Origin of the sequence: Terrabacter ginsenosidimutans (assembly GCF_039539425.1) — a bacterium.
In the GTDB taxonomy this organism is placed as follows: Bacteria; Actinomycetota; Actinomycetes; order Actinomycetales; family Dermatophilaceae; genus Terrabacter; species Terrabacter ginsenosidimutans.
On sequence record NZ_BAABDC010000001.1, the window covers coordinates 640,875 to 697,716 of the forward strand.

Annotated in this window: 53 protein-coding genes (1 of these 53 running past the window's edge); 21 read left to right on the plus strand and 32 right to left on the minus strand. The window is 72.1% G+C overall.

The features are described 5' to 3' along the window. The 4 genes from ABD831_RS03105 to ABD831_RS03120 form a co-directional block, all read right to left on the minus strand. A partial coding sequence (locus tag ABD831_RS03105) for a hypothetical protein (RefSeq protein ID WP_344941335.1) occupies window positions 1–624 on the minus strand: 624 nt, incomplete at its 3' end. 204 nt (window positions 625–828) lie between these two features. Then, complete coding sequence (locus tag ABD831_RS03110) at window positions 829–1,665, minus strand: SDR family NAD(P)-dependent oxidoreductase (protein ID WP_344941338.1); 837 nt, start codon at window positions 1,663–1,665, stop codon at window positions 829–831. A gap of 10 nt (window positions 1,666–1,675) precedes the next feature. Beyond that, the gene (locus tag ABD831_RS03115) at window positions 1,676–2,647 is read right to left on the minus strand and encodes an NADPH:quinone oxidoreductase family protein (RefSeq protein WP_344941340.1); all 972 of its coding nucleotides are present in this window, start codon (window positions 2,645–2,647) and stop codon (window positions 1,676–1,678) included. Between the two features lie 10 nt (window positions 2,648–2,657). Further along, the gene (locus ABD831_RS03120) at window positions 2,658–4,946 is read right to left on the minus strand and encodes an exo-beta-d-1,3/1,6-glucosidase (protein WP_344941343.1); all 2,289 of its coding nucleotides are present in this window, start codon (window positions 4,944–4,946) and stop codon (window positions 2,658–2,660) included. A 31-nt stretch (window positions 4,947–4,977) separates the two neighbouring features. Between ABD831_RS03120 and ABD831_RS03125 the strand changes: the two genes are divergently transcribed. Then, window positions 4,978–6,243 (plus strand): DUF4921 family protein, encoded by a 1,266-nt coding sequence (locus tag ABD831_RS03125; RefSeq protein ID WP_344941346.1) that lies wholly within the window; start codon window positions 4,978–4,980, stop codon window positions 6,241–6,243. Window positions 6,244–6,245: 2 nt separating this feature from the next. On the opposite strand, the gene ABD831_RS03130 is transcribed toward ABD831_RS03125, so the two are convergent. From ABD831_RS03130 to ABD831_RS03140, 3 genes are all read right to left on the minus strand, one after another. Then, window positions 6,246–7,103, minus strand: a complete 858-nt coding sequence (locus tag ABD831_RS03130; RefSeq protein WP_344941348.1) for an ROK family protein — start codon at window positions 7,101–7,103, stop codon at window positions 6,246–6,248. 50 nt (window positions 7,104–7,153) lie between these two features. Continuing rightward, window positions 7,154–7,477 carry a DUF3072 domain-containing protein gene (locus tag ABD831_RS03135; RefSeq protein ID WP_344941351.1) on the minus strand — a complete coding sequence of 108 codons (324 nt, stop codon included), beginning with the start codon at window positions 7,475–7,477 and terminating at the stop codon, window positions 7,154–7,156. Window positions 7,478–7,544: 67 nt separating this feature from the next. After that, window positions 7,545–8,990 (minus strand): flavin-containing monooxygenase, encoded by a 1,446-nt coding sequence (locus ABD831_RS03140; protein ID WP_344941354.1) that lies wholly within the window; start codon window positions 8,988–8,990, stop codon window positions 7,545–7,547. Window positions 8,991–9,066: 76 nt separating this feature from the next. On the opposite strand from ABD831_RS03140, the gene ABD831_RS03145 reads away from it, so the two are divergent. Next, on the plus strand, window positions 9,067–11,088 hold the full coding sequence (locus ABD831_RS03145) for an FAD-dependent oxidoreductase (protein WP_344941356.1): 2,022 nt from the start codon (window positions 9,067–9,069) through the stop codon (window positions 11,086–11,088). Window positions 11,089–11,106: 18 nt separating this feature from the next. Here the strand turns inward: ABD831_RS03145 and ABD831_RS03150 are convergent, their stop codons facing one another. The 6 genes from ABD831_RS03150 to ABD831_RS03175 all read right to left on the minus strand — a co-directional run bounded on the left by ABD831_RS03150 (window position 11,107) and on the right by ABD831_RS03175 (window position 16,683). Continuing rightward, window positions 11,107–12,387, minus strand: a complete 1,281-nt coding sequence (locus ABD831_RS03150; RefSeq protein ID WP_344941359.1) for an adenylate/guanylate cyclase domain-containing protein — start codon at window positions 12,385–12,387, stop codon at window positions 11,107–11,109. A gap of 86 nt (window positions 12,388–12,473) precedes the next feature. Further along, a complete protein-coding gene (locus ABD831_RS03155; RefSeq protein WP_344941362.1) occupies window positions 12,474–13,793 on the minus strand; it encodes a glycosyltransferase in 1,320 nt (439 codons plus the stop codon). Continuing rightward, window positions 13,783–14,817: an LLM class flavin-dependent oxidoreductase gene (locus ABD831_RS03160; protein ID WP_344941365.1), complete on the minus strand. Its 1,035-nt coding sequence runs from the start codon at window positions 14,815–14,817 to the stop codon at window positions 13,783–13,785. Before ABD831_RS03160 ends, ABD831_RS03155 begins: the two co-directional genes overlap by 11 nt. Beyond that, window positions 14,814–15,356, minus strand: coding sequence for a 2'-5' RNA ligase family protein (locus ABD831_RS03165; RefSeq protein ID WP_344941368.1), 543 nt, complete (start codon window positions 15,354–15,356; stop codon window positions 14,814–14,816). The genes ABD831_RS03160 and ABD831_RS03165 overlap by 4 nt, the downstream gene beginning before the upstream one ends. After that, window positions 15,357–16,235 (minus strand): P-loop NTPase family protein, encoded by an 879-nt coding sequence (locus ABD831_RS03170; RefSeq protein ID WP_344941371.1) that lies wholly within the window; start codon window positions 16,233–16,235, stop codon window positions 15,357–15,359. Window position 16,236: 1 nt separating this feature from the next. Further along, window positions 16,237–16,683: a MarR family winged helix-turn-helix transcriptional regulator gene (locus ABD831_RS03175; protein WP_344941374.1), complete on the minus strand. Its 447-nt coding sequence runs from the start codon at window positions 16,681–16,683 to the stop codon at window positions 16,237–16,239. Between the two features lie 104 nt (window positions 16,684–16,787). Here ABD831_RS03175 and ABD831_RS03180 point away from each other — a divergent pair, with 104 nt between their 5' ends. The 5 genes from ABD831_RS03180 to ABD831_RS03200 all read left to right on the plus strand — a co-directional run bounded on the left by ABD831_RS03180 (window position 16,788) and on the right by ABD831_RS03200 (window position 22,096). Continuing rightward, a complete protein-coding gene (locus tag ABD831_RS03180; RefSeq protein ID WP_344941377.1) occupies window positions 16,788–18,647 on the plus strand; it encodes an ABC transporter ATP-binding protein in 1,860 nt (619 codons plus the stop codon). Between the two features lie 82 nt (window positions 18,648–18,729). Beyond that, complete coding sequence (locus ABD831_RS03185) at window positions 18,730–19,272, plus strand: PH domain-containing protein (protein ID WP_344941380.1); 543 nt, start codon at window positions 18,730–18,732, stop codon at window positions 19,270–19,272. Further along, window positions 19,269–20,750 carry a PH domain-containing protein gene (locus ABD831_RS03190; RefSeq protein ID WP_344941382.1) on the plus strand — a complete coding sequence of 494 codons (1,482 nt, stop codon included), beginning with the start codon at window positions 19,269–19,271 and terminating at the stop codon, window positions 20,748–20,750. The genes ABD831_RS03185 and ABD831_RS03190 overlap by 4 nt, the downstream gene beginning before the upstream one ends. 199 nt (window positions 20,751–20,949) lie before the next feature. Further along, window positions 20,950–21,477, plus strand: coding sequence for a DinB family protein (locus ABD831_RS03195; RefSeq protein ID WP_344941385.1), 528 nt, complete (start codon window positions 20,950–20,952; stop codon window positions 21,475–21,477). 103 nt (window positions 21,478–21,580) lie between these two features. Beyond that, complete coding sequence (locus ABD831_RS03200) at window positions 21,581–22,096, plus strand: NUDIX domain-containing protein (RefSeq protein WP_344941388.1); 516 nt, start codon at window positions 21,581–21,583, stop codon at window positions 22,094–22,096. A 90-nt stretch (window positions 22,097–22,186) separates the two neighbouring features. Here the strand turns inward: ABD831_RS03200 and ABD831_RS03205 are convergent, their stop codons facing one another. The 3 genes from ABD831_RS03205 to ABD831_RS03215 form a co-directional block, all read right to left on the minus strand. Beyond that, window positions 22,187–22,540, minus strand: a complete 354-nt coding sequence (locus ABD831_RS03205) for a VOC family protein (RefSeq protein ID WP_344941391.1) — start codon at window positions 22,538–22,540, stop codon at window positions 22,187–22,189. A 155-nt stretch (window positions 22,541–22,695) separates the two neighbouring features. Continuing rightward, a complete protein-coding gene (locus tag ABD831_RS03210; protein ID WP_142176178.1) occupies window positions 22,696–24,516 on the minus strand; it encodes a BCCT family transporter in 1,821 nt (606 codons plus the stop codon). A gap of 269 nt (window positions 24,517–24,785) precedes the next feature. Continuing rightward, a complete protein-coding gene (locus tag ABD831_RS03215; RefSeq protein WP_344941394.1) occupies window positions 24,786–26,198 on the minus strand; it encodes a cation:dicarboxylate symporter family transporter in 1,413 nt (470 codons plus the stop codon). A gap of 124 nt (window positions 26,199–26,322) precedes the next feature. On the opposite strand from ABD831_RS03215, the gene ABD831_RS03220 reads away from it, so the two are divergent. Then, window positions 26,323–27,963 carry a sensor histidine kinase gene (locus ABD831_RS03220; protein ID WP_344941396.1) on the plus strand — a complete coding sequence of 547 codons (1,641 nt, stop codon included), beginning with the start codon at window positions 26,323–26,325 and terminating at the stop codon, window positions 27,961–27,963. Further along, window positions 27,956–28,654: a response regulator gene (locus ABD831_RS03225; protein ID WP_344941399.1), complete on the plus strand. Its 699-nt coding sequence runs from the start codon at window positions 27,956–27,958 to the stop codon at window positions 28,652–28,654. The genes ABD831_RS03220 and ABD831_RS03225 overlap by 8 nt, the downstream gene beginning before the upstream one ends. Window positions 28,655–28,658: 4 nt before the next feature. Here ABD831_RS03225 and ABD831_RS03230 read toward each other — a convergent pair whose 3' ends face one another. Then, the gene (locus tag ABD831_RS03230) at window positions 28,659–29,255 is read right to left on the minus strand and encodes a TIGR03086 family metal-binding protein (protein WP_344941402.1); all 597 of its coding nucleotides are present in this window, start codon (window positions 29,253–29,255) and stop codon (window positions 28,659–28,661) included. A gap of 51 nt (window positions 29,256–29,306) precedes the next feature. On the opposite strand from ABD831_RS03230, the gene ABD831_RS03235 reads away from it, so the two are divergent. Continuing rightward, window positions 29,307–30,149, plus strand: coding sequence for a helix-turn-helix domain-containing protein (locus ABD831_RS03235; RefSeq protein ID WP_344941404.1), 843 nt, complete (start codon window positions 29,307–29,309; stop codon window positions 30,147–30,149). Window positions 30,150–30,353: 204 nt separating this feature from the next. Here ABD831_RS03235 and ABD831_RS03240 read toward each other — a convergent pair whose 3' ends face one another. Both ABD831_RS03240 and ABD831_RS03245 read right to left on the minus strand, forming a co-directional pair. Further along, complete coding sequence (locus ABD831_RS03240) at window positions 30,354–31,529, minus strand: CaiB/BaiF CoA transferase family protein (protein ID WP_344941407.1); 1,176 nt, start codon at window positions 31,527–31,529, stop codon at window positions 30,354–30,356. A gap of 4 nt (window positions 31,530–31,533) precedes the next feature. Beyond that, the gene (locus ABD831_RS03245; RefSeq protein WP_344941410.1) at window positions 31,534–31,662 is read right to left on the minus strand and encodes a hypothetical protein; all 129 of its coding nucleotides are present in this window, start codon (window positions 31,660–31,662) and stop codon (window positions 31,534–31,536) included. Between the two features lie 152 nt (window positions 31,663–31,814). Here ABD831_RS03245 and ABD831_RS03250 point away from each other — a divergent pair, with 152 nt between their 5' ends. Together ABD831_RS03250 and ABD831_RS03255 are read left to right on the plus strand one after the other, a co-directional pair. Beyond that, entirely contained in the window at window positions 31,815–32,513 is a 699-nt protein-coding gene (locus tag ABD831_RS03250) for a FadR/GntR family transcriptional regulator (protein WP_344941413.1), read from the plus strand. Further along, window positions 32,510–33,271: a sulfite exporter TauE/SafE family protein gene (locus ABD831_RS03255; protein ID WP_344941416.1), complete on the plus strand. Its 762-nt coding sequence runs from the start codon at window positions 32,510–32,512 to the stop codon at window positions 33,269–33,271. Before ABD831_RS03250 ends, ABD831_RS03255 begins: the two co-directional genes overlap by 4 nt. Before the next feature lie 31 nt (window positions 33,272–33,302). Here ABD831_RS03255 and ABD831_RS03260 read toward each other — a convergent pair whose 3' ends face one another. The 5 genes from ABD831_RS03260 to ABD831_RS03280 form a co-directional block, all read right to left on the minus strand. Continuing rightward, window positions 33,303–33,818: a gamma carbonic anhydrase family protein gene (locus tag ABD831_RS03260; RefSeq protein WP_344941418.1), complete on the minus strand. Its 516-nt coding sequence runs from the start codon at window positions 33,816–33,818 to the stop codon at window positions 33,303–33,305. A 1-nt stretch (window position 33,819) separates the two neighbouring features. Further along, window positions 33,820–35,373, minus strand: a complete 1,554-nt coding sequence (locus tag ABD831_RS03265) for a peptide MFS transporter (protein ID WP_344941421.1) — start codon at window positions 35,371–35,373, stop codon at window positions 33,820–33,822. Window positions 35,374–35,451: 78 nt separating this feature from the next. Continuing rightward, a complete protein-coding gene (gene bluB, locus ABD831_RS03270; protein WP_344941424.1) occupies window positions 35,452–37,122 on the minus strand; it encodes a 5,6-dimethylbenzimidazole synthase in 1,671 nt (556 codons plus the stop codon). A 10-nt stretch (window positions 37,123–37,132) separates the two neighbouring features. Beyond that, the gene (locus ABD831_RS03275) at window positions 37,133–37,996 is read right to left on the minus strand and encodes an SDR family NAD(P)-dependent oxidoreductase (RefSeq protein ID WP_344941427.1); all 864 of its coding nucleotides are present in this window, start codon (window positions 37,994–37,996) and stop codon (window positions 37,133–37,135) included. Window positions 37,997–38,006: 10 nt separating this feature from the next. After that, window positions 38,007–38,543, minus strand: a complete 537-nt coding sequence (locus tag ABD831_RS03280) for a MarR family winged helix-turn-helix transcriptional regulator (protein ID WP_344941429.1) — start codon at window positions 38,541–38,543, stop codon at window positions 38,007–38,009. Window positions 38,544–38,675: 132 nt separating this feature from the next. Here ABD831_RS03280 and ABD831_RS03285 point away from each other — a divergent pair, with 132 nt between their 5' ends. Next, window positions 38,676–39,962 carry an MFS transporter gene (locus ABD831_RS03285; RefSeq protein ID WP_344941432.1) on the plus strand — a complete coding sequence of 429 codons (1,287 nt, stop codon included), beginning with the start codon at window positions 38,676–38,678 and terminating at the stop codon, window positions 39,960–39,962. Between the two features lie 21 nt (window positions 39,963–39,983). On the opposite strand, the gene ABD831_RS03290 is transcribed toward ABD831_RS03285, so the two are convergent. After that, window positions 39,984–40,769, minus strand: coding sequence for a DUF5995 family protein (locus tag ABD831_RS03290; RefSeq protein ID WP_344941434.1), 786 nt, complete (start codon window positions 40,767–40,769; stop codon window positions 39,984–39,986). Between the two features lie 186 nt (window positions 40,770–40,955). Here ABD831_RS03290 and ABD831_RS03295 point away from each other — a divergent pair, with 186 nt between their 5' ends. Beyond that, entirely contained in the window at window positions 40,956–41,252 is a 297-nt protein-coding gene (locus tag ABD831_RS03295; protein WP_344941437.1) for a hypothetical protein, read from the plus strand. 117 nt (window positions 41,253–41,369) lie between these two features. Here the strand turns inward: ABD831_RS03295 and ABD831_RS03300 are convergent, their stop codons facing one another. Next, the gene (locus ABD831_RS03300; RefSeq protein WP_425582788.1) at window positions 41,370–42,515 is read right to left on the minus strand and encodes an aminotransferase class I/II-fold pyridoxal phosphate-dependent enzyme; all 1,146 of its coding nucleotides are present in this window, start codon (window positions 42,513–42,515) and stop codon (window positions 41,370–41,372) included. Between the two features lie 144 nt (window positions 42,516–42,659). Between ABD831_RS03300 and ABD831_RS03305 the strand changes: the two genes are divergently transcribed. From ABD831_RS03305 to ABD831_RS03315, 3 genes are all read left to right on the plus strand, one after another. Then, a complete protein-coding gene (locus tag ABD831_RS03305) occupies window positions 42,660–43,202 on the plus strand; it encodes a phosphoribosyltransferase (RefSeq protein ID WP_344941441.1) in 543 nt (180 codons plus the stop codon). Window positions 43,203–43,338: 136 nt separating this feature from the next. Next, window positions 43,339–44,406 carry an alpha/beta fold hydrolase gene (locus ABD831_RS03310; protein ID WP_344941444.1) on the plus strand — a complete coding sequence of 356 codons (1,068 nt, stop codon included), beginning with the start codon at window positions 43,339–43,341 and terminating at the stop codon, window positions 44,404–44,406. Window positions 44,407–44,435: 29 nt separating this feature from the next. Further along, window positions 44,436–45,308, plus strand: coding sequence for an LLM class F420-dependent oxidoreductase (locus ABD831_RS03315; protein ID WP_344941447.1), 873 nt, complete (start codon window positions 44,436–44,438; stop codon window positions 45,306–45,308). A gap of 133 nt (window positions 45,309–45,441) precedes the next feature. On the opposite strand, the gene ABD831_RS03320 is transcribed toward ABD831_RS03315, so the two are convergent. The 4 genes from ABD831_RS03320 to ABD831_RS03335 all read right to left on the minus strand — a co-directional run bounded on the left by ABD831_RS03320 (window position 45,442) and on the right by ABD831_RS03335 (window position 50,255). Continuing rightward, window positions 45,442–46,392, minus strand: coding sequence for an ABC transporter permease subunit (locus tag ABD831_RS03320; RefSeq protein WP_344941450.1), 951 nt, complete (start codon window positions 46,390–46,392; stop codon window positions 45,442–45,444). Further along, window positions 46,389–49,232, minus strand: a complete 2,844-nt coding sequence (locus ABD831_RS03325; RefSeq protein ID WP_344941454.1) for an alpha/beta fold hydrolase — start codon at window positions 49,230–49,232, stop codon at window positions 46,389–46,391. The genes ABD831_RS03320 and ABD831_RS03325 overlap by 4 nt, the downstream gene beginning before the upstream one ends. Before the next feature lie 71 nt (window positions 49,233–49,303). Beyond that, window positions 49,304–49,552 (minus strand): hypothetical protein, encoded by a 249-nt coding sequence (locus ABD831_RS03330; protein WP_344941456.1) that lies wholly within the window; start codon window positions 49,550–49,552, stop codon window positions 49,304–49,306. Window positions 49,553–49,562: 10 nt separating this feature from the next. Then, window positions 49,563–50,255, minus strand: a complete 693-nt coding sequence (locus ABD831_RS03335; RefSeq protein ID WP_344941459.1) for a ceramidase domain-containing protein — start codon at window positions 50,253–50,255, stop codon at window positions 49,563–49,565. Window positions 50,256–50,320: 65 nt separating this feature from the next. Here ABD831_RS03335 and tpx point away from each other — a divergent pair, with 65 nt between their 5' ends. Continuing rightward, complete coding sequence (gene tpx / locus ABD831_RS03340; RefSeq protein WP_344941462.1) at window positions 50,321–50,815, plus strand: thiol peroxidase; 495 nt, start codon at window positions 50,321–50,323, stop codon at window positions 50,813–50,815. On the opposite strand, the gene ABD831_RS03345 is transcribed toward tpx, so the two are convergent. Then, window positions 50,785–52,050: an MFS transporter gene (locus ABD831_RS03345; protein WP_344941465.1), complete on the minus strand. Its 1,266-nt coding sequence runs from the start codon at window positions 52,048–52,050 to the stop codon at window positions 50,785–50,787. The two genes, tpx and ABD831_RS03345, sit on opposite strands and share 31 nt — an antisense overlap. A gap of 89 nt (window positions 52,051–52,139) precedes the next feature. Between ABD831_RS03345 and ABD831_RS03350 the strand changes: the two genes are divergently transcribed. Continuing rightward, on the plus strand, window positions 52,140–52,646 hold the full coding sequence (locus tag ABD831_RS03350) for a MarR family winged helix-turn-helix transcriptional regulator (protein WP_344941468.1): 507 nt from the start codon (window positions 52,140–52,142) through the stop codon (window positions 52,644–52,646). Window positions 52,647–52,659: 13 nt separating this feature from the next. On the opposite strand, the gene glpK is transcribed toward ABD831_RS03350, so the two are convergent. Then, complete coding sequence (gene glpK, locus ABD831_RS03355; protein WP_344941471.1) at window positions 52,660–54,186, minus strand: glycerol kinase GlpK; 1,527 nt, start codon at window positions 54,184–54,186, stop codon at window positions 52,660–52,662. A 277-nt stretch (window positions 54,187–54,463) separates the two neighbouring features. Here glpK and ABD831_RS03360 point away from each other — a divergent pair, with 277 nt between their 5' ends. Both ABD831_RS03360 and ABD831_RS03365 read left to right on the plus strand, forming a co-directional pair. After that, window positions 54,464–56,188: a glycerol-3-phosphate dehydrogenase/oxidase gene (locus tag ABD831_RS03360; RefSeq protein ID WP_344941474.1), complete on the plus strand. Its 1,725-nt coding sequence runs from the start codon at window positions 54,464–54,466 to the stop codon at window positions 56,186–56,188. A gap of 79 nt (window positions 56,189–56,267) precedes the next feature. Then, a protein-coding gene (locus ABD831_RS03365) for a hypothetical protein (RefSeq protein ID WP_344941476.1) crosses the window boundary here: on the plus strand, window positions 56,268–56,842 show its 5' portion. The gene runs 673 nt beyond the window's last position; 575 of the gene's 1,248 nt are visible here — the first part of the coding sequence; the start codon lies at window positions 56,268–56,270; its stop codon lies off the right edge, out of view.

The following is a 56,842-nucleotide window of genomic DNA, read 5'->3' on the forward strand; positions in this document are numbered from 1 at the left end:
CGTCACGTTCAGCACCACCGCACCCACACCGGAAGCCGGCACACCACCTCGGCCGGTCACCTGCAGGTCCACCACGTGGTTACCCGCCACCGCAGCCTTCGGCGCACCCAGACCGCTGCGCGTGTCCAACAGCCGCGACGGCGACAGCCCGGCGTACTCCGACCCGGTCGGATACCAGCCCATCACGTCGCCGATGAGGTTCGTCTGACCGCCGGAGGTCACCAACGACACCTTGCCGCCCGTACCGACCTTGACGATGACGAGGTTGGCCACGGTCTGACCCGCGACGAAGTTCAGGTTCGAGGTGTTCGGCCGCACCTGACCCGCCGGGAACACCGTCAGGTTCCCCGCCGACGTCGGCCCCACCGCCGTCACGTTCAGCACCACCGCACCCACACCGGAAGCCGGCACACCACCTCGGCCGGTCACCTGCAGGTCCACCACGTGGTTACCCGCCACCGCAGCCTTCGGCGCACCCAGACCGCTGCGCGTGTCCAGCAGCCGCGACGGCGACATGGGGACGTACGACCCCGAGGCGGTCGCCTCCGCCGTGCCGGAGAAGAGGGCCCCCACCAGCGACATGAGGGCCAGGACGAGAACAAAGCTGCGACGAACGCGGCGCACGAGACACCTCGGGGCTCAGACCGCCGAAGCGGAGAATGGGTGGCCGTTCAGCGCATCGGGCGCCCGGTCATCCGGCCACACGGGAGTGTAGGTGACCTCGTGTAGAGGTCGGGTCGATTTCTTCGCTTTCCACGCGTTCGGGACACATCAGATCGACCGCGGGGGCCCGTCCCGAGAAGCCCGTCCCGACCTTGGGGCGTCGGCTCAACGGCCGGCGGCGACGCGCCTCGCGGCGCGCTTCATCACGGCGGTGTAGGCGGGACGTGCGAATCGCTTGGCGCGCCAAGCGATCTGACCGTCGCGGTCGGTGAGGATGACGTCGCGGCGGGCGTCGATGCCGCGCACGACGATGTCGGCGACCTGCTCGGCCGACCGCTTCGAGCCACTCACCAGCTTCTTGCCGGCCGACTCCATCTCGGTGTCGGCGCCCTGGAAGGACGAGCCGAGGTTGGTGCGGAAGAACGACGGGCAGACGACCGACACATCGATGCCGTGGGGCGCGAGCTCGTGCGAAAGCGTCTCGCTCAGGGCGACGACGCCGGCCTTGACCGTGTTGTAGGCCGCCATCCCGGGCGCGTGGACGAGGCCGGCGAGCGACGCGGTGTTGACGATGTGACCGCTGCCCTGCTCCTTGAACAGCGGCGTGAACGTGCGGCAGCCGCGGACGACGCCGAGCAGGTTGATGTCGACGATCCAGTGCCACTCGTCCATCGTCGCCACGTCGATGCGTCCGCCGGCGGCGACGCCGGCGTTGTTGACGAGCAGGTCCAGCCCGCCCCACGTCCGGCGCACGTGGGCGAGCGCCGCGGCCCACGCCTCGTCGCTGCGCACGTCGAGAGGCAGGTAGGCCGCAGCCTCGGGCAGAGCGTCGGGCCGGTCGGCCTGCACGTCCGTCGCGAGCACGTGGTCGCCTCTGGCGACCAGGGCGCGCACCAGCGCGAGCCCGAGACCGGAGGCGCCACCGGTGACCAGGACACGACGGGGTGACGCCGGGGTCGAGGTGCGGGTGGACGTGAGGGCGCTGAGCGGGCGGGACGGCATACGCCCCAACCTACTGGCGCACCGTGAGCGTGACCTTGCCCCGGGCACGGCGCTCGTCGATCTCGGTCAGCGCTCCGACGACGTCGTCCAGCGGGTGGCGCGTGCCGATCGGCGGGGCGAGCAGCCCGGACTCGAGGAGCGGCAGGATCGCGTCCCACTGCTCGCGCAGGAAGCCGGGGTCGGGCATCCAGAACGCGCCCCAGCCGACGCCGACGACGCTGATGTTGTTCAGCAGCAGGCGGTTGACCTTGACCTCGGGGATCTGGCCGGCGGTGAAGCCGATCACGAGCAGCCGGCCCTCGGGCGCGAGGCTGCGGAGGCTGTCGGTGAAGCGGTCGCCACCGACCGGGTCGACGACGACGTCGACGCCGCGACCGTCGGTGAGCTCCTTGGTGGCGGCAAGGAAGCCCTCGGCGAGCACGATGTGGTGAGCGCCGGCGGCGCGGGCGGTCTCGATCTTGTCCTCGGACGAGACGACGGCGATGACCCGGGCGTCCATGGCCCGCGCCATCTGGATGGCGGCCGTCCCGATGCCGCCGGCCGCGCCGTGGACGAGGACGACCTCACCGCGCTCGAGCCGGCCACGCTGGGTCAGCGCGAAGTGGACGGTGAGGTAGTTCATCGGCAGTGCGGCGCCGACCTCGAACGGCACGGCGTCGGGCAGCGCGAAGACCATCGCCTCGGGGACCGCGACCGTCTCGGCGAAGGCCCCGAGCACGGGGAAGGCAGCGACCCGGTCACCCGGACGGAAGGCACTGCCCTCAGCGACCTCGCGCACGACGCCGGCGCACTCGGCGCCGGGGACGAAGGGCAGCTCAGGACGCATCTGGTAGAGGCCCCGGCTCATGAGGACGTCGGGGAAGCTGACCCCTGCCTCGTGGACGTCGACGAGGACGTGCCCGGCCTCGAGGGCCGGCTCGGGAACCTCTTCGACGGTGACGGTGGACGGGCCGCCGAGGCTGGTGACGCGCGCTGCTCTCATGCCTTCGACCCTAGTTCGCGGGGAGGTCCGGCGCGATGGTGAAGGTCACACGGAGCAGGTCGGCGTCTCGGGAGCTGGGCCCGACGCGCAGCTCGAACTCGCCCGGCTCGACGACACGCCGTCCGGCTGCGTCGACGATGGAGCAGGCTGCCGCGGGGACCTCGACACGCGCCGTCACCGACGCCCCCGGCGGCACCGTCACCCGGCGGAACGCCTTGAGCTCCTTGGCAGCCCACGTGACGCTCGTGACGACGTCGGTGACGTACGCCTGCACGACCTCGTATGCCGTCCGGTCGCCCGTGTTGGTCAGCGTGACCTCGGCGACCACGACGTCGTCCGGCGAGAGCTCGGCGGCCTCGAGAGTCAGGCCGGACCACTCGACGGTGGTGTAGCCGAGGCCCTCGCCGAAGACGAACTGCGGCTCCTGGGTCAGGTCGGCGTAGCGGTGGCCGTGCTGGCCGCGGACCTGGTTGTAGTAGGTCGGCTGCTGGCCGACGTGCCGCGGGACGGAGACGGGCAGGCGGCCCGCAGGCTCGATGTGGCCGAGGACGAGCTCGGCGACGGCGCGTCCGCCGCGCATGCCGGGGCTGAAGGCCTCGATGACCGCGGCTGCCCGCAGGGCGCTCGGAGGCAGCACGTTGGGCTTGGAGTGGAGCAGCACGACGACGACCGGGGTGCCGGTGCCGTCGAGCTCCTCGACGAGGGCGTCGAGCAGGGCCACCTGTCCGCCCTGGAGGTCGAGCGTCGCCGTCGAGCAGCCTTCTCCTGTCAGGGCGATCGTGTCGCCGAGGACGACGACGGCAAGGTCGGCGGCGCGGGCGGCGGCGACCGCCTCGGCGAGCTGGGCGGGGTCGACGGGCGCCGCGGCCGAGACCGGCGGACGGGGCTGTCCGTCCGGGAAGAGCGGCCCCTCGGGGTCCGGCACGAGGGTCTCGATCTCGGCGCCGCGGGCGTGTGTCACGGTCCAGGACGCCGGGACGACGGCACGGAAGCCGTCGAGGACCGTCTCGACGGTCTCGCGGGGGTGACCGTCGGGCATCCAGTCCACCTGGCCGGACGCGCCGGCCCAGTCGCCGAGGTTGGCCTGGGGGTCGTCGGCGTTGGGTCCGAGGACGGCCACGGTGCGGGGAACGTCGCTCACGGCATACGGCAGGCTGCCGTCGTTGGTGAGGAGCACCAGCGAGCGTCGGGCGACCTCGAGGTTGAGCGCGGCGTGCTCGGCGGAGCCGATGACGAGGCGCTGGCGCTCGGCGTCCGGCGCCCGCGGGTTCTCGAAGAGGCCGAGCTCGAGCTTGACGCGCAGCACGCGGCGCGCGGCCTCGTCGATCTGTCGCTCGTCGAGCAGGCCGCGGGCGACGGCCTCCTGCGCGGCCTCGAAGAACGCCGGTGTCGTCATGACGAGGTCGTTGCCCGCGCGCACGGCGACGGTCGCAGCCTCGACGTCGTCGGCGCAGACCCTCTGCTCCCAGACCATGCGCCCGACGTTGTCCCAGTCGGTGACGAGGGTGCCGGTGAAGCCCCACTCCCCCTTGAGCACCTCGTCGAGCAGCCAGCCGTTGGCCGTGACGGGTACGCCGTCGATCGCCTGGTAGCCGAGCATGAAGGTGCGGCAGCCCTCCTGCACGGCCCGCTCGAAGGGCGGCAGGAACCACGAGGTGAGCTTGCGGCGACTGAGGTCGGCCTCGCTCGCGTCGCGGCCACCCTGCGTCTCTGAGTAGCCGGCGAAGTGCTTCGCGCAGGCGAGCACCGCTGTCGGGTCGGTGAGTCCGTCACCCTGGTAGCCACGGACCATGGCCGCGCCGAGCTCGCCGATGAGGTGCGGGTCCTCGCCGAAGGTCTCGCCGACGCGGCCCCAGCGCAGGTCACGGGTGATGCAGAGCACCGGTGAGAAGGTCCAGTGCACGCCTGTCGCAGCCACCTCGACGGCGGTGGCACGCGCCGCCCGCTCGACGAGGTCGGGGTCCCACGAGCAGGCCATGCCGAGCTGGGTCGGGAAGATCGTCGCGCCGGGCCAGAAGGAGTGGCCGTGGATGCAGTCGTCGGCCGTGAGGAGCGGGATGCCGAGCCGGGTCTGCTCGGCGAGGGCGATGGCCTCGAGCATCCGCTCGGGCGAGGTGTGCAGGATCGACCCGGCGAGCCTGGTGCGGACGATGTCGTCGAGGTCCCCGCGCGCGTCCAGCTGGAGCATCTGGCCGACCTTCTCGGGCAGGGTCATCCGGCCGACCAGGTCGTCGAGGCGCTCCTCGACGGTGAGGGACGGATCACGAAACGGCAGGGCGGTCGGGGCGTCGGCAGGCACGTCCCGACGCTAGTCGACCTACGCTGGAGAGGTGATCGAGCCCCTGACGCGCCTGCCCGACGGGACCATCAAGCAGGTGAACCCCATCACCGGCACCAAGGTGTGGACGCTCCCGGGCAGGGGGGCCCGGCCGCTGGGGCAGCTGAGCCGGCACCCGCTGCCCATCGACCCCGACGACCACGACCGGCACTGCGCCTTCTGCTGGGCCCGCATGCGCGAGACGACCCCCGAGATCGCCCGGATCGTCCACGACGGCGACGGATGGCACGAGACGCGCGGCCTGCTCGCGGAGGACCTCGACCACAGCACGGCCCAGTTCCGGCTCATCCCGAACCTGTTCGAGATCCTCAGCTACGACTACTGGCACCTCGCGCACGGCTGGGAGCCCACCGCCGAGTCCCGAGCCCGGCGCACGGCCTACCTCTCGACCCCGGCGGGGCGCGAGCACGTCACGGCGCTCGCCCGCATCCGGATGCGGGCGCGCGGCACGGCCGGATTCGACGCCGAGCCGCTCGCCGAGGACGACCTGGAGCGCGAGGCGGTCGGGCTCTTCGCCGGCAACCACCAGGTCGTCATCGCCCGACGGCACTACGTCGACGACGCGACGGACGACTCGCAGCTCGCGGGCTCAGGCACCCTGACTCCCGAGGAACACCGGAGATACACGGAGTTCACGATCCGCGCCATGCGCGACCTCTACCGTGACAACGAGTGCGCGCGCTACGTGTCGGTCTTCCAGAACTGGCTGGCGCCCGCCGGCGCGTCCTTCGACCACCTGCACAAGCAGGTCGTCGCGATCGACGAGCTCGGCGCCCAGAAGGAGCGGGAGGTCGAGCGGCTCCGCACCGAGCCCGACATGTTCGCCCGGTGGGGGGCGGAGTATGCCGCGTCGCAGGGTCTCGTCGTCGCGCGCACCGAGCACGCGGTCGCGTTCGCCGGCGTCGGCCACCGCTACCCCGCCCTCGTCGTGCACGTCACCGACGGCGAGGGCTGCCCGTGGGAGCTGACCGAGGAGCAGGTACGCGACTTCTCGGACCTCGTGCACGCGTGCCACGCCGCCACCGGCGTGCACGTGCCCTCGAACGAGGAGTGGCACCACCGGCCGCCGGGCATCGACGTCCCGATGCCGCTACGGGCCGTGGTGAAGTGGCGCATCTCGACGCTGGCCGGCTTCGAGGGTGGGACGAAGATCTACGTCAACACCATCGACCCGTGGTCGGTCCGCGACCGAGCGGTCACCCGGCTGCGCGAGCTGGCCGCGCAGGGAGCCGTCTCGGACCGCCTCACGATCTGTTGAGCTCAGTGGGGCGGCAGCGCCGGAAGACCGGCCGAGAGTCCCGCCTGCACAGCCCCGCGGACCACGAGGGTGTCGGGGTCCTCGTCCGCCCCGACCTCGCAGGCTGCCCAGTGCTGAGGCAGCGCGTGCCGGCGCGCGGAGCTGAGCGCCGCCTCGAGGTACCCCGGATACGCAAGGGTGCCTCCGGCGAGCACGACCCGGCGCGGGTTGACGAGGTTGACGAGAGCAGCGAGTCCTTCCCCGAGCGCCTGACCGGCTGCCTCAATGACCCGGACGACGTCGACCTGACCGTCAGCGGCCCGCGCCGCCACCTCGGCGGGCGGCATCTCGAGGTGCCGGAGCACGGCAGCACCCGAGGCCACGGCGTCGAGGGTGGTGGTGGTCGTCGAGCCCGTCACCCGCGCGGGGATGCTGCCCAGCTCACCGGCCCAGCCGTCCGCTCCGCGGTGGACGTGGCCGCGGCTCGTGAAGCCCGCGGCTACACCGGTGCCCACGACGACGACAGCCAGCTCGTCGTCCTGGGGGTGCGCCACCGTCGCGGCGAGCAGGGCCGCTCGCACGTCGTTGACGAGGCATCCCGGGCGAGGCCCGTCGAGGGCTCGAGGGCGCCAACCCCCGAGCTGGGGCAGCACATCGGCAACAACGACCCGTGCGCCGTCGGGACTGAGCAGCCCCGGACAGGCGATCCCGACGGTGCGCACCGCGGGGACCGAGCCGACGAACTCGTCGATGGCCGCGTCGAGCTGACCGGGACCGCAGCCAGGGCCGGTGTCGACCCGCAGCTCGCGGTACACGTCACCGGATGCCGACACCGCTCGACACAGCAGCTTGGTGCCCCCGATGTCGACGCCCACGTGCACGCCGCAAGCCTCTCATGGCCCCGTGCGGACCGACGTGTCGCAGAGACCCGTCAGAGCTCGCTGCCGTGCCCCTCGGTCCGGCCGACGTTGCCGTCTGCGCCGATGGGACCGCTGGTGTCCGCGCCCCGTCCCGTCACCTGCTGGAGGCGGTCGATGTGCTCGGAGGCCTGGGCCTTGGTGAGGTCACCGGGCAGCGTCTCGCCCGCCTCGCGGGTCAGGGTCTCGAGGTAGCTGCGCTGCGGGCCGGTCATGGCCTCGTCGCCGGTGACCCAGTCCTCGGGGTCCTTGACCGCGGAGTCGCCGCCGGGGCCCGCGGTCGCGGGGCTGGTGGCGCCGATGACGTCGTCGTTCGAAGGTGTGTTCGATTCGCTCATGCCGATCCCGTACCCGATCGCGGCGCGCCCGGCACGGACCCTGGACACGCTCCTGCAGGCCGCCCGGTCAGCGGGCGAAGGACATCGCCTCGGTGACGTCGCTGCGGAGCATGTCGCGGCGGTCGAGCAGGTAGTTCTGCCGCATCAGCCAGGGCGCGGCATCCCCCTGCTGGGGCAGCTCCCCCTCCGCCCGGCGCACGTAGCCCGACGCGAGCGGCAGCAGGGGCTGACCTGCCATGCCGTCGGGAGCGTGCGGCGTGGCGACCCGCCAGGCGTTCTGCTCCATGTGGTTCAGCAGCCGGCACACGTAGCGGCTCGCGAGGTCGGCGCGCAGCGTCCACGAGGCGTTGACGTAGCCGACACAGACCGCGAGGTTGGGCACGCCGGCGAACATGACACCGCGATAGACGGTGAGATCGCCTGTGGGACGGGCCTGCCCGTCGACCGTGATGGCGATGCCACCGGCGATCTTGATGCGCAGTCCCGTCGCCGTGACGACGACGTCGGCCTCCAGCTCGCGTCCTGAGTGCAGCCGTATGCCGTGTGGCACGAACGTGTCGATCGTGTCGGTGACGACGTGGGCGCGTCCACTGCGCACGGCCTCGAAGAGGTCGCCGTCGGGAACGACGCAGAGGCGCTGGTCCCACGGGTCGTAGGTGGGGGTGAAGTGGTCGGCGACGAGGTCGGTGGAGCCCAGCGACTTCGCGGCGCCCTTGGCGAGCAGAGACCTCATGACGGCGGGCCTGCGGCGGCTGAGCTCGTAGACGCCCATCGTCCCGAGGACGTTCTTGTAGCGCGCGGCGGTCCCGGCCGCTCGCCCGGGAAGCACCTTCTGCATGACGTCTCGGACCCGGTCCTGACGCGGCAGCGACGCGATCCACGTCGGCGTCCGCTGGAGCATCGTCACGTCGGCGCCCGCCTCGGCGAGGGCGGGCACGAGCGTGACCGCCGTGGCTCCTGATCCGACGACGACGACCTTGCGGCCCGCGACGTCGAGGTGGTCGGGCCAGAACTGCGGGTGCACGACCTCACCCTCGAAGGAGTCCAGCCCGGGCAGCTGCGGGTCGTGCGGCCGCTCGTAGTCGTAGTAGCCGCTGCAGAGGTAGAGGAAGCCGCACGTCAGCTGCTCGCGCACGCCGTCGCGCTCGACCGTCACCGTCCAGCGTGCCTCGTGGCTCGACCAGTCCGCCGCGACGACCTTGTGCCCCAGACGGATCCGCTCGGCGATGCCGTGCTTCTCGGCGGTCTGGCGCAGGTAGTCGAGGATCTTCGGCCCGTCGGCGATCGCGTCGGGGTCGGTCCACGGCTCGAACGGGAAGCCGAGCGTCATCATGTCGGAGTCGGAGCGCACGCCCGGGTAGCGGAAGAGGTCCCACGTGCCGCCGAGCGAGTCGCGAGCCTCGAGGATCGCCCAGGTGCGCGTCGGGCTCATCGTCGACAGGCGGTAGCCGGCGCCGATGCCGGACAGGCCGGCCCCGACGACGAGGACGTCCAGGTGCTCGAGATCGCTCACCTCGCCATTCTCACCCACTGTGACGCTGGCCGCGCGATCGGCTACCGAGCGGTAACCAGCGGCTACCCTCGGGCGGGTGACGACGGCATACCCCCACCTGCTCGAACCGCTCGACCTCGGCTTCACGACGCTGCGCAACCGCGTCGTGATGGGCTCGATGCACACCGGCCTCGAGGACCGCGCCAAGGACTTCGACCGGCTCGCCGCCTACTACGCCGAGCGCGCCCGCGGCGGCGTCGGTCTCATCGTCACCGGCGGCTTCGCGCCGAACCTCGCGGGCGCCCTCTACCCCGGCGGTTCGGTCCTCGTCACCGGGCGGCAGGCCCGCCGCCATCGGGTCATCACGAACGCCGTGCACCGCGAGGGCGGCACGATCGCCCTCCAGATCCTGCACGCCGGGCGCTACGCCTACCACCCGCTCGCCGTCTCGGCGTCGGCGCTCAAGTCCCCGATCTCGCCCTTCGCGCCGCGCGCCCTGAGCACGCGCGGCATCCGGAGCACCGTGGCGGCCTACGCCCGTTGTGCCCGGCTCGCCGGCGAGGCCGGCTACGACGGCGTCGAGATCATGGGCTCCGAGGGCTACCTGATCAACCAGTTCCTCGCGCCGCGGACCAACCAGCGCACCGACGAGTGGGGTGGCTCCCCCGAGAACCGGCGCCGCCTCGCCGTCGAGGTCGTGCGCGCTGTCCGCGAGGCAGCCGGACCGGACTTCGTCATCGTCTACCGCCTGTCGATGCTCGACCTCGTGCCCGACGGACAGTCGTGGGACGAGGTCGTCGCCCTGGCCCATGAGGTCGAGGCCGCCGGCGCGACGATCATCAACACCGGGATCGGCTGGCACGAGGCGCGCGTCCCGACGATCGTCACCTCGGTGCCGCGCGGCGCCTTCACGCGCGTCACAGCCAGGCTCCGTCCCGAGGTGGGCATCCCTGTCGTCACGTCCAACCGCATCTCGATGCCCGACCTCGCCGAGCAGGTCATCGCCGACGGCAGCGCCGACCTCGTCTCGATGGCGCGGCCCTTCCTCGCCGACCCGGACTGGGTGGCGAAGGCCGCAACCGACCGGGCCGACGAGATCAACACGTGCATCGCCTGCAACCAGGCCTGTCTCGACCACACCTTCGCGAAGAAGACGGCGACCTGCCTCGTCAACCCGCGCGCCGTCCGCGAGACGACGCTGGTCCTCGCGCCGAGCCGCCGCAGCAAGCACGTCGCCGTCGTCGGCGCCGGACCGGCCGGGCTCGCCACCGCCGTGGCCCTGACGGAGCGCGGCCACCGGGTCGAGCTCTTCGAGGCCGGCGACGAGCTCGGCGGCCAGTTCGCGCTGGCCATGAGGATCCCCGGCAAGGAGGAGTTCGCCGAGACGATCCGCTACTACCGCAGGCGACTCGAGCTCGGCGGCGTCAAGGTCCATCTCGGCCGGCGAGCCACCGTCGACGACCTCACCGACTTCGACGAGGTCGTCGTCGCGACCGGCGTCGAGCCGCGCATCCCGGACGTCCCCGGCATCGACCACCCCAAGGTCGTCACGTATGCCGCTGCCGTCCGCGGCGAGGCACCACTGGGTCAGCGGGTGGCCGTCATGGGCGCCGGCGGGATCGGCGTCGACGTGAGCGAGCTGCTCACCCATGTCGAGTCGCCGATGACCATCGAGCAGTGGATGGCGGAGTGGGGCGTCGGCGAGCCTGACGCCTCCCGTGGCGGGCTCGTCGAGCCGCACCCGTCACCGTCGCCGCGCGAGGTCCACCTGCTCCAGCGCAAGCCCACGTCGATCGGGAAGGGACTCGGCAAGACGACGGGCTGGGTGCACCGAGCCGCGTTGAAGGCCAAGGGAGTCCACCACCACGTCGGGGTCAACTACGAGCTCGTCGACGACGACGGACTTCACATCAGCCACGGCGAGGACCGCACCGACCCGCAGGTGCTCGACGTCGACACCATCATCGTCTGCACGGGGCAGGAGTCGGTCAACACCCTCGGTCCCCAGCTCGCCGCAGCCGGGGTCAGGGCGCACGTCATCGGCGGCGCCGACGTCGCGGCCGAGCTCGACGCCAAGCGCGCGATCCGTCAGGGCACCGAGCTCGCGGCCGTCATCTGAACCCCACGTCGCCTGCGCTCAGCGGGGCGCGGCATCGAGCAGGAAGGTGCTCATCGGACCCTTGCTCTTGACGAGGATGGTCCCGCGAGGACGCAGGGCGAACTCTGGCCCGAGGGCTGCCGCGACGCGTTCGGTCACGTGGATCTCTCCCGGCAGTCCGTGGGACTCCATGCGGCTGGCCGTGTTGACCGTGTCGCCCCAGAGGTCGTAGATGAACTTGCGTCGACCGATGACCCCCGCGACCGCCGGTCCCGTGTCGACGCCGATGCGCACGGCGAGCCACTCGCAGCCCGGCTCCCGCGCGATGGCCGCGATCTCCTCGCGCATCGCGATCGCGACCCGAGCCACTGCCTCGACGTGGTCGGGTCGGCGCTCCGGCAGGCCCCCCGCGACCATGTAGGCGTCGCCGATGGTCTTGATCTTCTCGACCGCCTGCAGGTCGGCCTCACGGTCGAACGCGGAGAAGATCCGGTCGAGGAGCGCGACGAGGTCGTCAGCTGGCATGACCTGCGTCCGCTCGGTGAAGCCCACGAGGTCCGCGAAGAGGACGGTCACGGCGTCGTAGTGCTCCGCGATGACGCCGGTGTCGCGTTTGAGCCGTTCGGCGATGGGCGCGGGCAGGACGTTGAGCAGCAGGCGCTCGGACCTGGCCTGCTCGGCCTCGAGGGCGATGCGTGCCCGTTCGCGCTGCTCCACGAAGTAGCCGAGCATCGCGTAGGCACTGATGGTCACACCCATGACGTTGAGCACGAAGAAGACGACGACGAAGCCCGTCGGCAGGACCGCAGGGTGCTCCGACAGCCGAGGGTCGAGCAGGGCCAGGGTCACGACCGCGACGAAGAAGGCCACGAGCCACCCGACCGAGCGCCGCACGCCGAGCAACGCGAGGGCGGCCAACGGGACGAAGATCGCCCACAGCACCATCCCGCTCGAGGCGACGAAACCGCCGAGTGACGCCTGGAGCAGAGCCGGAAGGACGAGGAACGCCACGAGCTGCGTCGTGCGGAACACGGCGAAGTTCCCGGTGCGCGAGAGGACGAGCAGCCCCACCACGGTGATCACCTGGTACGCGGCCGGTATCGCGGCCGACCGGGGATGGCCGTAGGCGAGGTAGGTGCCGACCCAGATGAACGAGATGACCGCGATGAGCACCGACGCGAGGATCAGCATGCCCTGGCGCAGGCGCTCGTCCTGGGACCTGTCCTGCCTGGCGCCGATCTCGGCCAGGCGCTCGACGACCCGGACTACGGCCCCTCTGAGACCGGTCCGAGGAAGGGTGAGCACGTCGGATGCGCCCATGCCGCGATGGTACGGCGGACGACACCGCCACTCACGGCATCGGCGCAGGAGCGAACGCGACGCACCGAGGTCGTGGCCTCGGCCGGCTACGACGGTCGACGTCGCCCCGGGCCCGGCGCAGTGCCCGTCAGGTACGCATCCACGAGCCGGGCCGCGTCGCCGGCGCCGTCCTCCGCGCGGACGCGCTCGCCGAGGGCGTATGCCGTCGCGCGGGCTCCCGGGGACAACGCCACCTCGAGCGCCCGCTGGAGCCGGGCCGCCGTCAGGTCCTTGCGCGCGACCGGCGGCGGCGCCACCCCGAGGTCGGCCATCCGCCTGCCCCAATAGGGCTGGTCGGCGGCGTGCGGCACGACGACCTGCGGCACGCCGGCGCGGACGGCGGCTGCCGTGGTTCCCGCACCGCCGTGGTGGACGACGACCGAGCACCGGGGGAAGAGCACGTCGTGCGGGGCCGGCCCGATCCCGAGGACCCGGTCCGTCGTGTCGGCCGTCAGCCCAGCGAGGCCTTCGCTGACGACACCGCGCACGCCGAGGCCGTCGAGCACCGCGAGGACATCGCGCGTGACGCCCGCCGGGTCGGGAGTGGGCATCGAGCCGAAACCGACGAAGACAGGCGGGTCACCGGCGGCGAGGAACGCCTCGAGCTCCGGGTCGAGGCTCGCAACGGAGCCGGGGTCGTCGCGCACCCAGTAGCCGGTCTGCCGCAGCGCCGGTGGCCAGTCGGCCGCCGGCGGCACGACGCCCGGGCTCGCGGCCAGCAGGGTCGGAGTGCGCTCGGCGGCAGCCGTGTAGCGCCGGAACCGCTGTCGTGGCAGTCCTCTTCGTTCCCGAACGAGGTCTCCCGCCGGACGGAACAGGTCGAGTGCGACCCGCCCCGCGAGGCTGCTCCACGCGTGGTTCACCCACGAGGTGGCCCGCGGCCGGAGTGCCAGCGCCACCGAGTCACCGTGCGCGCTCGGCCACACCGGCGCGAAGACCGCGTAGAGGTGCGGTTTCGTGGGCCGTCCGCCGCGGTGGGCCGGGGCGAGCAGGGCGTCGACCAGGTCGAAGGTCAACGCCCCGGAGACGACCGCGTCGGCGCTCTCGACGAGCCGGCCGACATCATCAGCGAGGGCCTCGGCGGTGCCGGCCATGACCTCACGCATGAGCCGCGCCTCGCGCACCTGCGTCCGCGCCGAGCCACGGAGGGAGTCACGGCCCAGCCCCTCCCGCAGCGGGCCCTCGAGATCGAACGACAGCGGCTCGAAGTCGACGCCACTGCCCGCCACGACGTGCCCGAGGTCGGCCGGGGCGGCCAGCGACACGGCATACCCCATCCGGCGCAGCCGCTGCCCGAGCGCGACCAGCGGTTGCACGTCACCGCGGGATCCCATGCCCAGCAACAGGATCCGCACGTCAGTCCTCACCGAGCTGCGCGCGCACGCGCGGCACGACCTCCTCGGCGTAGAGGCGGATGCACTCCATGCGCTGGTCGTGCGGGAGGGTGCCGAAGGAGTACTTCAGCTGGAAGCGGGAGAGCCCGAGCACCTGCACGGTGTCGACGATCTTGGCAGCCACGGTGTCGGGCGAGCCGCAGTAGACCGCACCCCCGGGACCCAGCTGCTGGAGCGCCTGCTCCCTGCCCATGGGCGCCCAGCGTCGCTCGCGGCCGAGCTTGTTCATGTAGGGCAGGAAGTGCGGCATGAACTCCTCGCGCGCCTGCTCGTCGGTGGCCGCGACGTACCCGGGCGAGTGCACGCCGACCGGCAGCTCGGGCTTGCCCATCTCGGACAGGGCACGGCGGTAGAGGTCGGCGAGCGGGGCGAACTGGCGCGCCGACCCGCCGATGATGGCGATGATGACGGGGAAGCCGTAGTGCGCGGCTCGCACGACCGACTGTGGCGTGCCACCGACGCCGACCCACACGGGAAGGTGACCGGATTCCGTTGCGGGCATGATCTTCTCGACCTGGAGCGGCGGCCGGATCGAGCCCTCCCAGCGCACCGGCTCCTCGGCGACGACCGCCGCGAGCAGGTCGAGCTTCTCGTCGAAGAGCGTCTCGTAGTCACCGAGGTCGAGCCCGAAGAGCGGGAACGACTCGATGAACGAGCCTCGACCGACGGTGATCTCGGCGCGGCCGTTGCTGATCGCGTCGACGGTGGAGAAGCGCTGGAAGACGCGGACCGGGTCGTCGCTCGACAGCACCGTGACCGAGGTGCCGAGGCGGATGCGCTCCGTGCGACCGGCGAGACCGGCGAGCAGCACGTCGGGCGCGCTGACCGCGTAGTCGTCGCGGTGGTGCTCGCCGATGCCGAAGAAGTCGAGCCCGAGCCGGTCGGCGAGCTCGCCCTCGGCCAGGACCTCCCGGATGACCACGGCCGGGTGGAGCGGGGCGCCGTCGGGACCGTTGGCGATGTCGCCGAAGGTGTCGAGGCCGAGTTCGAGGCTCATGGCCCCATCGTAGGTAGGCCACCGACCGGCCACGTGCGGCCTGCGTCCGGGTCCCAGCGGCGGACGGACACGATCGCCCCGTCGAGCGCGCGCGCCCGGCCGAGCACCGCGAGCGCCTCGCCGACCTGGCGTGAGCCGAGACCTCGGGCGAGGGTGACGTGCGGCGTCCAACGGCCGGGGCGCACCTGGTCGGGGACGTCGGGCGCGGCGACCATCGCGGCTGCGACGGTCGCCTGGAGGCTGAGCAGCTCGGCGGAGGGGACCACGAGCCGGGCGAGCACGTAGCGGCGCGAGCCCATGACGACGAGCGCGCCGAGCCGCACCGGAACCGGCGGCGCCCCGTCGAGGGCCCGCGCGAGCCGCGCCTCGACGAAGTCCGGCACGGCGCCGGCGACCGACAGGGTCACGTGCGGGGCGTTCGTCGCGCCCTGGTGCTTGGCCTGGCTGGGCAGGCCGGCGTCGCCGAGGGCCCTCCACTCGCGCCTGACCTGCGCGTCGATGTCGGCGTCGAGGAGCCCCTCGACCGAGTGCAAGGGCATTCAGGCGACCGGCAGTGGCTCGGGAAGGCCGACCCCGGACCCGTCGAGGTCCAGACCGACGTGATCCGCGACGAAGGCGCGGATGGCCGACGTGTGCTCGTCCCAGCGACCGTCACCCACCGGCAGCACGAGCATCGGCAGGTCGAGGCCCTCCAGGATCTGCAGCTCCATCTCGCGACGACGACGCATGAACTCGACGTAGCCGTCGAATCCGCGGTAGCCGCAGCGCAGTCCGAGACCCTGGCTGGTGTGGTAGTCGATGACGCTCTCGAGCCACCCGGTCGGGCGCTCGGCGGCAGCGCGCTCGAGAGCTGGCCCGGGGTCGCCGGTGTCGAGGTAGACGAGGGCTGGGTGGTGGGCCCGGACCGCCTCGACCAGTCCCTCCACGTGACGGCGGAGGACATCGACGGGCCGGTCCGCCCGGGCGACGAGAGCGCAGCCGGGGTTCTGCAGCAGCACGCACTCCCACACCTGCACGGCGTGGGGTTCGGTCGCGCCGAACCGGCGCCAGCTGTCGGTGAGCACCCGCGTGTGCACCTCGACGGGGACGTCGCCGTCGTAGGCGTCACGGCGCCGCAGTCGTTCGACGAGGTCGGGCGGGAGCCCCGGGCGGGCCTGGTAGCGCACGAGCCACACGTCCCCGAAGGGCTCGGCGGCTCCGAGGAGCGCCCGCGACGTCGCAGGCGACTCGGACTGCCAGGCATGCAGGTCCGCCGCACTGAGGACGGCGACCTGCTCGAAGTCCACGGGGTGGTCGGTGCGACCCTCAGGCCAGTGCTCCACCTCGACCCGCTGCCCCGCGAGCCACGCAGCGATGCCGCGGGCGGTCGTGCTCTTGCCTGATCCGGGGAGCCCCTCGACCATGACGGTCCGGCTCACGTCACCTGCCCGTCCGACTGGAGGCCGACGGTTCACGCGGGTCGAGGCGCGTGAGAATGGTTGCGAGAGAAGCGCCTTCGTGTTCGCTCAGGCCGCCGAAGAAGTCCTCGGCGCCCGCGCGGCGAGCCGCGTCGACCTCGGCCAGCACGGACTCGCCCACCTCGGTGAGCGTCACCGTCATGGCGCGCCGGTCATCGGGGTCGGGCGAGCGCGTGACGAGGCCACGCGACTCCAGGCGGTCGATGACGTCGGTCGCCGAGCGGGGCGCGATGCGGAGGCGGTCGGCGATCACCCCGAGGCGGGTGGGGCCGTGGTGCCCGATGACCCGAAGGGCGCGGGCGTCGTGGGGCGAGAGGTCCGGACCCAGACCGGCCGCCCAGCGACGACGCAGGGCGCGGGCCGCACCCATGAGCAGCTCGTCGAGTGAGGGCTCGTCGGCGTCACGCATGCAGGCAGCATACGTCGTTCACATGTGGGTACGCCTCATAGTGAGGTAACCTCATCATGTCGCTTGGGGGAGCACACAAAGGGGACACCAGGGGTGGGGAGTACATGAGCGATTTCAGCAACCCGTTCGCCGGTGGGGGCGGTGGCGGCAAGGCCAAGAAGATCGATCCGCTGGACCGCGCCCAGCTCGCCGAGTCCCCCGTCTCGATGGGACGGGTCGCCCGCCTCTTCCGTCCGCACGCCCGCACCGTCGCGGTCGTCGTCGCCCTCATCGTCGCCACGTCGGTCATCTCGATGGGTCAGCCGTTCCTGCTGCGCGCCGTCATCGACGACGCACTCCCCCACCACGACGTCCGCCTCCTGCTCCTGGCCGTCGGCGGCATGCTCGCCGTCACCGTCGTGAGCCAGCTCCTCGGCGTGGTGCAGACGTGGCTGACGACCACCGTCGGGCAACGCGTCATGCACGGGCTGCGCACCGACGTCTTCCGCCACGTGCAGCGCCAGTCCGTCGCCTTCTTCACGCGCACCCGCAGCGGCGAGGTGCAGTCACGACTCACCCACGACATCGCCGGCATGCAGACGGTCATCACCTCCTCCGCCACCGGGGTCGCGAGCAACCTCACCACGGTGGTCGCCACGTCGATCGCCATGGTCGCCCTGAGCGCCCGGCTGTCGCTGCTCTCGCTGCTCGTCATCCCGCCGGCCGTCCTGATGACCCGCAAGGTGGCCCTCGTGCGCCGTGACATCACGGCGCAGCGCCAGCGCCGGCTCGCTGACCTGCACAGCCAGGTCGAGGAAGGCCTCACCGTCAGCGGTGCCACGCTCATCAAGACGCTCGGTGCGGCGACGGCCACGGCCGACCGCTTCGCCGAGACGTCCACCGACCTCATCGACCTCGAGCTGCGCTCCCAGCTCGCCGGCCGCTGGCGCATGGCGACGATGCAGATCATGTTCGCCGCGATCCCGGCCCTCATCTACCTCGCCGCCGGGCTGCCGGCGACGGCCGGCACGATGACCATCGGCACCCTGATCGCCTTCACGACCCTGCAGACGAGCATCTTCCGCCCCCTCATGGGACTGCTCGACACCGGCGCCCAGTGGGTCACCTCGATGGCCCTCTTCAGCCGGATCTTCGGCTACCTCGACCTGCCCGTCGAGGTGGCGCCGCCTGCCGACCCCGTGGTGGTGGAGCACGACCGGCTGCGCGGAGCGGTCCGCTTCGAGGGCGTCAGCTTCAGCCACGACCCGGCCGCGGCGGAGAAGGCGTATGCGGTGGACGACGTCACGCTCGACATCCCGGCGGGCACGACACTGGCGCTCGTCGGCGAGACCGGCTCCGGCAAGTCGAGCCTTGCCGGCCTGCTCGCCCGACTGCACGACCCGCAGGCGGGACGGGTCACCATCGACGGCATCGACCTGCGCGACCTCGACCCGGCCGACCTCGCGCGCATCGTCGGGGTCGTCTCGCAGGACGCCTACCTCGTGCACGCCTCGATCCGCACCAACCTCCTGCTCGCCGACCCGGGTGCCACCGACGACCAGCTGTGGGAGGCGCTTGCGACCGCCCAGGTCGCGCCGCTTGTCGCGAGCCTCCCTGAGGGCATCGACACCGTCGTCGGCGCGCGCGGCCACCGGTTCTCGGGTGGCGAGAAGCAGCGCCTCGCGATCGCCCGCACCCTGCTGCGCAACCCGCGCGTCCTGATCCTCGACGAGGCGACGAGCGCCCTCGACAACGAGACCGAGCGGGACCTGCAGTGCGCGATCGACCGGCTCATGGCGGGTCGCACCACCCTGACGATCGCGCACCGCCTCTCGACGATCCGCGACGCCGACCAGATCGCGGTGCTCGACCACGGCCGGGTCGTCGAGGCGGGCACCCACGACGAGCTGGTCGACCTCGACGGCCGCTACGCCAGGCTCCTCGAGGCCCGCGAGACGTCGGCGCCCCCCGTCATCGCCGCTTGAGGCACGGGTCCGACGAAGGACGGGAGGGCGGCATACCTCGGTCGCTTGCCGCGCCCCGGTCCCCGTGTGGCACGGTGGGGCCGTGGAAGCCGCAGACGTGCCCGTCGACCAGCCTGTCGACGCGCCTGTCGGACAGGAACCGGTGCTCCGCGAGCCGGCGCACCGTGTCTCGCGCCGAGCCGTCCTCATGTGGACCCTGCAGGCCGCCCTCGTGCTGGCCGGGCTGCTCGCCGGGCAGGTCGTGTGGTGGGTCGTCGACGACGCGCCGTCACGCACCCCGCACTGGGTCGTCGGCGCCGTGTGGCTCGTCGCCGGCGCGACCTATGCCGTCGCGATGCCCCAGTGGCGCTACCGCGTGCACCGCTGGGAGGCGACGCCGCGCGCGATCTACACCCAGAGCGGCTGGCTCTGGCAGGAACGTCGCATCGCTCCGCTCGGCCGGGTCCAGACGGTCGACCTCGAGCGCGGTCCCATCGCCCAGCTGCTCGGGCTCGCCTCGGTGACGATCACGACCGCCTCCGCGGCCGGTCCCGTCACCGTCCACGGCCTCGACCTGCCCGTCGCCCGCGAGCTCGTCGACGCCCTGACCGCGGCCGCGGTGACCGAGGCGGGCGACGCGACGTGACGGACGGGTGGCGACGGCTCGACGCACGCATGCTGCTCGTCCATCCGCTCGAGACGCTGATCCGTTTCCTGCCGGCGCTGCTCGCGGTCGTCATCTTCCGGGCCGGCTCCGACGACAACGACCGGTGGGAGCTGTATGCCGTCCCGCTCATCGTCGCCTTCGGCGTCCTGCGCTGGGTGACGACCCGCTACCGCATCGCCGACGGCCAGATCGAGCTGCGGCGCGGGCTCGTCACCAAGCAGACCACGACGGCACGGCTCGACAAGGTGCGCACCATCGACCTGACGGCCCGGGTCTACCACCGGGTCCTCGGGCTCGCCAAGGTCGAGATCTCGACCGCAGGCGGCCAGCACGACCGGCTCGTCCTCGACTCGCTGAGCGTCGGCGCCGGGCGACAGCTGCGCGCCGAGCTGCTCCACCGCGTCGACCCCGCCGTGACCGGACTGCCGGCGCCGACGGGCGCGCCCCTGGCCGTCGACGCGATGCCGGCCGACGTCCCGCCGCCGGCTGACGACGAGCTGCTCGTCCGGCTCGACCCGGCCTGGATCCGCTACGCGCCGCTGACGGTGACCGGACTCGCGAGCGCCGCCGCCATCGTCGGCTTCGCGTCGCAGGGCCTGTCGCGCTTCTCGCAGGAGCGGTCGGTCTTCCGCGACGGTGCGTCGCTGGCCGCGCGGCTGTCGTGGTGGGTCGACGTGCTGCTGCTGCTCGGCGTCGTCTCGCTCCTCGCGGTCGGGGCCTACGTCCTGACCTTCTGGGGCTTCCGCCTGACCCGCAACCGGCTCGGCACGCTCCACATCCGTCGCGGCCTGCTGACCAACCGCGAGACGAGCATCGACGCCGCACGCGTGCGCGGCATCCGACTCGACGAGCCGCTCGGCCTGCGTCTCGCCGGGGCACGCCGCCTCAAGGTCGTCACCTCGGGACTGCTGCGCGAGCAGGGCGGATCCGACTGGCTGTGCCCGCCGGCCCCTGCGGACGTGGTCACCCCGCTCGCCCTGCGCATCCGCCCCGACGAGCAGGCCGTGACAGGCCCGCTCACGCCGCACGGCCCGGCCGCACGGCGACGGCGGCTCACCCGAGCGCTCGTGCCGGCGCTGGTCGCGTCCGCCGCCCTCGTGGCCGCGCGCCTGCTGCTGGACTGGCACGGCTCGCTGCTCGTCCTCGTGCCACTGCTCCTCGTCGGTGCCGTGGCGCTCGGACGCGACCGTTACCGGGCCCTCGGTCACGCCGTGACGCCCGACCACCTCGTGTCGCGGCACGGTTCGCTCGACCGCCAGCGCGTCGTGCTCGACCGCGACGGCATCATCGGCTGGAGGGTCGAGCAGTCCTTCTTCCAGCGGCGCGTCGGCGTCGCGACGCTCGTCGCCACCACCGCGGCAGGTCAGCAGCACTACGACGTCGTCGACGTCCCCGTCGAGCAGGCGTATGCCGTCCTGGCCCAGGTCAGCCCCGACCTGCTCGCCGAGTTCGCCTGAGCAGCAGGCCAGCACCGGTCCTGAGATCCGGGCAGGCCGCACGGAACGGACGTGATCGTCGGTGACTTCCGATGACCGGATGCCTCGGGCTGCACGGCCCACGCACCTGGGCGTAGCGTTCCTTCGACATGGCAGATCTGGTTCTCCTGACGCTGCTGATCTGGCTGTCACGAGGAACGCCGGACGCAAAGGAGCTCCCGTGACCCCCTACATCGACCTGAGCCGACGCACCGATCTCCCGGCCGCGTCCGACGAGCGTGCCACCCTCAGCCAGCTCCTGAGCTACGTGCGCCTGACCGTCCACGCCAAGTGCGTCGGCCTGTCCCAGGCGGACGCCGTGCAGACCCCGCTCCCGAGCTCGCCGGCCATGAGCATCGCCGGCCTGGTGAGCCACCTGCGCTGGTCCGAGGCCTTCTGGATCGACGTGGTCTTCCTCGGCGGGCCCAACCAGTGGCCCGGGACGGACGACGACTCCGAGCTCCAGATGCGCCGCGGACTCGAGCGGCCGCTGGCCGAGCTTCTCGACGAGTACGCCACCCAGGCAGCCCACACCGACGAGGTCGTCGCTGCCCGCGACTGGGACGCCGAGTCAGTGGCCACGGACGACAGGACCGGCAGGCCGTTCGCGTTGCGGTACATCATCACGCACCTGGTCGAGGAGACTGCCAGGCACAACGGCCACCTCGACATCCTCCGCGAGCTCGCTGACGGCGTCACCGGCGACTGAACCCAAGGTGACCCGTCCTGCGGACCCGAGCACCAGCCGTTCTCCCGCCGACCCAGCGAGGGGCCGGCTTGCGGCCGGCCGCTGCCGCCCTGATCATCTGCAGATGAACGAGACGCCCGCCCCGGTGAGGCTCAGACGTGCCGTCCGGGCGGTCATCCTGGCCGATGACCATGTCCTGCTGTGCCGCTTCAGCTTCCCGCACCCGGCCGTGCCGACGGGCGCAACGGTGGTGTGGGCGGCCCCCGGCGGCGGCATCGAGCCCGGTGAGCTGCCGCTGGCGGCACTGCGCCGGGAGCTGCACGAGGAGACGGGGCTCGTCATCGACACCGACCCGCCTCACGTCTGGCACCAGGAGGTCGCTGCCCCCGGCCAGGCTGACGGCTACGACGGGCTGGTCAACGACTACTTCCTCGTCCGCACCACGCGGTTCGACCCCCGGGGTGCGTTCTCCGACGACGAGCTCGCGGGCGAGCACATCACCGGGATGCGGTGGTGGCGGCACGGAGACATCGCCGCGTACGACGGCACCGACCTGTTCTCACCCCGTGACGTCGCCACACCGCTGGCGCCGCTCATCGCCGGCCACCTCCCGGGCACGCCGGTGCTGCTCGGCCTGTGATCTCCCGGCACCGGTCATTGCAGGTCCGGCCAGGTCGGCTCAGCGTTGGTGGCACCGGCGTCCCGGACCCGCCGTGCACGGGTGCGACCTTCAGGCTGTCCCCTGGCTGAGCACGCAGAACTCGTTGCCCTCCGGGTCGGCCAGCACGACCCACGGCCGGTCGCCCTGGCCGATGTCCACACGACGCGCGCCGTGAGCGACGAGACGAGCCACCTCGGCGTCCTGGTCGTCGGGCCGGAAGTCGAGGTGCAGTCGGCTCTTGGACTTCTTGGCCTCGTCGAGCCGCACGAAGTCCAGCCCCGGCATGCGGTCTGGCTCCGGACGGATCTCGAACTCGTCCGGAGAGGAGTGGACGACGACCCAGCCCAGAGCGTCGGCCCACCACTGCCCCAAGGACATCGGGTCCGTCGAGTGGACAAGCACCTGTTCCCATTGCAGAGCCACCCGGCGAACCTAAACCCGCCAAGGACCGAGGGACAAGCAGTTTGCGCCGCCTGCCAGGTGCGGGGACGCGGCAGTGGCCGCGGCGGTCGAGCGCCGCGCCATCCGACCAGGCGGACGACGCGGCGCTCGACGTGACTGCGGAGCTGCGGGCTCGGTCAGAGACGCATCGACGCGCCGACCTTCTCGGTCTGCTCGTCCACGTGGCCGGCGAGGCCGTCGTCGGCCACGACGTCCTTGCTCTCGACCGGCTCGGCCACGGGGTCGGTCTGGACCATCTCGCCGACACCCTCACCGGGCGCGGTCTCCTGGACCGTGAGCGAGAAGTCGTCGCCGTGCTCGCTGACGCCTGCGACGACGGCGTGCTCGACGGCCGCGACGGCATACTGCCTGCGGACGATCTGCGGGTCGTGCGACAGGTCCTTCACGAGCGCGACGGCCAGGCCCACCATGATGACGAGGAAGGGCAGCGCAGCCACGATGGTGACGTTCTGCAGGCCCGACAAGGCGTCCTCACCCCCGATGAGCAGCATGATGGCCGCGACGGCGCCGGTGGCTGCGCCCCAGAAGATGACGGTCTTCTTCGACGGCTCCAGGGTGCCCTTCTCCGAGAGCGTGCCCATGACGATCGAGGCGGCGTCGGCGCCCGAGACGAAGAAGATCGCGACGAGCAGCATGACGACGACGGCGGTCACCGTCGGCCAGGGCAGGTTGCCGAGCATCGCGAAGAGCGAGCCCTCCGGCGACGACTGGCCGGCGATGTCCTGTCCGCCCTGCTGCTGCGAGATGCCGGCGCCACCGAAGATGGCGAACCAGATGAGCGAGACGACCGACGGCACGAGCAGCACACCGGAGACGAACTGTCGGATCGTGCGGCCGCGCGAGATGCGGGCGATGAACATCCCGACGAACGGGGTCCAGCTGACCCACCAGGCCCAGTAGAAGATCGTCCAGCCGGCGAGCCAGTCCTTCATGCCGTCGCCACCCGCGGCGTCGGTGCGGGCCGACATCATCGCGAGGTCCTTGAAGTAGGACCCGATCGTCGTCGGGACGAGGTTGAGGATGAAGACCGTCGGGCCCACGACGAAGACGAAGAAGGCCAGGGCGAGCGCGAGCACCATGTTGATGTTCGAGAGCCACTGGATGCCCTTCTCGATGCCGGAGACGGCCGAGAGGATGAAGCAGACGGTGAGCACGACGATGATGCCGATGAGCACGCCGTTGCCGACCTTGCCGATGCCGGCGACGATCTCGAGTCCGGAGCCGATCTGCAGCGCGCCGAGGCCGAGCGAGGTCGCGGAGCCGAAGAGCGTCGCGAAGATCGCGAAGATGTCGATCACGCGACCGGCCGGGCCGTTGGCGCGCTTCTCCCCGAAGAGCGGCGCGAAGGCCGAGCTGATGAGAAGCGAGCGGCCCTTGCGGAAGACGCCGTACGCGACGGCGAGGCCGACGACGGCGTAGATGGCCCACGGGTGCAGCGACCAGTGGAACATCGTCGTGGCCATCGCGGTCTGCACCGCCTCGGGGTTGCCCTTGGCGCCGGTGCCGGGCGGCGGGGTGACGAGGTGCGTGAGCGGCTCGGTGACGCCGTAGAACATCAGGCCGATGCCCATGCCGGCGGAGAACATCATCGCGACCCACGACGACGTTCGGAACTCGGGAGCCTCGCCGTCACCGCCGAGCGGGATGTTGCCGTACTTGCTCGCGGCCAGCCAGATGACGAAGACGACGAAGCCGGAGGCGACGAGCGAGAAGAGCCAGCCGGTGTTGTGGACGACGAAGTCGAGGCCGGCGGAGGCGCTCGTGCTGAGGCTCTCGGTGCTGAGCGCACCCCAGAGGACGAAGGCGATGGCGACACCGGCGGCGACGCCGAAGACGACCTTGTCGACCCGGGAGCGCGGAGCGTCCTCGTGGTTCACGGGTGGTGGTTCGAGCGCGGGGTGCAGCGCTTCGTCGGGACTCTTGGTCAGTTCACTCATACGTCATGGACGGCACCCGACGAAGGTGCCGTCTGTCTCCTCACAGTTACGTGTCACAGATGTCTCGTTGAGCGCTCCACTCTGTCGAGGTGGAGGGACGAGCGCAAAACGACAGGGGCGACGGGACGGCGCACACGGCATACGAGGTCGTGGATCTGTCTGTGCGCCAATGGTTCCCAGATCCAGGAACCAGTCATCGTGACATGGGACACGGCACGTCGAAGGGCCACGAACCGTTACGGTTCGTGGCCCTTCATGGGTGGGGTGGGTCAGCGTGGTGCGCCGACGAGCTCGGGCTCGCGGCCCGTGACGTCGCCGTCCTGGACCCCGTCGACCATGTCGGTGACGGCCTCGTCGTGGTCGAGCATGCTCGCCTCGTCGAAGCGGTCCTGGCCCGACAGGACGCGGGCGGCCTTGTCGCGGTCGATCTCGCCGACCCAGGTGCCGATGAGGACCGTCGCGATCGCGTTGCCTGCGAAGTTCGTCAGGGCACGGGCCTCGCTCATGAGGCGGTCGATGCCGACGATGAAGCCGACGCCCGGGACGAGGTCGGGGCGGTGCGACTGGAGGCCGCCGGCCAGCGTCGCCAGGCCGGCACCGCTGACGCCCGCGGCGCCCTTGCTCGCGATGATCATGAAGACGAGCAGGCCGATCTGCTGGCCGATGCTGAACGGCTTGTCCATGGCCTCGGCGATGAAGAGGCTCGCCATCGTCAGGTAGATGGCGGTGCCGTCGAGGTTGAACGAGTAGCCGGTCGGCACGGTGATGCCGACGACCGGGCGGGAGACGCCGAGGTGCTCCATCTTGGCGATGAGGCGCGGCAGGGCCGACTCGGACGACGAGGTCGAGAGGATGAGGAGGAACTCGCGGCCGAGGTAGCGGAAGAGGGAGAAGACGTTCATCCCCGTCACGACCTTGAGGATGCTGCCGAGGAAGGCGAAGACGAAGATCGCGCACGTCGCGTAGAAGGCCAGCATGAGCAGGCCGAGGCTCTTGAGCGAGCCGATGCCGGTCGCGCCGACGAGGGCGGCCATGGCGCCGAACGCGCCGACGGGGGCGACCCACATGACCATCGCCATGAGGCGGAAGACGAGGCGCTCGAGGTGCTTGACGCCGACGAGGATCGGCTCCCCCGCGCGACCCATGCTCTGCAGGGCGAAGCCGACGAGGAGGGCGATGAGCAGGGCCTGGAGCACCGAGCCCGACGTCAGCGACGAGACGAGCGTGTCGGGGATGAGGCCGAGGACGAAGTCGACCGCGCCCTCGGACTTCTCGGCGATCTGCGCCTGGCCGGACTTGGCCACGGCGTCGGTGAGGTCGAGGCCGGCACCGGGCTTGACGATGTTGCCGACGACGAGTCCGATGCCCAGGGCGACGGTCGACATGGTGACGAAGTAGGCCAGTGCGAGACCGCCGACCTTGCCGACCTGCGCGGCCTTCCGGACCGACCCGATGCCGAGGACGATGGTGCAGAAGATGATCGGCGTGATCATCATCTTGATGAGGTTGACGAAGCCGGTCCCGAGGGGCTTGAGGCTCTTGCCGACCTCGGGGAAGGCCCAGCCGACGAGGATGCCGGCCACCATCGCCACGATGACGGCGATGTAGAGGTAATGGGTGCGGTCGCGCTTCGGAGTCGTGCCCGGGTGGGCGTCGACGGCGCTGTCGGCGGTGGAACTCACGGTGACCTCCGTTGGCTGGGTCCGCGTGCTTGGGCACGGGACCGGTGAATGTGTCGAGGCTGCCGCGGCCAGTGACTAGGGTCACCCTTGTGTTCATTGAGTTCTCGCGGCCGGACGTATGCCGTTGAGCTCGCTGCCCACCACCGTGACCCGCGTGCTCGGCGCGCCGGGGCGGTGGAGCGTCGCCGCCCAGACCTTCGCGCTTCAGGTCCTCATCGCCGTCCTGGTGGTGGTCGCGGGACTGGCCGGCGCCTACGGGCAGGCTCAGCGCGCGGGCGACCAGGAGGCGATCGCCCGAGCCCTCGCGGTGGCCGAGACGATGGCGGCAACCCCCGCTGTGATCTCCGCGGTGCAGGGTCCGGACCCCTCCGCGGCCCTCCAGCCCTATGCCGAGCGCGTGCGCATGGAGACGCGCACCGACTTCGTCGTCGTCATGAGCCGCGACGCGATCCGCTACACCCACCCCGACCCGAGCCAGATCGGCAGGACGTTCATCGGCCACACCGAGGCGGCGCTCGCCGGAGGCGTCGTCGAGGAGGACTACACCGGCACGCTGGGCCCGTCCTCGCGCGTCGTCGTGCCGGTCGAGGACGCGGGGAAGGTCGTCGCGCTCGTCTCGGTCGGCATCCGCAAGGCGGCGGTCGGCGAGCGTGTGCGCACCCAGCTGCCCGGCCTGCTCCTCGCCGGTCTCGTGGCGGCCCTCCTGTCGGGTCTCGGGACGGCCCTCGTGTCGAGGCGCATCCGCCGGCAGACGCACGGGCTCGGCGAGCAGCAGCTGCGCGAGATGTACGAGTACTACGACGCCGTCCTGCACGCCGTCACCGAGGGCCTCATCATCACCGACCTCGACGGGCGGCTGCGGCTCGCCAACGACGAGGCGACGCGCCTGCTCGCGCTGCCGGCGGACGCCGTCGGCCGGCCCGTCGCCGAGCTGGGCCTCACCCCGGCCCTCACGGCTGCGCTCACCGACGACGACCCCCACGAGGACGAGCTGCACGTGACGTCCGCCCGGGTGCTCGTGCTCAACCGCGGGCCGGCCCGATGGCAGGGGCGCCTGCTCGGCCACGTCGCGACGCTGCGCGACCGCACCGACCTCGAGGCCCTGACCGGCGAGCTCGACTCGGCCCGCGGCCTCACCGAGGCGCTCCGCTCGCAGGCGCACGAGTCCGCGAACCGGCTGCACACGATCGTCAGCCTCATCGAGCTCGGGCACACCGACCGGGCGCTCGACTTCGCGACGGACGAGCTGCAGGTCTCGCAGCTGCTCACCGACCGGGTCGTCGGCTCGGTCGACGAGCCGGCCCTCACCGCAGTGCTCCTCGGCAAGGCCGCGGAGGCCCACGAACGCGGCATCGCCTTCGAGATCGAGCCGGGCTCGCACTGGCCCCGGGGTGTCGCGCCGACGCGTGACGTCGTGACGATCGTCGGCAACCTCATCGACAACGCCCTCGACGCCGTGACCGGCGATGCCGGAGTGCCCGGAACCGCCCGGCGGGAGCGGCAGGTGCGCTTCGCCTCCCGGGTCGAGGGTGCGTATGCCGTGCTCGAGGTCGCCGACGACGGGCCGGGCCTGCCACCGGGCGGGGTCGAGGACGCCTTCCGGCGCGGCTGGTCGACCAAGGACCAGGGCAGCGCCGGTCGGCGCGGCATCGGCCTCGCGCTCGTCGGGCAGACCGTCGACCGGCTCGGCGGCACGCTCGAGGTGTCGGGGCCGCCCGGGGCGACCTTCACCGTGAGCCTGCCCGTGGGAGGTGGCGATGACTGATGCGTCAGGGACCCGGGCGCTGCGCGTCCTCGTGGTCGAGGACGAGCCGATCGCGGCGGAGGCCCACACGGCATACGTCGGCCGTGTCGACGGCTTCGAGGTCGTCGCGACCGTCGGCACGTCGCAGGCAGCACTGAAGACGTTGCAGGACAAGGAGGTCGACGTCGTGCTGCTCGACATGAACCTGCCTGACCGGCACGGGCTCGACGTCGTCCGGGCCATGCGTGCGGCCGGGCACCGGGCCGACGTCATCGCCGTCACGTCGGCCCGCGACCTCGACGTCGTCCGTGCGGCCGTGTCGCTCGGCGTCGTGCAGTACCTGCTCAAGCCCTTCGTCTTCGCCACCCTGCGGGAGCGGTTGCTCGCCTACCGCGCCTACCGCGAGCAGGTGACGAGCGGGGCCGAGATCGGCACGCAGGCCGAGGTCGACGAGGTCTTCGCCGGCGCGCGCGTGGCTGGCGAGGCCCGGCTGCCCAAGGGCATGGGCGAGGAGCTGCTCGCCAAGGTCACCCGCCTGCTGCGCGAGTCCGACGCCGGTCGCTCGGCCAGCGAGCTCGGCGAGGCCCTCGGCGTCAGTCGCGTCACTGCCCGCCGCTACGCCGAGTACCTCTGCGAGACACGGGTGGCCGTGCGCCGGTCGAGGTATGCCGGCGCCGGACGTCCCGAGGTCGAGTACCTCTGGGCGCGGTGACCGCTCAGACCTCCGCCGGCGAGCGTCGCCCGAGGCGCGCGAGCACGCGCTCCTGACGGTCTGCGCCGTCGGGCACGGTCAGGGCGGGCTTGCAGACGCCGTCGTCGTAGAGGTGGTCCCCGAAGCCGTCCGCCGAGCGCTCGAGCATGGCGAGCTCGTCGTCGCCCAGACGCTCGTCGAGGCCGGCTGCGACGGCGATGTCCCACCGGTGGACGACGAGGTCGAAGCCGTGGAAAGCGACGAGGGACTGCCCCACGGTGGTGCGGCCGAAGACCCCGTCGTACTCCATCCCGGCGACGGCCGGGTCGGCGAGCAGCTCGCGCATCCGGTCGTCGTGGGCGTGCCAGCCGGTGCGGGGATCGGTCGCGCTGTCGGTCGGGCCGTCGACGTCGAGGGGGTGGGAGGTCGAGGCGTCGATGCCTCGCTGGGCGAGGAACCCGCGCTGGCTCGTGACGACGTGGGCCAGCACGTCGCGTGCGCTCCAGCCCTCGCACGGACTCGGGGCGTCCCAGGCCGAGGCGCGGACGTGGTCGACGACGGCGCCGAAGCGGTCGGCGAGGCGGGCGTAGGAGTCGAGGATGTCGGTGGTCGTTGAGGTCATGCGGCCACGGTAGGGACCCGGTCGTCGGCGGGTCTTGATACTTTCCGACACGTGACGACGTCTCCCGGGATCGGGCGCACGGCGGCCCGTGACGACATCGAGCGAGCCCACCTCGTCGACCCCACCGACCGCACGTGGTCGATCTCCCGTGCCTCGGTCTCCCCCGATCTCGCGGCACTCGCCCGCCGCTTCTGGATCCCGGTCTGGGACGTGCCCGAGGGACACGACTCGGTGCAGCGGGTGCTGCAGTACCCCGTCTGCCTCATCGTCGTCTCCGACACCTACACGCGCTTCTACGGCGTCGTCTCCGGCCTGTCGCACACGATGCTGACCGGTCGCGGCTGGGCCGTCGGGGTCATGCTGCAGCCCGCGACCGGGCACCTGCTGACGGGCGAACCGGTGCGGCTCATGACCGACCGCCACGTCGACCTCACGACGGTTGCCGCCATCGACGGCGCCGCCCTGACCCAGGGCGTCCGGTCCGCGATGCGTCCCGACCCGCACTCCCCCGACGCCCAGGCGCAGGCGCGCGAGGTCGTCGAGGAGGCGCTGCGACCGCTGCTGCCCGTCGACGACGAGGGCCTGCTGGTCAACGCGATCGTCGAGGACGTCGAGACCTCGCCCGAGCTGCTCCGCGTCGACGACCTCTGTGCCCGCTTCGACATCAGCGAGCGCACCCTGCAGCGCCTGCTGCACAAGCGGATCGGCCTCGGGCCCAAGTGGCTCATCCGTCGCCGGCGCCTCCAGGAGGCCGCCGACCGGCTGCGCGACGCCGACGCGGAGCTGGCCGGCATCGCCGTCGACCTCGGCTACGCCGACCAGGCCCACTTCACGCGCGACTTCCGCAAGGCGACGGGCCTGACGCCCGGCGAGTTCGCGTCCCGCTTCCGCTGACCGGGCCGTCCGACCGGCAACCGGGACCGGCCGCCGGGACCGGCCGCCGCCGGACGACCGTTGGTGGCGCGCAGGAGCGCCTCGACGCGGGGACGCGTCGGCGGTGACGGGCGTTTCGGGACCAATGGTCGTCCGTCGGCGCGGCGCCGGGGCGGACCTGGCTCGCGAGGACGTGGACCTCCCCGTGGGTCTGGCGGCGCGCCATCACTCCTGTGTCAGCCAGGTGCGGATGGCTGCGCCGTCCTCGTCGAGGGTGGGCGGCGCGTCGTGGTGGCGGCGGGTCACCTCGGTGCCGTCGCCGTCGAAGAAGCGCAGCGGCGGTCCGGGCAGCGTGATCGGGCCGAGCGTGGGGTGCTCGACCTCGACGATGAGGCCCTGGCTCGCGGTCTGGTCCCACGCATACACCTCGTCGAGGGTGCGCACCTTGCCCGCGGGCACGCCGACCTCGGCGAGACGCGCGAGCAGCGGCTCGGCGTCCCAGCCGGCGAAGGCTGTCTCGACGACCTCGATGACGCGGTCGCGCGCGGCGACACGCTCGGCGTTCGTCGCGAGACCCTCCGCCGCGGGGTCGAGACCGAAGCCGGCGCACAGCCGCTGCCACAGCCCCTCACTGCCCACGGCGATCTGCACCGACCCGTCGCGGCAGTGGAACAGGCCGTAGGGGCTGATCGACGGGTGGTGGTTGCCGGCGGAACGGCCGACCTCGCCGGCCACGGTCCAGCGCGTGCCCTGGAAGGCGTGCACGCCGACGACGGATGCCAGCAGCGAGGTGCGCACGACCGTGCCCTTCCCTGTGCGGTGGCGTTCGTTGAGGGCGGCGACCACTCCGTAGGCGCCGTACATCCCGGACAGCAGGTCGGCGATCGGGACGCCGACGCGCTGCGGGTCGTCCGGGCCGGAGCCGGTCAGCGACATGAGGCCGGCCTCGCCCTGGGCGATCTGGTCGTAGCCGGCGCGGCCGCCCTCCGGGCCGTCGTGCCCGAAGCCGGTGATCGACAGCACGACGAGGCGCGGGTTGCGCTCCATGAGCGACTCGATGCCGAGGCCCAGCCGCTCGAGGACGCCGGTCCGGAAGTTCTCGACGAGCACGTCGGCGCGGTCGACCAGGGCGAGCAGCACGTCCTTGTCGTCGGCGTCCTTGAGGTCGAGGGTGATCGACTCCTTGTTGCGGTTGGCCGACAGGAAGTACGTCGACTCGCGTCGCCCCTCCTCACCGACGAAGGGCGGCCCCCAGCCGCGGGTGTCGTCCCCTCGGCTGGGCGCCTCGACCTTGATGACGCGGGCGCCCTGGTCGGCCAGCATCATCGTCGCGTGCGGCCCGGCGAGGGCGCGGGAGAGGTCGACGACGAGGATGTCGGAGAGGGGTCCAGTCACGGTCATTCAGTCACCATCCGGGGAGGATCAGGGCGGCCCACGCGAGCAACGGGTCGGCGAGGACCACGATGACGCTATAGGTGAGGATCTGTTGGTAGTACACCGGCTCCCTGATCGTGTCGGGCCGGTTCGCCGGCATCAAGGGCACTGTCGGTCGAGAACGGCCACACAACCTGCTTGACGGCGTCCGCACGGCCAGCTCGTCTGTTCCACGCCGTCGTGACGAGGCTCAGGGCTGGCTCAGTGGACTAGCCAATAGATCACTGGTCCGACTGTCAATAGCATGTCCCCATGTCAGCATCGGGGCTGCCCCGCCTCACGAGGACCCGGCTCTACGAGCAGGTAGCCGAGCAGATCAGCACCTGGATCCGGTCCAACGGCCTGGCGCCCGGCGACCGGCTGCCGCCGGAGCGCGAGCTCGCGCAGCGCCTCGGGATCAGCCGCGCCACGCTCAGCCAGGCGCTCGTCGCGCTCGAGGTCATCGGCGTCGTCCACGTGCGGCACGGCGACGGCACCGTCCTCGCGGAGGCGCCCGGGCCGCGTCGCATCGTCGAGGCGATCCGCGCCCACGCCCACCGGCTCCCCGAGATCATCGACACCCGCGACGCCCTCGAGACGAAGATCGCCGCCCTCGCGGCCACCCACCGCACCCCCGAGGACCTCGCGCGCATCGACGAGGCCATCGACGAGATGGCCCGGGACGTCGAGGCGGGCGGCCGCGGCGTCGAGGGCGACGAGCGCTTCCACGCCGCGGTCACGGCGGCGGCCCACTCGCTCCTGCTCGCGCGGCTCATGGACGAGATCCGCGACCTGATCCGCGAGACGCGCATCGAGTCGCTCTCGCAGCCCGGCCGCCCTGCCGACTCGCTCGTCGGCCACCGCGCCATCGCCGACGCCGTCCGCGCCGGCGACCCCGGGGCGGCCTCTGCCGCGATGCACGCCCACGTCGTCATGGTCAGCGACGTGGCGGTGCTGCGAGACGGGACGTGACCTCCCTCGAGATGCTCGCTGTCCTCGGCACGGGTCTCGTAGCGGGCATCCTCACCTCGACGGTCGGAGTCGCCTCGCTCGTCAGCTTCCCGATCCTGCTCGCCGTCGGGCTGCCACCGGTCGTGGCCAACGCGTCCAACACGGTGGGCCTCGTGCCGGCCGGGGTGAGCGGGTCGATCGGCTACCGGGCCGAGCTGCGCGAGCACCCGCGCATCGCGTGGACCGTCGTCATCACGTGCGCGGTCGGCGCGGCGGGCGGCGCGGCTCTGCTGCTGGCGCTGCCGTCGAGCGTGTTCGAGGCCGTCGTGCCGTGGCTCATCCTCTTCACCTGCCTGCTCGTGGGCGTGCAGCCGTGGGTGGCCCGGTGGCTGCGGTCACGCGGCGGTGAGGACGTCGGCCCGCGCACGCGGATGGGGCCGGTGACGACCTTCTTCGCGCTGCTGACGGGCGTCTACGGCGGCTACTTCGGCGCCGGCTCGGGCGTCATGATGGTCGCCGTCCTCGGGCTGGGCCTCGACATCGACCTGCGGGTCGTCAACGCCCTCAAGACGCTCGCCATCTTCGCCGGCAACGTCGTCGCCGGGCTCATCTTCGTCGCCGTCGCCGACCTCGACTGGCGCGCGATCGCCCTGCTCGCGACCGGGTCGGTCGTCGGCGGCTACGTCGGGGCCCGGGTGGGGCGCCGCCTGCCCCCGACGCTCTTCCGGGTGCTCGTCGTCGTCGCCGGCGTCGTCGCTGCGGTCCTGCTCCTCCGCTGAGACGGGCCGGCGTATGCCGTGTGGCCGGGTCTCAGCGCGCCGTGGCCTCGCGGTGGCGCCGGGCGAGCTCGAGGTAGACCTCGGCGTTGGCGTGGATGCGAGCCAGGCCCGGGTCGTCGATCTCGCGCCGGACCGTGCCCGGCACGCCGGCGACGAGCGACCGGGGCGGGATGAGGGCTCCCTCGGGCACGACGGCCCCGGCGGCGATGAGGCTGCCGGCGCCGATGTGGGCACCGTTGAGGACGACCGAGCCCATCCCGATGAGGCAGTCGTCCTCGATCGTGCAGCCGTGGAGCACGGCGCGGTGGCCGACCGAGACGCCCGAGCCGATGGTCGTCGGGTGCCCGGCGTCGGTGTGCACCACGACACCGTCCTGGAGGTTGCTGCGCTCGCCGAGGACGATCGGGTCGAAGTCGGCGCGGAGCACCGCGGTGTACCAGACGCTGGATCCGGCCCTGAGGTCGACGGCGCCGACGAGGTCGGCGCTCGGCGCCACCCAGGCGGTCTCGTGGACCACCGGGGTGACGCCGGCGAGGGTGACGATCACGTCAGTGCACCGAGACCGTGGAGGGCGTGTCGGCGTGCGTGTCGGCGTGCGTGTGCAGCTCGGCGGTGGACATCTTGCGGCGGATCCACGGGACGAGCGCGAGGAGCACGCCGGCGACGACGAGCGTGATGACGCCGTTGACGAGGTAGTACGCCGCGTCGCTGAGGCCGCCCATCGCCTGGATGAGCTGCGCCGCGATCGCCTGCCCGGCCGCGCTGCCGAGGAACCACAGCGCCATGGCCTGGCTGGCGAAGGCGCGCGGCGCCAAACGGGTCGTGGCCGACAGCCCGACGGGTGAGAGGCACAGCTCGGCGACCGTCTGCATGACGAAGACGCCCCCGAGGATGTAGACCGGCGCCGTGTTGCCCTGGAACGTGGCGAAGGCCCACGACATGGCGAGCGCCGACAGGCCGATGATGGCGACACCGAGGACGAACTTCATCGGCGTCGACGGCGAGCGGCCCGCACGCTTGGTCCAGATCCAGCCGAAGACCGGGGCGAGCAGCACGATGGCGAGCGGGTTGATCGACTGGAACCACTCGGGGTTGACCGTGATGCCGGCGGTCTCCTTGACGGTGTTGTTCGCCGCGAAGAGGGCCATCTTGCCGGCGGCCTGCTCGAAGATCATCCAGAAGAGCATCGCGCCGATCCACAGCGGCAGGTAGGCGGCGAGGTGCGACTTCTCCTCGCGCTCGACCTTGGGGCTGCGGAACATCATCGTGAAGTAGGCGATCGGCGTCAGCACGGCGACGATCGAGATGGCGTCGATGACCTGGTCGAGCACGGTATCGCGCCACAGGCCGGCGAGCACGACGACGAGGGCGAAGGCGACGACGGCGCCCACGGCGAGGGCCGTGACCCGACCGCGCTCCTCGGGCGAGAGCGGGTTGGGCACGTCGTCGACGGCGCGACCGAGCGCCTTGCGGCCGACGACGAACCACACGATCGCGATGGCCATGCCGACCGCCGCGGCGGAGAACCCGGCGTGGTAGCCGTAGTGCTCTCGCAGCCAGCCGACGACCAGCGGCGAGAAGAACGAGCCGATGTTGATCGACATGTAGAAGATCGAGAAGCCGCCGTCCCGGCGCGCGTCCTCGGGCTTGTAGAGCGTGCCGACCATGGCGGACACGTTGGGCTTGAGCAGTCCCGTGCCGAGGGCGACGAGGGCGATGCCCAGCCAGGCGGTCGCGGTGGTCGGCAGGGCGAGGCAGACGTGGCCGGCCATGATGACGACGGCGCCGTAGAGCGTGGATCGCCGGGCCCCGAAGAGGCGGTCCGCGGTGAAGCCGCCGATGATCGAGAGCAGGTAGACGGACGCGCCGTAGATCGCGACGACGGCGGTGCCGGTCGTCTCGTCGATGCCGAGGCCGCCGTTGCCCGCGGTGTCGATGAGGAAGTAGAGCAGGATGGCGCGCATCCCGTAGTAGGAGAAGCGCTCCCACAGCTCGACGAAGAAGAGGGTCGACAGTCCCTTGGGGTGTCCGAGGAAGGCCCGGTCGTCGGCGCTGGCGCCCGACTCGGGGGTCGGTGGTCGGTCCTGGGTCCGTGTGGTCATGCGGGTCTCCCAGCCCCTCGTGGGGGCAGTTCGATGGTTGGACAACCACCCCAAACTAGGTGCGACGCCCCGCCGGGCTCAAACCGAGGACGTCCGTGCGACGCCTCTGCGCAGCTCGAGGGCGTCCTTGAGCAGGCCGGTCGCGAGGGCCGCACCGACGCCCTCACCCGCACGGATCCGCAGGTCCAGGAGTGGCTCGAGGCCGAGCTCGCGCAGCACGAGGACGTGGGCCTTCTCACGTGACCGCTGGCCTGCGACGAGGTGCGCCGCGACGGCCGGCTCGAGGCGCACGGCCGCGAGCGCACACACCGACGTGGCGAGCCCGTCGAGCACGATGACACCGCCCTCCTCGGCCACACCGAGCACGATGCCGGTGAGGACGGCGAGCTCCCCGCCGCCCAGGCGCCTGACGGCGTCCGCGGCCGGCACCCGCCCGACCCGGGCGAGCGCCCGCGTCACGACGTCGCGCTTGCGGTCGAGCATCGCGGCATCGGCGGATGAGCCTCGACCGACGACCTCGTCGGCCGGCACGTCGAGCAGGGCCGCGGCGAGAGCGGCTGCCACGGTCGTGTTGCCGACGCCGACCTCGCCGAGCGCCACCGGCCCGACGCCGACCAGCGCGCGACCGCGCTCGCGTCCGAGAGCCAGCAGGCCGGCATACGCCAGCTCATCGAGCGCATCACTGGTGACGAGATCGCCTCTGCTGCAAGCGATCCCGGCATCGATGAGCTCAACGTCGAGGCCGGCGGCACGAGCCGCGACTGCGCCCATCGAGGTGCCCTCGCGTGTCGCCCGCGCGACGTCTGCGGTGACGGACGGGTCGAAGGCCGAGATGTCGTATGCCGTCACGGCATGGTCCGCAGCCGCGACGACGAGGGTGCCCCGACCGTCCACGGCGTGCAGCGCGGTGATGCGGTCGAGGACGGCATCGAGCACCCCCAGGGAGCCGGGCACGGTGAGCAGGTCGTCGGAGCGGTCGCGGGCGGCGACGACGTCGGCCGGCTCGGGTGCGCGCAGGTGCGAGGTGGGGGCGTCTCGCTCGGTCCAGCGCTCCCGCATGACGACCTGCTCGAGGGGCAGCCGCTTCGACCAGCCGGCGCGTTCGAGGCCGGGCTCGGGCGGCCGCTCGTCGGGCCAGCCGAGGCAGAGCCAGCCCAAGGTCTCGACGCCGTCGGGCAGTCCGAGGAGGTCGGCCAGCTCGGCGGGCTCGAACAGGGTGACCCAGCCGAGCCCGAGACCGTGCGCCCGCGCCGTCAGCCAGATGTTCTCTATGGCGGCGGCGCACGACCACAGGTCGGCGTCGGGGAAGGTCGCACGGCCGAGCACGCCGGCCGCGGGGGTGCGGCGGTCGCAGGCCACGACGACGCCGACGGGCGCCTCGCGGATGCCCTCGAGGCGCAGGTCGAGCAGGCCGCGGGCGGACTCCTCGGCCATCCCGGCCGCCTGGCGCAGCCGGCAGCGGTCGGCCATCAGGGCTGCCGCGTCACGCGTCGCGGCCTCGGTGACGACGACGAAGCGCCACGGCTGGCTGTGCCCGACCGACGGCCCGCGGTGGCCCGCCGTGAGCACCGCCGTGAGCACGTCGTCGGGCACCGGGTCGGGTCGGAACCGGCGGATGTCGCGGCGCGCGCCGACGACCCGCTCGAGCGAGGCGAGGTCGTCGCGCAGGGCCCAGGCGTCGGGCGCCGCGGCGCGCTCGGCGGCCGACGACGCGTCGCCGATCATCGGGACGGGCCTGCGGTAGCTCACGCGCCAGACTCTAGTTCGGGGCCGTGTCGATCCACCCACGGGTCACGCCCAGCACCCGGCTCCCGTCGGTGTCGGCGAGCGACATCCCGACGAAGGCGGTGGCGCCCTCTGAGGTCTGCCAGCGGAACCGGTAGTCGGTCGAGGTCGCCGCGTCGGCGATGGCCACCGCAGCGTCCCTGGAGGTCTGGGCGTTGGCGAAAGCACCTGCGGACCGCGCGAGATACGCGTCGAGCTGGGCGGCATACGGGTCGGAGCCGTCGGTCGTCGCCGGCGACTCGGGGCGCGCCACGTTGCCGACGAAGTCGCTCGCGACGGCGGCCGGCTCGATGACCGACACGTGCACCCCGTGGGCCAGCATGACGACGGCGAGCGACTGCATGAAGCCCTCGACGGCGAACTTCGCGCCGCAGTAGGCGTCGGCGAAGGGCTGGCCGACGGCGCCACCGACGCTCGTCACGGTGAGCACCGTGCCCGACCCGGCCGCGCGCATCTGCGGCAGGACGAGCTTGGTCAGCGCGACGGGGCCGAGGTAGTTGACCTCGAGCTGGTCGCGGATCTCGTCGAGGCTCAGCTGCTCCGCGGTCGCGACGGCGCCCCGGCCGGCGTTGTTGACGAGCACGTCGAGGCGGCCGTGGTCGGCGAGCACGCCGTCCACGCAGGCGCGGGCGGCCTCGTGGTCGGTGACGTCGAGGGCACGCACGTCGACCTCGACGCCGGCCTCGGCTGCTGCGTCGGTCAGCGCGGTCGCCCGGCTGGTGTCGCGCATCGTCGCGATGACGGTGAGCCCGCGGCGGGCGAGCTCGACGGCGGTGTGCAGGCCCATGCCCGAGGAGGTGCCGGTGACGAGGGCGACCGGCTGCCCGTTGGAAGTCATGCGGGCGACGCTACGCCGGTGGCGGCTGGGCGGGTCCGGCGTCGATGTCGTCGAGTCCGGCGATGACGATCTCGAGGAGGCGGGCCAGCTCGTGCCGCTCGGCGTCGGAGAGGCCGCGCAGGGTGTCGCTCTCGACGACGTTGGACTCGCGGACCGCGGCACTGAAGAGGGCCCAGCCGTCCTTGGTCAGCGACACGAGGGTGCGGGTGCGGTTGGACTCGTCGGGGCGGCGCTGGACCAGCCCGCGCCCGGCCATCTTGTCGAGGCGGTGGGTCATCGACGACGGCGCGACGTTCGAGAGGTCGGCGAGCTGGCTCGGGGTGAGGCACGTGTCCCCGGCCCGGGCCAGGGCCGCGAGCACGGCCCACTCGCCCTGGGTGAGGTCGAGGTCGGCGAACTGGCGGACGTACCACTGGTCGAGCTTCTTCGTCACGGAGAACACGGCGGTGATGACGCGCTGCACGGACTCCTCGCCACCGGCCGCGACGTAGGTGGCGACGTCGGCGGCGTGCTCCTGCTGGGCGGTCTGTCCTCGCTTGGCGGCCATGGAAACGCATTGTCGCACCGACCTGGGGTGGTGCTACTCTTTCGACGTCGAACTTCGATGCCGAAATATTCGATGCCGAAGCTGCGTTGACCCCCCGGTCCGCCTCCCCGTTCCCGAAAGGGTGTGAAACCCATGCGCACCAAGCTGCTCATCCTCGCGTCGTCCATCGGCATGCTCGGATGGGGCACCGTGCTGCCGTACCAGTACGCGTATGCGGCCAACACCCGCGGCTGGGGCCCCCTCGCGGCCGCTCTGGCCAGCACCCTCTTCTCCGTCGGTGCGCTCGTCGCCGCCCCCTTCGCGGGTCGGCTCAGCGACCGCTTCAACCCCGTCGCCGTCGCCGTGACCGCCAAGCTGCTCGCGGCCGCCGGCGTCGGAGGCCTCGTCTGGGCCCAGTCGGCCCCGGCGTTCCTCGTCGGCATGTTCGTCTTCGGCTTCGGCCTGACCGCGGCCGGTCCCGCCGCCTCCGTGCTCGTGCTGCGCTGGGCCGGGAGCGACGACCGGCGCAAGGTCTTCGCCTACAAGTTCACGGGCGAGGCCATCGGCATGGCGGTCGGTGCGTTCGTCGCCGGTCAGTTCGTCGACCTCTCCCGGGCCGACGGCATGACCTTCGCGTTCATCGCGGCCGGAGCCGGTTTCGCGATCTCGGCCGTCCTCATCCACGTCGCCGGCATCGGCGCCCCGAGCGAGGTCGCCCCCGACCTCGCGGCCGGAGGGGCGGAGGCCCGGCTCGGCACGATGGAGGCCCTGCGCCGCATCTTCGCCGTGCCCGCCCTGCGCTGGACGGCGGTCGTCGCGGTGGCGCTGGCCCTCGGCTTCTACGCGCAGTTCGAGTCGGGCCTGCCGGCCTACGCCCTCACCGTCCTCGACGTCGACGAGTCGGCCATCGGCCTCGCCGCTGCCGTCAACTGCGTCGTCATCGTGGTCCTGCAGGTCGTCGTCGTCCGGGTCACGGCCCGTCGCAACGCCGCCAGCCTCCTCATGGTCGTCGGCGCGGTCTGGACCCTGTCGTGGGTCGTCCTCTCCGTCGCCCAGCTGACGCCCGAGGTCGCCTCGGCCCTCTTCGTCACGACGTTCGGCATCTTCGCCGTCGGCGAGACGATGTATGCCCCGGTCCTCAACCCGCTGACCGCGAGCCTCGCGCCGCGTGGCCTCGTCGGCACGACGCTCGGTACGTTCACCGCGATCCAGACGACCTTCTCGGCCGTCGGCCCGCTCGTCGCCGGCGCCCTGCTCGGCATGGGTCTCGCGAACGGGTTCCTCGCCCTGCACGTCGTCATCAGCCTCGTCGCCGTCTACGGCGCCTGGCGCCTGCGGGCGGCGCTGCGTGCCCGCCGGGTCGAGGAGCGCCGCGAGGCCGCGGACGCCGCGGACGCCCGGCGTGCGCTGGAGCCGACCCCCGTGGTCGTCGCCGCCTGACGTGTGGCCGACCTCGCGCCCTCAGGGCGCGAGGTCGGCCACCGGCGTCAGCAGGTAGCGCCCCGCCATCCCGACGGTGCGTGAGAGCGTGGCGAGGAAGTCGGTGCGCAACGGCTCGGCGCCGTCAAGCGACCACAGCACTCTTGCGTTGGTCCACGCGGCGTCACGGGCCCTCGTGATGCTCCAGCCACTGACGAGGTTGGCCACCGGGCCGGCGTACTGCTCGTCGACGGCGAGTGCGACGCCGTCGAGGAAGGAGCGCCGCACCTCCTCCTGGACGGCGGCGAGCAGCTCGTTGACCCGCTGGTAGTCGGCCTCGACACCGGGGCTGTCAGGCGTCAGCCCGAGCTGGCGGCAGGTCGTGACGACGGCGACCGGCAGGTCGTGGTTGATGTGGGCGTTCATCCCGGCCAGGGCGAACTGGATCGGCACCCGTCCGGGCTCGCGCCTCGACGTGAAGAGCGGTGCCCACGACGGGTCGGGCACGGCTGCATCGACCGCGTCGAGGTAGAGGCCGGCGAAGACGAGGTCGAGGCGCGTCACGAAGGCGGGGTTGGCGAACCAGCCGGCCACCAGTCGGTCACGCACGAGCTCGGTGACCCGTAGGTACATCCGGTTGAAGTCGCCGACGCCGTCATCGGCGGGCAGCGCGCGGTCGATCTCCTGCATGCGCGCGACGAGTGCGTCGACCGAGACCGGCTGGCCCGGTGGCACGGACGGGGGCGTGCCCGGCGCCGGCGCAGCCGGGGTGGGCGACCCACCGAACCGCGAACGGACCCAGGCGACGGCGTCGGAGAACCACCCCATGCACCGACGCTAGTGGTTCACGGTGGGTGAAACACCGTGATCGGTCGATCACGGCGCAAGTCAGGACCAAAGCCTCTGGTGCCCCGCCCGGTGGCGAGAAACGCTGAAGGTAGATGAGGAAAGGAGGTGAGGACAATGTCACAGCTCCTTGAGAAAGATCGTGTCGGGACTGAGCGCCTTCCGAGGTTGTTCCGCAACCGCACGGTCGAGTACACGCTCCTGATCCTCGGTGCCCTGGTCGCAGGGTTCGGTGCCTACACGTACTTCGTGCCGGCAGGCTGGATCCTGGCGGACCTGAGTGAGGCCTGGTACCTCGGCAGCTGGATCGCTGGCGGAGTCCTGCTCACCGCAGGCTTCGGCATGCTCGGCGCCAGTGTTCGTGATCGTGAAGGTCACTGGACCTACGACTCCGTCATGAGCTTCGTGCTCGGCGCTCTGGCTCTGGCCGGGGCGGTCGCCGCTGCAGTGGTGCTCATCATCTGACCACCTGGGCTGACCATCTGGTCTGACCACCTGAGAAGGGGTGATGCAGGGTCGAAGCCCCCACAGACGTGGGGGCTTCGGTGCTGGTCCGGCGAGTCAGCCCAGTGGGCCCGCAGCTCAGCGTGCGTTGAACGCCTCGATCCGCTCGATCGCCTCGCCGACCGCCGTGGTGCCGGCAGCGAAGCTGAGCCGCACCGAGTGCGCGCCCGCGCGGTCGTCGAAGTCGCCTCCCGGGGTGATCGCGACGCCGACGTCCTCGAGCAGGGCCTTGGCGTATGCCGCGGAGCCGCCCCAGCGGGCCAGCTGCGGACCGAGGTCGGCCCAGTAGTAGAACGCACCGTCCGGTGGGGCTGACTCTCCCCAGCCGAGTCGGGTTGCGTTGTCCAGCAGCAGCTTCCGGGTCCGCGCGAACTCGGCGACGGCCTCGTCGCACTCGAGGTAGGACTCCTCCGCGAAGGCCGACACGGCGGCATACTGCGCCGGTGCGGGCGGGCACAGCGCGACGTTGCCCGCGAGCGCGTCGACCGGTCGCGCGAGGTCCTCAGGCAGCAGCATCCAGCCCAGCCGCCAGCCCGTCATGCCCCAGTACTTGCTGAACGAGGAGATGACGAGCGACGTGTCGTCGCTCTCCCACGCGCACACGCCTCTGGGGTCCGCGGCGCCCGGCTCGGGATAGGTGACGCCGTGGTAGATCTCGTCGCTGACGAGGCGCACCCCGTGGGCGCCGCACCAGTCGGTGATCGCGGCGAGCTCGGCGCGGTCGACCATGGTGCCGGTCGGGTTGGCGGGCGAGGCGACGATGAGCCCGGCGAGCGGACCGTCGGCCTGGGCCGCCTCGAGCAGGGCTGGGGTCGGTTGGTAGCGCGTCTCGGGGCCGCAGTCGACCTCGACGACCTCGCAGCCGAGCGAGGTGAGGATGTTGCGGTAGGCCGGATAGCCCGGTCGCGCGAGGGCCACCCGGTCCCCCGCCTCGAACGCGGCGAGGAAGGCGAGCACGAAAGCGCCCGAGGAGCCCGTGGTCACCGCTACCCGGGCAGGGTCGACGTCGATGCCGTACCAGCGGCCGTAGTGGGCGGCGATCTCGGAGCGCAGCTCGCGGATGCCCAGGGCCGAGGTGTAGGTCAGGGCGCGGCCGGACCCGTGGATCCTCGCCGCGGCCTCCGAGACGAGGCTCGGCGCACCGCCCGACGGCTCGCCGGCGCAGAGCGACACGACGTCGCGCCCCTCGGCACGCAGCACGGCCACCCGGTCGAGCACGTCCATGACCTCGAACGGCGCCACCTGCGAGCGCCGCGAGGGCTGGAGCGGTCGGGTCGGGCGGGAGGGCTCACGGGTCACCGCTTCAGTCTGCCCGAAGCCTCGTCACCCGAAACACGCCGTTCACCCGACGTGGATAGCCTCGTGCGCATGACGATCGCCCACCACGCAGACGCCTCGACCCTCGCCGACAAGGAGGTGCTGACGTGGGAGGGGTTCGGCACCGCGGTGCGTGAGCTGGCCCAGCTCGTGGCCGACTCGAGCTTCCGACCGGAGATCCTCGTGGCCGTGGCGCGCGGCGGCCTCATCCCCGGCGGCGGCCTGTCCTACGCCCTGGGCGTCAAGCTCACCGATGCCATCAACGTCGAGTTCTACACCGACGTCGAGGAGACCCTGCCCGACCCCGTCCTGCTCGCGCCGCACCTCGACACCGACAGCATCAGGGGCCGCCGGATCCTCGTCGTCGACGACGTCGCCGACTCCGGCCGCACCCTCGCTCTCGTTCTCGACCTGCTCCAGCAGCACGGCGCCGAGGCGCGCAGCGCAGTGATCTACGGCAAGCCGCGCTCCATCGTGGCTCCGGACTACGTGTGGCGGCAGACGGAGCGCTGGATCGTCTTCCCATGGTCGGCGCAGCCGCCGGTGTCCGGCTCGCAGGTGACCGGGGACAGCGACATCGACCGACAGCCCTGACGGTCCGACGGTCGGTCCCGACGACGGGACCTACGACGGGACCGACGACGGGACCGACGAAACGTGGTGCGCCGACACACTGACCGAGCGCGGAGCCGGTGCTAGACAGGGCAGGTCGACTCCGAGAGGACCCGCCATGACAGCGCCGTCGTTCACCTGCACCCTCGTCGAGACCTCGCGCCTCACCACCAACGTGTGGTCGAGCGGACCGGAGGACGGCGTGCCGATCCTGCTCGTGCACGGCAACCTGTCGACGGGCGGCTACTGGCGCTACGTGGCTGAAGCCCTCGGCGAGCTCGCCGACGACGTCCGGGTTATCGCCCCGGACCTGCGCGGCTTCGGTCGCACGGAGGCGCTCCCGATCGACGCGACCCGAGGTCTCGGCGACATGGTCGAGGACGTCCACGCGCTCCTCGACGCGCTGGGACTGGCGGACGAGTGCCGGGTCATCGCGGCGGGCTGGTCGATGGGCGCGGGCGTCCTCGAGCAGCTCATGGTCGAGCACCCGGACGACCTCGCCGGCGTCGTCCTCGTGGCGCCCCTGTCACCGCACGGCTTCGGCGGAACCGTCGACGCCGCGGGCACGCCCGCCTTCGACGACGGGGCGAGCACCGGCGGTGGCGCCGCCAACGCGGACTTCGTGCGGCGCCTCGCCGCGAAGGACGCCGGTGACGAGGACCCGCAGAGCAGCCCTCGCGTCGTCATGCGCACCTTCTACGGCCCGGGCGCGAACGCTGGCGACGTCGACGAGGACTTCCTCGTCGACGAGCTGCTCCTGACCCGGACGGGCGACGACTTCTATCCCGGCGACTCGACTCCGTCGGAGAACTGGCCCGGCGTCGCCCCCGGCACCCGGGGCGTGCTCAACACGATGACGCCCACCCACTTCGACGCGACCGCGATCGTGGACCTGGAGCGCAAGCCGCCGGTCACCTGGGTGCACGGCACCGCCGACCAGGTCGTCAGCGACACCTCGCTCTTCGACCTCGCGACCCTGGGCTCACTGGGTGCGGTCCCCGGCTGGCCGGGGAGCGACGTGCTCCCCTCCCAGCCGATGGTGGCCCAGGTGCGGGCCGTCCTCAAGCGCTACGCCGCTGCCGGTGGCGCCATCAAGGAGGTGGCCCTCGAAGGGATCGGACACGGCATACCCCTGGAGGTGCCGGCCGTCCTCGCCCGGGAGATCGAGGCGCTCATCACCGACTGAACCCAGCCGACGGTCGTAGTGTGCGAAGCATGGATCTCGGACTGCACATCGCCAACTTCACCTGGAGTGGCGGCTCCTCCACCTTCGTCGACGACTTCCGGCGCACCGCGAAGACCGCGGAGGACGTCGGCTTCACCAGGCTCTCCGTCATGGACCACGTCTGGCAGATCGGAATGATCGGGCCGCCCGAGCACGAGATGCTCGAGGCCTACACGGCACTCGGCTACCTCGCCGCGGTCACCGAGCGCGTCCAGCTGCTCGCGTGGGTCACGGCCGCCGTCTACCGGGAGCCCGGGCTGCTCGCCAAGGAGGTCACCACCCTCGACGTGCTCTCGAAGGGCCGCGCCATGCTCGGGATCGGCGCCGCCTGGAACGAGGAGGAGTCCGTCGGGCTGGGACTGCCCTTCCCGGGGACCGCCGAGCGCTTCGAGCGGCTCGAGGAGACCCTGCAGATCTGCCTGCAGATGTGGAGCGACAGCGACGAGCCGTATGCCGGCAAGCACTACCAGCTCGCGCGCACCCTCAACTCGCCGCAGTCGGTCCAGCGCCCCCACCCGCCGATCCTCATCGGTGGCGGCGGCGAGAAGAAGACGCTGCGCCTCGTCGCGCAGTACGCCCAGGCCTGCAACCTCTTCGACAGCCCCGACCTCGCCCGCAAGCTCGAGGTGCTGCGCGGCCACTGCGAGACCCTCGGCCGTGACTACGACGAGATCGAGAAGACCGTCATGGGTCCCATCGACCCCGGCCCGAACGGTGAGAACGTCGACGCCACCCTCGAGCACCTGCGCGACCTCGCCGGTCTCGGCGTGACGCACGTGCAGATGGGCGTGGGCGACGGCTCGAAGACCGACGTGCTCGAGCTCATCGGCGAGCGGATCATCCCCGAGGCCGCCAAGCTCTGAGCCACCCGCTGTCATCCCCGACCGACGACCGTCGGTCGACGCCAGCCGCCGTTGCCGCGTGTCGTCGCGGCGTGTCGCGGTTCCGCGTCGACCAACGGTCGTTCGTCGGCCGACGAGGGGGTATGCCGGGTGGCTAGCTGAGGATGTCGCTGCGGCGGAACCGGCGGTAGGCGAGCATCGTGAAGGCCACCGCCCAGACGAGGGCCCACAGCGCGCCGTGCACCATGTCGGTCCAGTCCGGTGACACGGAGAGGGCGTCCTGCCAGGCCCGGGAGTAGTGGCCGGGGAAGGCGTTGCGGTAGGGGTCGAGCGCGTCGAGCTGGTCGAGGATGTTGAGCAGGATGCTGAAGAGCACGGCCCCGCCGACCGCGGCGAGCGGGGCGTCGGAGCGCGTGCCGATCCAGAAGGCGATGGCCGCGATGGGCAGCAGGGTCACGAAGATGTAGGCCATCGCGAGCGCGAGCCGCGGGAGGAACTGGCCCCACGAGAGGTTCTCCCCCAGCGGGTTGGTCAGCGGGTCCCAGCCGTAGGCGATGCCCCCGACGAGCAGGCCCCAGGCCGGCAGCAGGATCGTGGCGAGGAGCGTCGAGGCGATGCCGATGGCGAGCTTGCTCGTGAGCAGCCGCGCGCGCTGCACCGGAGCGATGAGCAGGTAGCGCAGCGACGACCACGAGGCCTCGGACGGCACCGCGTCGCCGCAGAAGAGCGCGGCGAGCAACACGAGGAGCAGCTCGGAGGCGAGGAAGACGAGCACGAGGCTGAAGTTGGCCGCCCCGCTCTGGGCGAGGTCGAAGATCCGGGTCGACGCCCCGCCGCGGCTGTTGCTCGAGCGCTCACCGAAGGCGAACGACGCGACGAGGACGAGCGGCAGTGCGAGGAGCAGGCCGAAGGCCCAGAGGGTCCGCCGCCGTCCCCACTGCCGGCGCAGCTCGGACCGCCACGAGAGCGGGTCGCGCACCTGGCGGATCTCGCTGCTCGCAGATGCCGACGCCGGCTCGATGGCGTCGAGCAGCGCCTCGCCCGGCACGTGCTCCGGCCTGTTGTCAGGCCTGCGTTCAGGCCTGTTGTCAGGGGTCACGCTCATCGGGCCCTCACCTGCCTCAGTCGCTCGACGAGGGACGCGCCCTCGTCCCCGGGCTCGCCTGCCGCGCCGGGCGCGGACGCGGACGAGATGACTCCGAGGAAGACCTCCTCGAGGTGGCGGCGGCTGCTGACGCCGACGACGGGCAGGCCTGCCGTGACGGCGGCCGCGACGACCTCGGCCCGACCGCGGTCGGCCACGACGACGATGCGGGTCGGGGTGTCGACCCGCACCTCGGTGACGCCGCCGGCGGCCTCGAGCGCGTGGACGCCGGCACTGACGACGTCGTGGTCGACGTGCTCGGGCAGGTCGAGGATCGTCGTGTCGTCGCTGTCGACGAGCTCGGCGACAGGACCCTGGGTGATGACCCGGCCGGCGTGCATGACGACGACGTGGGTGCACGTCATCTCGACCTCGGCGAGGAGGTGGCTCGACACGACGACGGTGCGCCCGGTCTCGGCGTAGCGGCGCAGGATCGGGCGCATCGCCGCGATCTGGGGCGGGTCGAGCCCGTTGGTCGGCTCGTCGAGGATGAGCAGCTCGGGCAGGCCGAGCATGGCCTGGGCGATGCCGAGCCGCTGCTTCATGCCGTGGCTGTAGGACTTGACCGGCCGGTCGACCGCGCCGCCGAGGGCGGCGACGTCGAGGGCCTCGTCGAAGTGGGCGTCCTCGGGCGCGCGGCCCGTCGCGGACCAGTAGGCCTCGAGGTTCTGGCGGCCCGTGAGGTGCGGCAGGAAGCCGGGCCCCTCGATGAGGGCGCCGACGCGGCCGAGCACCCGTGACCCCGCGGACACGGCCTCGCCCAGGACGTGGACGCTGCCGGCGTCGGAGGAGATGAGGCCCATCACCATGCGCATCGTCGTCGTCTTGCCGGCGCCGTTGGGACCGAGCAGCCCGACGACCTGACCCTTCTCGGCACGCCAGGTCACGTCGTCGACGGCGCGGTGCCCGTCGGCATACGTCTTGACGAGGCCTTCGACGACGAGCGGGATGTCGGCCAGGTCGGGCCGAGCCGGCAGGTGTCGCCGCCGCCGTCGGCGCACGACCCAGCCGGTGAGCGCCGCGACCAGCAGGAGCAGCAGGGCTCCGGACGCGAGGAGCGTCTCGGTGTCGACACCGCCTGCGACGCCCCCGCTGACGGCGGCGCCCGTCGCGACCGGCAGCGTCAGGGCCGAGGCCCCGGAGATCCGGATGCCGCTGGGGGTGCGGGAGTTGGAGTAGGTCGACTCGGTGCTCGTCAGCAGCACGCGCCAGCGGGTGCCGGCGGCCATGTCGTAGGTCGCGCCGGGGAGCGAGATCGTCACCGGCGTCGGACGGCCCGGGGTCACCGTGAGCCGCACCGGGGCCACGAGCGGGTGCGTCAGCGTCACCGAGCCGCCGGTCACGCGCCACACCGACGCGAAGAGCGTGACGTCGGGCGTGTCCGAGGTGACCGTGAGGCGCATCGTCGGCGACCCGACGACCGTCGCGGCCTCGGCGACGGGCTGGGTGTCGAGGGCCGTCGACTGACCCGGCAGGGCCGCGATCTGGTAGGTCGACAGGCTGATCCCGAGCGCGGCCAGACCCGGCACCGCGATGAGCGAGGCCGGCTGCCCGCCGGGCGGGTGCAGCAGCGTGCCGGAGGTCGTCGCCAGCGGCAGCTCCCGGGTCTGGAGCGGCGCTCCCGACAAGCCGGGGTATGCCGTGAGCGTGTGCAGCGTCGTCGGCTGACCGGCGCGACCGGCGGGCGTGCCGTAGGTGAAGGCCGCTGTGGGCAGGGCGGACTCGCTCCTGCTCGCCGACGGCTTGTCGCGGACGTAGTGGTCGAGCCAGGTGTAGGAGGCCTCGACCTCCTCCGTCTCGTGCGTGCTGGCTGCGTCGTGGCCGCCGTCGCTCCACCGGACGGCATACGGCGTGCCTGTGGCCGCGAGGGCGGACGCGTTGGCGTCGGCCTGGTCGAGGCCGAAGAGGGAGTCGCCGACGCCCTGGACGAGGAAGGTCGGCGCGGTGACGGCGTTCATCGTCGGCTTGGGGCTGTGCGCCCGGAGCAGTTCGGTCAGCTGCGGGGACGCGGTGCCGGTCTCGGACGCCTGGACGAAGAGGCGGCAGATCGTCGGGTCGAACCGGCCGCAGCGGGCCGCGCCGGCGGATGCACCGCCGGTCTGGCCACCACCGCGCAGGGCGGAGAGGAAGAAGTTCGTCGCCCAGACCTGCTTGAAGGGTCCGGCGACGTCGATCGGGGAGCGACCGGCGGCGGTGGTCGCGGCCCTGGTCACGGCTGCCTGCGGGAAGAAGGCGTCGGCGAGGTCGTTCCAGGTGATGGCCGAGACGACCCCGTCGACGCGCCGGTCGGAGCCGGCCAGCATGAGACCGAGCGCCCCGCCGTAGGACGCGCCCATGACGCCGGCGCGGGGATCACCCGGGGCATCGAGCTCGACGTCGGAGCGCTTGGCCGCGAGGTCGAGCAGCGTTCTGGCGTCGGCGATCTCGTAGGCCGGGTCGTTGAGGTGGATGCGACCACCGGACTGGCCGTGACCGCGTGCGCTCCACGCGATGACGACGTAACCACGGTCGTGGAGCTCGTTCGCCTGGCTCGTGACCGAGTCCTTGGTGCCGCCGAAGCCGTGGGCGAGCAGGACGACCGGGTGCTTGCCGCTCGTCTGCGGCCACACGCTGACGTCGAGGCGTACCGGGGTGCCGTCGGGCTCGGCGCCGACCGGGACCGTGGTGGCCTCCGGCGTCACCGGGTCGGCGGCCGGCGCAACGGCTGGGGCAGCCGGCGCGGCGAGCGCTGCCGGGGCGGCCGCCAGCGTCAGGCTCGACCCGACGACGAGCGCGGCGAGGAGGGAGGCCCGGACCGACATGCCCACATCACATCACGGGCGAGTGGTCGGACCGTCACCGAGCGTCCAGCCTTGGTGGCTGCCGAGAGGCGTCAGTCGCGCGCGGGGCGCTGCTCGAGGAGATAGGCGACGACGATGCACCCGACGAGCACCATCCCGGGGGGCACGAACCGCATGGCCCCTTCGAGCCGCAGCCAGTCGTACGGCGCGGTGGTGAACTCGAGGTAGGACAGGTCGAGCAGGTAGCGCACGATCGGCAGCACGCCGAAGACGAGACCGACGGCCCCGACGAGGTTGATGACGAAGCGGGTCCGCGCTCCGGTGTCGTGCGGTTCGGTCATGGGGCACACCTCATGGCCCCAACCTACGGGTCGCTCCGTGGGGCGTGCCGCCGGTCGTCGCCCAGTGGTTCGCGAGGCACCACGCGGCGGCGGCCCCGAGCACGTGCCAGGCCGCGTGCCCCTGGAGCGGGCTCGACGGGTCGCAGAGCAGTCCCGTCTGGTCGAGCACCCAGAGCAGGTATGCCGTGACGAGCAGTCCCAGCCCGAGGTGGAGCCACCGCGCCGCTGCGGTCCCACGACGTGCGAGCACGAGCTCGAGGACGATGCCGGGCAGCAGGACGGCGGCGAAGAGCACCCGGCGCGACTCGGGCCACAGCCAGAGCAGCACCCCGAGGGCCATGAGCAGGGCGACCCCACCGACGGCGGCGGGGCGGGGCGCGACCCAGCCGAGGCGCACGAGGGCGCCGGCGAGCAGGACGCAGCCCACGGCATACATCGGCAGGACGTCCACGAACTGGCCCCAGAGGGTCAGGGTCGCGTGGAAGGCGAAGCTGCCGACCCCGACGGCCGCGAGCGCGACCGCGAGGAGCGGCAGGAGCACCCGCTCCGGCCTCGTCGCCGGCCGCAGGAGGACGAGGGCCGCCACCCCGGCCACGACGAAGGCGAGCGAGGACCAGGCGTTCGCGGGCTGCGCGATCCCCTCGGCCCGCACCAGCTCGCAGAAGCAGCGGGTCGTCAGGCAGGTCGCGCCGTCAGCGGGCATGCCGCGACCGTAGGCCCTCGACGCCCGTGGGGGCACTCGTCAGGGCACCCGTGTTAGATACGTCCATGGCCACCACCTCTCTCGGAGACACCCCCGTCAACACCATCGGCGACCTGCCGGCCGTGGGCTCCCCCGCCCCGGCCTACACCCTGACCAGCACGAACCTGCGCGACGACGTCACGCTGCCCGAGGGCAAGCGCGTCGTCCTCAACATCTTCCCGAGCGTCGACACCGGCGTCTGCGCCGCGAGCGTCCGACGCTTCAACGAGCTCGCTGCCGGTCTCGAGAACGCGACCGTCGTCTGCGTGTCGGCCGACCTGCCCTTCGCCCTGAAGCGCTTCTGCGGCGCCGAGGGCATCGAGAACGTCGTCGCCGCCTCCTCGTTCCGCTCCGGCTTCGGCTACGACTACGGCGTGCGGATGGAGGACGGCGGGTTCGCCGGGCTGCTCGCCCGCGCCGTCGTCGTGGTCGAGGCCGACGGGACCGTCGTGCACACCGAGCTCGTCCCGGCCATCAGCCAGGAGCCCGACTACGACGCCGCGATCGCCGCGCTGGTCTGAGCGACACCCTCGCCCGTGGCGGCAGCGGGTGCGCCGCCACGGACGAAGCCCCGGACGCCCCGCACGAGGAGCGGCCAGCACCCGGCGAGCAGCATCCAGACCGCGATGCCCGTCATGAGGTCGGCCGTCGTGAAGCGCTCGCTCAGCGGGCCGGCGAGGACGTTGCCGACCGGCAGCGCGACGAACGAGATGAGCACGTCCCACGAGGCGACGCGGGCCAGTCGGTCGTGCGGGACGCCCTGCTGGACGGCGGTCTGCCAGCCGACGTCGAAGTAGAGCAGGCCCGCCTGGCCGACGAGCCCGAGGGCCATGACGGCCCAGAGGCCTCCCGGCCACGCGAACGCGAGCGGGAAGAGCGGGAACAGGCCGAGGGACACGAACGCCCAGAGCAGCATCCGGCGCGGCTGCACGCGCATCGCGACGAGGCCCCCGACGAGCCCACCGACGCCGAGCGAGGCGGTGACGAGGCCGAGGGCGTGCGCTCCACCGAGGTCGCGCACGGCCGTCACCTCGACGAGGACGATGAAGGCACCGCCGGCGACGTGGAACATGGCCGCCGACACGAGGCTCGTCCACAGCCAGTCACGGCTGCGGATCTCGGCCAGTCCCTCGCGGACCTCCGTCAGGAGGCTGCTGCGTGCCGCGACCCGCGCAGAGCGGGCCTGCAGTCGCGCGACGCAGACGGCCGACCACACGAAGGTCAGCGCGTTGACCGTGAACCCCGGCACCGAGCCGAAGGCCGCGACGACGACGCCCGCGAGGACCGGTCCCGCCAGCTGTGCGCTCGACTGCAGGAAGGTGATCGCGGCGTTGGCGGTCTGCAGACCCTCGGCGGGCACGATGAGCGGGCGGAGCGAGACGAAGGCCGGGAAGAAGAACGCCCCAGCGCCGGCGGTGACAGCCGCGAGCCCGGCGAGGAGCGCGACGGGCGGGTCGCCCATGACGGCGAAGGCGACAGCCGTCGAGCCGACCGAGGCGGCCCGCACGAGGTCGGCGACGACCATGATCCGGTGCGGCGTGACGCGGTCGGCCCACACGCCGCCGACGAGGCTGCAGAGCAGTCGGGCCACGACCCCGCTCGCGAGGATGACACCGAGCTCGGCCGCTCCCCCTCCCGACAGGACGACGGCCACCGACAGCGCGATCGGGTTGAAGGCGTCACCGACCCACGACAGGCCCTGCCCCATGAGCAGGAGCCGGACGTCACGGACACCCATCAGGTCACGAAAGGTCATGCTCTGAGGTTAGTTAGACGTCTGACTATCTGTCAACGAATAGTCAGAGAGGTGCCGTACGAGCCGTCAGCCTCTGCGAGACTGCTGACATGGCGAGAGCACGGCAGGACTCGGTCGACCGGCACGTCGCCCGCTGGAGCGGCCTCCTCGAGGACATGGACCCCGAGGTCGAGGGCGCGGTCACGCGCATGCAGGCGATCACCAAGCGGCTCAAGGCAGCCGACCACGCCAGCTACGCCGGCACCGACGACACGATCGAGGACTACTGGACGCTCCACGCCCTGATGATCCAGCCGTACCCGGAGGAGGCCACACCGGCGCAGCTCGCCGACTCCTGCGGCGTCACCCGGGCGGCCATGACCTCACGGCTCGACCGACTCGTCCAGCGCGGCCACGCAACCCGCGAGGTCGACCCCATCGACCGGCGCCGCATCCTCATCAGGCCGACGCCGTCCGGAAGGGCCATGTGGGAGAAGGGGATCGAGGCCGGTATGGCACGTGAGAAGGCGGCCTTCTCCGGCCTCACCGCCAAGGAGCTGGTTGCGCTCAACGGGCTGCTGCGCAAGGTCGTGCTGCACCTCGAGGGTGACGACTGAGGGCCGGTGCGCCTCAGGGCGTGTCGTCGTCGACCCAGTCGAGCGTGCGCTGCACCGCCTTCTTCCACATCCGGAAGAGGCGCTCGCGCTCCTGCTCGTCGAGCTGGGGCGACCAGCGACGGTCCTCGCCCCAGTTCTCCCTGATCTCGTCGGTGCTGCGCCAGTAGCCCACGGCCAGCCCCGCGGCATACGCAGCGCCCAGGGCGGTGGTCTCGGCCACGACCGGCCGCACGACGTCGACACCGAGCAGGTCGGCCTGGAACTGCATGAGGGTCTCGTTGACCACCATGCCGCCGTCGACCCGGAGCTCGGTGAGCGGCACACCCGAGTCGGCGTTCATCGCCTCGAGCACCTCGCGCGTCTGGAAAGCCGTGGCCTCCAGAGCGGCTCGCGCGATGTGGCCCTTGTTGACGTACCGCGTGAGACCGACGAGCGCACCGCGCGCATCCGGGCGCCAGTGCGGCGCGAAGAGCCCCGAGAAGGCCGGCACGAAGTAGGCGCCACCGTTGTCCTCGACGGTGGCGGCGAGCGTCTCGACCTCCTTGGCGTCCTTGATGAGGCCCAGGTTGTCGCGCAGCCACTGCACGAGCGAGCCCGTCACAGCGATCGACCCCTCGAGGGCATAGACGGGCCTGGCGTCGCCGAGCTGGTAGCAGACGGTGGTCAGCAGCCCGTGGGTCGAGGCGACGATCTCCTCACCCGTGTTGAGGAGCATGAAGTTGCCGGTGCCGTAGGTGTTCTTCGCCGTGCCGACGTCGAGGCACGCCTGCCCGAAGGTGGCTGCCTGCTGGTCGCCGAGGATGCCGGCGACCGGGACGTCGATGAGGATGCCGGGCTTGCACGCGCCGTAGACCTCGGACGACGACCGGATCTCGGGGAGCATCGCGAGCGGGACACCGACCGCCTCGGCGGCGGCCGCATCCCACTGGAGCGTGCGCAGGTCCATGAGCAGGGTCCGGGAGGCGTTCGTGACGTCGGTGACGTGGATGCCGCCGTCGACCGCCCCGCCGGTGAGGTTCCACAGCAGCCACGTGTCGATGGTGCCGAAGAGCAGCTCCCCCGCCTCGGCGCGCTCGCGGGCGCCCTCGACGTGGTCGAGGATCCAGCGCGCCTTGGGTCCGGCGAAGTACGTCGCGAGCGGCAGGCCGGTCACGTCCTTGAACCGGTCCACGCCGCCGTCGCGGGCCAGCTCGTCGCAGATCGCCTGGGTCCTGGTGTCCTGCCAGACGATGGCGTTGTGGACCGGTCGGCCGGTCGCCCGCTCCCACACCACGGTGGTCTCGCGCTGGTTGGTGATGCCGACGGCAGCGATGTGCGTGGCGTTGAGGTTGGCCTTGCCCAGGGCCCCACCGACGACGAGGCGGGTGTTCTCCCAGATCTCCATCGGGTCGTGCTCGACCCAGCCCGCACGCGGGAAGATCTGCCGGTGCTCCTGCTGGTCGACAGCCACGACGCGGCCCCTGCGGTCGAACACCATGGCCCGGGTGCTCGTCGTCCCGTGGTCGATCGACACGACATGGCTGCGCTGCTCCGTCGGCATGACCAGACCGTACCGTCGCTACCCCGAGGACTGGCGAGAAGCCGCCACGGTCACCGGCTCACCGTCGGGATCGAGCAGCCGCGGAGGCCCGTAGCCGTTCCCGTCAGCAGGAAGTGGACGCCGTGCCACGACTTGTCGAGAGCGAGCCAGTCGTCGCCGCCATCCCCGTCGTCGTGGCGCCGAGGGTACGGGCCGACCGGACCGTGAACAGCCCGGAGTCGACATCGGATCCCGGTCGTTAGAGTGGCATCTTCGGCAGCGACGTGAAGGGACACCGATGACGAGCCCAGTGCGGCTGGACACGGACTACCGCGTGCGGGCGTGGAAGCGCCTCGCCACCAAGCAGTTCGACGTGCTCGTCATCGGGGGCGGGGTGACGGGCGGCGGAGTCGCCCTCGACGCGGCGACGCGAGGTCTGTCGACGGCTCTCGTCGAGCAGCGGGACTTCGCGTCGGGCACCTCGTCGCGGTCCTCCAAGCTCTTCCACGGTGGCCTGCGCTATCTGGAGCAGATGAACTTCGACCTCGTCCGTGAGGCGCTCAAGGAGCGCGAGCTGATGCTGAGCCGGATCGCCCCGCACCTGGTCAAGCCGGTCTCCTTCCTCTACCCGCTGACCAGCCGCGGCTGGGAGCGGCCCTACGTCACCGCCGGCCTCACGCTCTACGACTCGATGGGCGGCGCACGCTCGGTGCCGCGCCACAAGCAGCTGACCCGCACCGGCGCCCTCAAGCTCGCGCCTGCCCTCAGGCGCGATGCCCTGACCGGCGGACTGCTCTACTACGACGCCCAGGCCGACGACGCCCGGCACACGCTGACGACGGTGCGCACGGCCGCGGCCTACGGCGCCACGGTCGTGGCCTCGGCGCGCGTCGTCGAGCTGCTCCGCGCGGGCGAGCGCGTCGTCGGCGCCCTCGTCGAGGACGTCGAGACGGGCGAGCGCACCGAGGTGCGTTCCTCGGTCGTCATCAACTGCACCGGCGTGTGGACCGACGACATCCAGACGATGGCCGGTGGCCGCGGTCGCTTCCACGTGCGTGCCTCCAAGGGGGTGCACATCGTCGTCGCCCGCGACCGGATCAACTCCGAGACCGGCCTCATTCTGCGCACCGAGAAGTCCGTGCTCTTCGTCATCCCGTGGGGCACGCACTGGATCGTCGGCACCACCGACACCGACTGGGAGCTCGACCTCGCGCACCCGGCGGCGACCCGCGCCGACATCGACTACATCCTCGAGCACATCAACACCGTGCTCAAGGTGCCACTGACCCACGACGACATCCAGGGCGTCTACGCCGGCCTGCGGCCGCTGCTGTCCGGCGAGAGCGAGGACACGAGCCAGCTGTCGCGCGAGCACGCGGTAGCCCGTCCCCAGCCCGGACTCATCTCCATCGCGGGCGGCAAGTACACGACTTACCGGGTCATGGCAGCCGACGCCGTCGACGCCGCCCGCGAGGACATCGGCGGCGACGTCTCCGACAGCGTCACCGAGTTCATCCCCCTCTCGGGCGCGGAGGGCTACGTCGCGCTCGTCAACCAGATCGACCGCCTCGCCCGCCACCAGGGCCTCCCGGTCTGGCGCATCACCCACCTGCTCGAGCGCTACGGCTCCCTCGTCCACGAGCTCTTCGCCCTCGCGGAGGACGACCGCTCGCTCTACGAGCCGCTCCCCGGCGCCGAGGAGTACCTCCGGGTCGAGGCGTTGTATGCCGCGACGCACGAGGGCGCGCTGCACCTGGACGACGTGCTGGCCCGCCGCACCCGCATCTCCATCGAGACCCCGAGCCGTGGTGTCGAGAGCGCCCCCGCCGTCGCCGACATCATCGCGCCCGTGCTCGGCTGGGACGCCGAGCGCGTCGAGGCCGAGGTCGCGGGCTACACCGCGCGGGTGGAGGCCGAGCGCGAGTCGCAGAAGGAGCTGGCCGACTCCGAGGCCAACGCCGAGCGCCTCAGCGCCCCCGACGCGCGGCGCATCCCCGTGAGTCGGGCGCCCGAGGGCTCCTGACGCTGTCACGGTCGGGCGTGCGCGGGGTCGAAGGCTCGACAACCGTCCCGTCGAGCGCCCGCGTTCCTAGACTGGCGCGATGAGGACTCGACGTGGTCTGCCCGTGGTCGCGGCCGCGCTGGCAGCGCTTGCGCTGCTCGTCGCCGGGTGCGGCACGCCCAACCCGGCGGCGCAGACGCGGCTCGACGGCCACGTGACCGGCCACACGACCGACCACACGACCGGCCACACGACCGGCCCCGGCCCCGCTCCGGGGTCGACGGCCGCCACCGCCCACGCCGCGAAGCCGGTGGCCCCGGCCCGGCCGTCTGCGCTGCGCACGGGCGAGACGATGCGGACCGTGACCTCTCCGGTCTCCTACACCCCCAAGGCGCCGAGGACGGGCACCGACGACTACCGCTGCTTCGTCCTCGACCCCGGGCTCGCCAGAGACGCCTTCGTCACCGGCTTCGACATCGCACCCGGGCAGCCCGCCGAGGTGCACCACGTCATCCTCTTCCGCGTGCCGCCGTCGGCCGCTCCGGCCGCCCGTGCCAGGGACGCCGAGAGCGGCGGCAACGGCTGGACGTGCTTCGGTGGCACCGGTCTGGGCTCTCGCGGGGCCAGCCTCGACGACGCGCCGTGGGTGGGTGCCTGGGCGCCCGGTGGCAGGGA

Coding starts and splice junctions, on each gene's coding strand:
- ABD831_RS03110 (WP_344941338.1), bottom strand. CDS start 1,665: ATGCCGTCCCGCCCGCTCAGCGCCCTCACGTCCACCCGCACCTCGACC.
- ABD831_RS03115 (WP_344941340.1), bottom strand. CDS start 2,647: ATGAGAGCAGCGCGCGTCACCAGCCTCGGCGGCCCGTCCACCGTCACC.
- ABD831_RS03135 (WP_344941351.1), bottom strand. CDS start 7,477: ATGAGCGAATCGAACACACCTTCGAACGACGACGTCATCGGCGCCACC.
- ABD831_RS03150 (WP_344941359.1), bottom strand. CDS start 12,387: ATGGGCGCATCCGACGTGCTCACCCTTCCTCGGACCGGTCTCAGAGGG.
- ABD831_RS03160 (WP_344941365.1), bottom strand. CDS start 14,817: ATGAGCCTCGAACTCGGCCTCGACACCTTCGGCGACATCGCCAACGGT.
- ABD831_RS03165 (WP_344941368.1), bottom strand. CDS start 15,356: ATGCCCTTGCACTCGGTCGAGGGGCTCCTCGACGCCGACATCGACGCG.
- ABD831_RS03175 (WP_344941374.1), bottom strand. CDS start 16,683: ATGCGTGACGCCGACGAGCCCTCACTCGACGAGCTGCTCATGGGTGCG.
- ABD831_RS03180 (WP_344941377.1), top strand. CDS start 16,788: ATGAGCGATTTCAGCAACCCGTTCGCCGGTGGGGGCGGTGGCGGCAAG.
- ABD831_RS03200 (WP_344941388.1), top strand. CDS start 21,581: ATGAACGAGACGCCCGCCCCGGTGAGGCTCAGACGTGCCGTCCGGGCG.
- ABD831_RS03210 (WP_142176178.1), bottom strand. CDS start 24,516: ATGAGTGAACTGACCAAGAGTCCCGACGAAGCGCTGCACCCCGCGCTC.
- ABD831_RS03225 (WP_344941399.1), top strand. CDS start 27,956: ATGACTGATGCGTCAGGGACCCGGGCGCTGCGCGTCCTCGTGGTCGAG.
- ABD831_RS03230 (WP_344941402.1), bottom strand. CDS start 29,255: ATGACCTCAACGACCACCGACATCCTCGACTCCTACGCCCGCCTCGCC.
- ABD831_RS03240 (WP_344941407.1), bottom strand. CDS start 31,529: ATGACCGTGACTGGACCCCTCTCCGACATCCTCGTCGTCGACCTCTCC.
- ABD831_RS03245 (WP_344941410.1), bottom strand. CDS start 31,662: ATGCCGGCGAACCGGCCCGACACGATCAGGGAGCCGGTGTACTACCAA.
- ABD831_RS03250 (WP_344941413.1), top strand. CDS start 31,815: ATGTCAGCATCGGGGCTGCCCCGCCTCACGAGGACCCGGCTCTACGAG.
- ABD831_RS03265 (WP_344941421.1), bottom strand. CDS start 35,373: ATGACCACACGGACCCAGGACCGACCACCGACCCCCGAGTCGGGCGCC.
- ABD831_RS03275 (WP_344941427.1), bottom strand. CDS start 37,996: ATGACTTCCAACGGGCAGCCGGTCGCCCTCGTCACCGGCACCTCCTCG.
- ABD831_RS03280 (WP_344941429.1), bottom strand. CDS start 38,543: ATGGCCGCCAAGCGAGGACAGACCGCCCAGCAGGAGCACGCCGCCGAC.
- ABD831_RS03285 (WP_344941432.1), top strand. CDS start 38,676: ATGCGCACCAAGCTGCTCATCCTCGCGTCGTCCATCGGCATGCTCGGA.
- ABD831_RS03290 (WP_344941434.1), bottom strand. CDS start 40,769: ATGGGGTGGTTCTCCGACGCCGTCGCCTGGGTCCGTTCGCGGTTCGGT.
- ABD831_RS03300 (WP_425582788.1), bottom strand. CDS start 42,515: ATGGACGTGCTCGACCGGGTGGCCGTGCTGCGTGCCGAGGGGCGCGAC.
- ABD831_RS03305 (WP_344941441.1), top strand. CDS start 42,660: ATGACGATCGCCCACCACGCAGACGCCTCGACCCTCGCCGACAAGGAG.
- ABD831_RS03310 (WP_344941444.1), top strand. CDS start 43,339: ATGACAGCGCCGTCGTTCACCTGCACCCTCGTCGAGACCTCGCGCCTC.
- ABD831_RS03315 (WP_344941447.1), top strand. CDS start 44,436: ATGGATCTCGGACTGCACATCGCCAACTTCACCTGGAGTGGCGGCTCC.
- ABD831_RS03320 (WP_344941450.1), bottom strand. CDS start 46,392: ATGAGCGTGACCCCTGACAACAGGCCTGAACGCAGGCCTGACAACAGG.
- ABD831_RS03325 (WP_344941454.1), bottom strand. CDS start 49,232: ATGTCGGTCCGGGCCTCCCTCCTCGCCGCGCTCGTCGTCGGGTCGAGC.
- ABD831_RS03330 (WP_344941456.1), bottom strand. CDS start 49,552: ATGACCGAACCGCACGACACCGGAGCGCGGACCCGCTTCGTCATCAAC.
- ABD831_RS03335 (WP_344941459.1), bottom strand. CDS start 50,255: ATGCCCGCTGACGGCGCGACCTGCCTGACGACCCGCTGCTTCTGCGAG.
- tpx (WP_344941462.1), top strand. CDS start 50,321: ATGGCCACCACCTCTCTCGGAGACACCCCCGTCAACACCATCGGCGAC.
- ABD831_RS03345 (WP_344941465.1), bottom strand. CDS start 52,050: ATGACCTTTCGTGACCTGATGGGTGTCCGTGACGTCCGGCTCCTGCTC.
- ABD831_RS03350 (WP_344941468.1), top strand. CDS start 52,140: ATGGCGAGAGCACGGCAGGACTCGGTCGACCGGCACGTCGCCCGCTGG.
- glpK (WP_344941471.1), bottom strand. CDS start 54,186: ATGCCGACGGAGCAGCGCAGCCATGTCGTGTCGATCGACCACGGGACG.
- ABD831_RS03360 (WP_344941474.1), top strand. CDS start 54,464: ATGACGAGCCCAGTGCGGCTGGACACGGACTACCGCGTGCGGGCGTGG.